At 67.1% G+C, this 57071-nt stretch carries 52 protein-coding genes, 1 tRNA gene and 1 other RNA gene (1 of these 54 running past the window's edge); 29 read left to right on the plus strand and 25 right to left on the minus strand.

The window, feature by feature from the left end; genetic code table 11:
- Positions 1-98: hypothetical protein (locus A5699_RS30025; protein ID WP_231965677.1), on the minus strand; the 98-nt coding region annotated here is incomplete at its 3' end.
- A 131-nt stretch (positions 99-229) separates the two neighbouring features.
- Between A5699_RS30025 and A5699_RS22575 the strand changes: the two genes are divergently transcribed.
- The 3 genes from A5699_RS22575 to A5699_RS22585 all read left to right on the plus strand — a co-directional run bounded on the left by A5699_RS22575 (position 230) and on the right by A5699_RS22585 (position 2554).
- Complete coding sequence (locus A5699_RS22575) at positions 230-1081, plus strand: chemotaxis protein CheY (RefSeq protein ID WP_231965805.1); 852 nt, start codon at positions 230-232, stop codon at positions 1079-1081.
- 11 nt (positions 1082-1092) lie between these two features.
- The gene (locus tag A5699_RS22580; protein WP_067774151.1) at positions 1093-1926 is read left to right on the plus strand and encodes a serine hydrolase; all 834 of its coding nucleotides are present in this window, start codon (positions 1093-1095) and stop codon (positions 1924-1926) included.
- Positions 1927-2041: 115 nt separating this feature from the next.
- Positions 2042-2554: a DUF3145 domain-containing protein gene (locus A5699_RS22585; protein ID WP_067774154.1), complete on the plus strand. Its 513-nt coding sequence runs from the start codon at positions 2042-2044 to the stop codon at positions 2552-2554.
- Between the two features lie 4 nt (positions 2555-2558).
- On the opposite strand, the gene A5699_RS22590 is transcribed toward A5699_RS22585, so the two are convergent.
- From A5699_RS22590 to A5699_RS22605, 4 genes are all read right to left on the minus strand, one after another.
- Complete coding sequence (locus A5699_RS22590; RefSeq protein ID WP_067774157.1) at positions 2559-3083, minus strand: hypothetical protein; 525 nt, start codon at positions 3081-3083, stop codon at positions 2559-2561.
- A 4-nt stretch (positions 3084-3087) separates the two neighbouring features.
- On the minus strand, positions 3088-5397 hold the full coding sequence (locus tag A5699_RS22595; protein ID WP_067774160.1) for a DUF4185 domain-containing protein: 2310 nt from the start codon (positions 5395-5397) through the stop codon (positions 3088-3090).
- Between the two features lie 133 nt (positions 5398-5530).
- Positions 5531-6448 carry a diacylglycerol kinase gene (locus A5699_RS22600; protein ID WP_067774164.1) on the minus strand — a complete coding sequence of 306 codons (918 nt, stop codon included), beginning with the start codon at positions 6446-6448 and terminating at the stop codon, positions 5531-5533.
- Positions 6445-8025, minus strand: a complete 1581-nt coding sequence (locus A5699_RS22605) for an FAD-binding oxidoreductase (RefSeq protein WP_067774389.1) — start codon at positions 8023-8025, stop codon at positions 6445-6447. The genes A5699_RS22600 and A5699_RS22605 overlap by 4 nt, the downstream gene beginning before the upstream one ends.
- Positions 8026-8075: 50 nt before the next feature.
- Between A5699_RS22605 and A5699_RS22610 the strand changes: the two genes are divergently transcribed.
- From A5699_RS22610 to A5699_RS22620, 3 genes are all read left to right on the plus strand, one after another.
- On the plus strand, positions 8076-8663 hold the full coding sequence (locus tag A5699_RS22610; RefSeq protein ID WP_067774167.1) for a TetR/AcrR family transcriptional regulator: 588 nt from the start codon (positions 8076-8078) through the stop codon (positions 8661-8663).
- Entirely contained in the window at positions 8660-10207 is a 1548-nt protein-coding gene (locus tag A5699_RS22615) for a glycerol-3-phosphate dehydrogenase/oxidase (protein ID WP_067774170.1), read from the plus strand. The genes A5699_RS22610 and A5699_RS22615 overlap by 4 nt, the downstream gene beginning before the upstream one ends.
- 82 nt (positions 10208-10289) lie before the next feature.
- On the plus strand, positions 10290-11063 hold the full coding sequence (locus A5699_RS22620; RefSeq protein WP_067774173.1) for an alpha/beta hydrolase: 774 nt from the start codon (positions 10290-10292) through the stop codon (positions 11061-11063).
- Positions 11064-11155: 92 nt separating this feature from the next.
- Here the strand turns inward: A5699_RS22620 and A5699_RS22625 are convergent, their stop codons facing one another.
- From A5699_RS22625 to aceE, 7 genes are all read right to left on the minus strand, one after another.
- The gene (locus A5699_RS22625; protein ID WP_067774177.1) at positions 11156-12577 is read right to left on the minus strand and encodes an acyl-CoA carboxylase subunit beta; all 1422 of its coding nucleotides are present in this window, start codon (positions 12575-12577) and stop codon (positions 11156-11158) included.
- Between the two features lie 30 nt (positions 12578-12607).
- Entirely contained in the window at positions 12608-13861 is a 1254-nt protein-coding gene (kasB, locus tag A5699_RS22630; RefSeq protein WP_067774180.1) for a 3-oxoacyl-ACP synthase KasB, read from the minus strand.
- An 80-nt stretch (positions 13862-13941) separates the two neighbouring features.
- Entirely contained in the window at positions 13942-15192 is a 1251-nt protein-coding gene (kasA, locus tag A5699_RS22635) for a 3-oxoacyl-ACP synthase KasA (protein WP_067774183.1), read from the minus strand.
- Entirely contained in the window at positions 15189-15485 is a 297-nt protein-coding gene (acpM, locus tag A5699_RS22640) for a meromycolate extension acyl carrier protein AcpM (protein ID WP_003884427.1), read from the minus strand. The genes kasA and acpM overlap by 4 nt, the downstream gene beginning before the upstream one ends.
- Before the next feature lie 93 nt (positions 15486-15578).
- Positions 15579-16499 (minus strand): ACP S-malonyltransferase, encoded by a 921-nt coding sequence (locus A5699_RS22645; RefSeq protein WP_142254194.1) that lies wholly within the window; start codon positions 16497-16499, stop codon positions 15579-15581.
- Positions 16500-16660: 161 nt separating this feature from the next.
- Entirely contained in the window at positions 16661-17959 is a 1299-nt protein-coding gene (locus A5699_RS22650; protein WP_067774193.1) for a CdaR family transcriptional regulator, read from the minus strand.
- A 55-nt stretch (positions 17960-18014) separates the two neighbouring features.
- Positions 18015-20804 (minus strand): pyruvate dehydrogenase (acetyl-transferring), homodimeric type, encoded by a 2790-nt coding sequence (gene aceE, locus A5699_RS22655; RefSeq protein WP_067774392.1) that lies wholly within the window; start codon positions 20802-20804, stop codon positions 18015-18017.
- A 220-nt stretch (positions 20805-21024) separates the two neighbouring features.
- Between aceE and A5699_RS22660 the strand changes: the two genes are divergently transcribed.
- The 4 genes from A5699_RS22660 (at position 21025) to A5699_RS22675 (ending at position 22686) form a co-directional block, all read left to right on the plus strand.
- Positions 21025-21525, plus strand: a complete 501-nt coding sequence (locus A5699_RS22660; protein ID WP_067774395.1) for a hypothetical protein — start codon at positions 21025-21027, stop codon at positions 21523-21525.
- 142 nt (positions 21526-21667) lie between these two features.
- Positions 21668-22105: a DUF3052 domain-containing protein gene (locus tag A5699_RS22665; RefSeq protein WP_067774196.1), complete on the plus strand. Its 438-nt coding sequence runs from the start codon at positions 21668-21670 to the stop codon at positions 22103-22105.
- Positions 22105-22569, plus strand: a complete 465-nt coding sequence (locus tag A5699_RS22670; RefSeq protein ID WP_067774198.1) for a peroxiredoxin — start codon at positions 22105-22107, stop codon at positions 22567-22569. Before A5699_RS22665 ends, A5699_RS22670 begins: the two co-directional genes overlap by 1 nt.
- 42 nt (positions 22570-22611) lie before the next feature.
- Positions 22612-22686: transfer RNA gene (locus A5699_RS22675), tRNA-Val, on the plus strand.
- Between the two features lie 389 nt (positions 22687-23075).
- Here the strand turns inward: A5699_RS22675 and A5699_RS22680 are convergent.
- Positions 23076-25832, minus strand: a complete 2757-nt coding sequence (locus A5699_RS22680; protein ID WP_157561409.1) for an NACHT domain-containing NTPase — start codon at positions 25830-25832, stop codon at positions 23076-23078.
- 696 nt (positions 25833-26528) lie between these two features.
- Here A5699_RS22680 and A5699_RS22685 point away from each other — a divergent pair.
- Positions 26529-27215, plus strand: coding sequence for a hypothetical protein (locus tag A5699_RS22685; RefSeq protein ID WP_067774398.1), 687 nt, complete (start codon positions 26529-26531; stop codon positions 27213-27215).
- Positions 27212-27973 carry a hypothetical protein gene (locus A5699_RS22690; RefSeq protein WP_067774204.1) on the plus strand — a complete coding sequence of 254 codons (762 nt, stop codon included), beginning with the start codon at positions 27212-27214 and terminating at the stop codon, positions 27971-27973. Before A5699_RS22685 ends, A5699_RS22690 begins: the two co-directional genes overlap by 4 nt.
- A gap of 21 nt (positions 27974-27994) precedes the next feature.
- Here the strand turns inward: A5699_RS22690 and A5699_RS29360 are convergent, their stop codons facing one another.
- The 3 genes from A5699_RS29360 to A5699_RS22700 are packed head-to-tail and all read right to left on the minus strand — an operon-like array spanning position 27995 to position 30613.
- Positions 27995-29230 (minus strand): hypothetical protein, encoded by a 1236-nt coding sequence (locus tag A5699_RS29360; RefSeq protein ID WP_157561410.1) that lies wholly within the window; start codon positions 29228-29230, stop codon positions 27995-27997.
- Positions 29231-29247: 17 nt separating this feature from the next.
- Positions 29248-29751 (minus strand): hypothetical protein, encoded by a 504-nt coding sequence (locus tag A5699_RS22695; RefSeq protein WP_067774401.1) that lies wholly within the window; start codon positions 29749-29751, stop codon positions 29248-29250.
- 34 nt (positions 29752-29785) lie between these two features.
- Complete coding sequence (locus A5699_RS22700) at positions 29786-30613, minus strand: oxygenase MpaB family protein (RefSeq protein WP_067774207.1); 828 nt, start codon at positions 30611-30613, stop codon at positions 29786-29788.
- Between the two features lie 35 nt (positions 30614-30648).
- Here A5699_RS22700 and A5699_RS22705 point away from each other — a divergent pair, with 35 nt between their 5' ends.
- On the plus strand, positions 30649-31599 hold the full coding sequence (locus A5699_RS22705) for a cobalamin biosynthesis protein (protein ID WP_067774210.1): 951 nt from the start codon (positions 30649-30651) through the stop codon (positions 31597-31599).
- On the opposite strand, the gene A5699_RS22710 is transcribed toward A5699_RS22705, so the two are convergent.
- From A5699_RS22710 to A5699_RS22720, 3 genes are read right to left on the minus strand one after another with little or no spacing between them, the layout of a single operon-like run.
- Positions 31553-32383 carry an SURF1 family protein gene (locus tag A5699_RS22710; protein WP_067774213.1) on the minus strand — a complete coding sequence of 277 codons (831 nt, stop codon included), beginning with the start codon at positions 32381-32383 and terminating at the stop codon, positions 31553-31555. The genes A5699_RS22705 and A5699_RS22710 overlap by 47 nt on opposite strands.
- Positions 32383-32919 (minus strand): low molecular weight protein-tyrosine-phosphatase, encoded by a 537-nt coding sequence (locus A5699_RS22715; protein ID WP_369806754.1) that lies wholly within the window; start codon positions 32917-32919, stop codon positions 32383-32385. The genes A5699_RS22710 and A5699_RS22715 overlap by 1 nt, the downstream gene beginning before the upstream one ends.
- Entirely contained in the window at positions 32870-33547 is a 678-nt protein-coding gene (locus A5699_RS22720; RefSeq protein ID WP_067774219.1) for an HAD-IA family hydrolase, read from the minus strand. The genes A5699_RS22715 and A5699_RS22720 overlap by 50 nt, the downstream gene beginning before the upstream one ends.
- Before the next feature lie 63 nt (positions 33548-33610).
- Between A5699_RS22720 and cobC the strand changes: the two genes are divergently transcribed.
- From cobC to A5699_RS22740, 4 genes are read left to right on the plus strand one after another with little or no spacing between them, the layout of a single operon-like run.
- Entirely contained in the window at positions 33611-34678 is a 1068-nt protein-coding gene (gene cobC, locus A5699_RS22725; RefSeq protein WP_255378856.1) for an Rv2231c family pyridoxal phosphate-dependent protein CobC, read from the plus strand.
- The gene (locus A5699_RS22730) at positions 34675-35796 is read left to right on the plus strand and encodes a Nif3-like dinuclear metal center hexameric protein (protein ID WP_067774222.1); all 1122 of its coding nucleotides are present in this window, start codon (positions 34675-34677) and stop codon (positions 35794-35796) included. Before cobC ends, A5699_RS22730 begins: the two co-directional genes overlap by 4 nt.
- A 52-nt stretch (positions 35797-35848) precedes the next feature.
- Positions 35849-36577, plus strand: a complete 729-nt coding sequence (locus tag A5699_RS22735) for a zinc ribbon domain-containing protein (RefSeq protein ID WP_067774225.1) — start codon at positions 35849-35851, stop codon at positions 36575-36577.
- The gene (locus tag A5699_RS22740; RefSeq protein ID WP_067774228.1) at positions 36574-37671 is read left to right on the plus strand and encodes a bifunctional RNase H/acid phosphatase; all 1098 of its coding nucleotides are present in this window, start codon (positions 36574-36576) and stop codon (positions 37669-37671) included. Before A5699_RS22735 ends, A5699_RS22740 begins: the two co-directional genes overlap by 4 nt.
- A 1-nt stretch (position 37672) precedes the next feature.
- Here A5699_RS22740 and A5699_RS22745 read toward each other — a convergent pair whose 3' ends face one another.
- Entirely contained in the window at positions 37673-38254 is a 582-nt protein-coding gene (locus A5699_RS22745; RefSeq protein ID WP_067774231.1) for a helix-turn-helix domain-containing protein, read from the minus strand.
- Positions 38255-38301: 47 nt separating this feature from the next.
- On the opposite strand from A5699_RS22745, the gene A5699_RS30345 reads away from it, so the two are divergent.
- Together A5699_RS30345 and rnpB are read left to right on the plus strand one after the other, a co-directional pair.
- Complete coding sequence (locus A5699_RS30345; RefSeq protein ID WP_369806755.1) at positions 38302-39870, plus strand: FAD-dependent oxidoreductase; 1569 nt, start codon at positions 38302-38304, stop codon at positions 39868-39870.
- Positions 39871-39975: 105 nt separating this feature from the next.
- Positions 39976-40361: RNase P RNA component class A (rnpB, locus tag A5699_RS22755), an RNA gene on the plus strand.
- 8 nt (positions 40362-40369) lie between these two features.
- On the opposite strand, the gene A5699_RS22760 is transcribed toward rnpB, so the two are convergent.
- Entirely contained in the window at positions 40370-41875 is a 1506-nt protein-coding gene (locus tag A5699_RS22760; protein ID WP_067774234.1) for a CYTH and CHAD domain-containing protein, read from the minus strand.
- A 97-nt stretch (positions 41876-41972) separates the two neighbouring features.
- On the opposite strand from A5699_RS22760, the gene A5699_RS22765 reads away from it, so the two are divergent.
- Positions 41973-42668: a TetR/AcrR family transcriptional regulator gene (locus tag A5699_RS22765; RefSeq protein WP_067774237.1), complete on the plus strand. Its 696-nt coding sequence runs from the start codon at positions 41973-41975 to the stop codon at positions 42666-42668.
- Positions 42669-42677: 9 nt separating this feature from the next.
- A complete protein-coding gene (locus A5699_RS22770; RefSeq protein WP_067774240.1) occupies positions 42678-43463 on the plus strand; it encodes an enoyl-CoA hydratase/isomerase family protein in 786 nt (261 codons plus the stop codon).
- On the opposite strand, the gene A5699_RS22775 is transcribed toward A5699_RS22770, so the two are convergent.
- Positions 43460-44323: an oxidoreductase gene (locus A5699_RS22775; protein WP_067774243.1), complete on the minus strand. Its 864-nt coding sequence runs from the start codon at positions 44321-44323 to the stop codon at positions 43460-43462. The two genes, A5699_RS22770 and A5699_RS22775, sit on opposite strands and share 4 nt — an antisense overlap.
- Before the next feature lie 89 nt (positions 44324-44412).
- Here A5699_RS22775 and A5699_RS22780 point away from each other — a divergent pair, with 89 nt between their 5' ends.
- Complete coding sequence (locus A5699_RS22780) at positions 44413-44844, plus strand: MarR family winged helix-turn-helix transcriptional regulator (RefSeq protein ID WP_067774246.1); 432 nt, start codon at positions 44413-44415, stop codon at positions 44842-44844.
- On the opposite strand, the gene panB is transcribed toward A5699_RS22780, so the two are convergent.
- Positions 44838-45677, minus strand: coding sequence for a 3-methyl-2-oxobutanoate hydroxymethyltransferase (gene panB, locus A5699_RS22785; protein WP_067774406.1), 840 nt, complete (start codon positions 45675-45677; stop codon positions 44838-44840). The genes A5699_RS22780 and panB overlap by 7 nt on opposite strands.
- A gap of 218 nt (positions 45678-45895) precedes the next feature.
- Between panB and A5699_RS22790 the strand changes: the two genes are divergently transcribed.
- From A5699_RS22790 to A5699_RS22820, 7 genes are all read left to right on the plus strand, one after another.
- Positions 45896-47236, plus strand: coding sequence for a wax ester/triacylglycerol synthase family O-acyltransferase (locus A5699_RS22790; protein ID WP_369806756.1), 1341 nt, complete (start codon positions 45896-45898; stop codon positions 47234-47236).
- Positions 47237-47301: 65 nt separating this feature from the next.
- On the plus strand, positions 47302-48816 hold the full coding sequence (locus A5699_RS22795; RefSeq protein WP_197508371.1) for an alpha/beta hydrolase: 1515 nt from the start codon (positions 47302-47304) through the stop codon (positions 48814-48816).
- Positions 48817-48968: 152 nt separating this feature from the next.
- Positions 48969-50432, plus strand: a complete 1464-nt coding sequence (locus A5699_RS22800; protein WP_157561415.1) for an alpha/beta hydrolase — start codon at positions 48969-48971, stop codon at positions 50430-50432.
- A gap of 51 nt (positions 50433-50483) precedes the next feature.
- Positions 50484-51824, plus strand: a complete 1341-nt coding sequence (locus A5699_RS22805; RefSeq protein ID WP_067774255.1) for a glutamine synthetase family protein — start codon at positions 50484-50486, stop codon at positions 51822-51824.
- 37 nt (positions 51825-51861) lie between these two features.
- Positions 51862-54876: a bifunctional [glutamine synthetase] adenylyltransferase/[glutamine synthetase]-adenylyl-L-tyrosine phosphorylase gene (locus A5699_RS22810; protein WP_157561411.1), complete on the plus strand. Its 3015-nt coding sequence runs from the start codon at positions 51862-51864 to the stop codon at positions 54874-54876.
- Between the two features lie 90 nt (positions 54877-54966).
- Complete coding sequence (locus A5699_RS22815; RefSeq protein WP_067774258.1) at positions 54967-55596, plus strand: PaaI family thioesterase; 630 nt, start codon at positions 54967-54969, stop codon at positions 55594-55596.
- Complete coding sequence (locus tag A5699_RS22820) at positions 55593-56450, plus strand: TIGR03619 family F420-dependent LLM class oxidoreductase (protein ID WP_067774261.1); 858 nt, start codon at positions 55593-55595, stop codon at positions 56448-56450. Before A5699_RS22815 ends, A5699_RS22820 begins: the two co-directional genes overlap by 4 nt.
- Here the strand turns inward: A5699_RS22820 and A5699_RS22825 are convergent.
- Both A5699_RS22825 and dtd read right to left on the minus strand, forming a co-directional pair.
- Positions 56447-56857 carry a DoxX family protein gene (locus A5699_RS22825; protein WP_067774414.1) on the minus strand — a complete coding sequence of 137 codons (411 nt, stop codon included), beginning with the start codon at positions 56855-56857 and terminating at the stop codon, positions 56447-56449. The genes A5699_RS22820 and A5699_RS22825 overlap by 4 nt on opposite strands.
- A 32-nt stretch (positions 56858-56889) precedes the next feature.
- Positions 56890-57071: the 3' portion of a D-aminoacyl-tRNA deacylase gene (gene dtd / locus A5699_RS22830; protein ID WP_067774263.1), read on the minus strand. 250 nt of this gene lie beyond the right edge of the window; 182 of the gene's 432 nt are visible here — the last part of the coding sequence; the start codon falls outside the window, past its right edge; its stop codon occupies positions 56890-56892.

Below are 57071 nucleotides of genomic sequence, written 5' to 3' on the forward strand. Positions count from 1 at the left end.
ACCACCTCACCGGGCCCCGGATCGGGGATGACAATGTCGACCAGCTCCACCGGCTGGCCTTTGGACCGAGAAATCACACCACGCACCGTCTGGCTCATGCCTACAACCTAATGCAAACCGGACAGGTGTCCAATTTGAATCGGGTGTCGCCGCGGGCCGAATCTCGGCGTGCCCGCGCGTCGCCGCGTTACCGTGGGTTGTGGTCGATGATCGAACTCAATTACTGGTGGTGGCACGGTCGGCATACCGGCGAAATGACTGGCGCACCAGTTACGAATCCTTCAGCCGAGTCGTCGGTGTGCAAGGCCTCGACACCGATGATCTGGCCGTGTACGCCTCGGCCGCCTGGCGTCAGGGGCATGGACGCGAATCGGTGCGGATCAACGAGCAGGTGCACACCCGACTGCTGCGTACCGACCCGGTGATGGCAGCGATGAAGGCCGCCGAACTCGGTCTGGCCTGGCTGTCCCGCGGTCACCCGGCGCCGGCCGACAGCTGGGCCCAGCGCGCCCGGGCACTGCTCGACGGTGTCCCGGAGACCGCGGCCCACGGCTACGTGGCCTACCTCCTTGCGGTGACCGCGGCCGATGCCGGCGACACCGCGCGATTCTCGGAGATGACACGGCAGCTGGCGACGATTGCGGAGAATCTCGACGACCCCGCCCTGAAGACGCTCGCGCGGGCGCTGACCGGTGTGGCCGCGGTGACCGCCGGTGACCCGGACGGCTATCTCGCCTTGGACGACGTGCTGCTTCCGGTGCTCGGCGACGCCGTGCCGGTGGAATGGGCGGGCGACGTGTACCGGAGGGCATTGACCTTGGCGCAGGTCCGCGACACCGCGCGGTCAGAGGCCTGGAGGCAATCCATGCAGCGGTGGTGTGAGGCCACCGAACCCGAATCGGCCCAATCCGCCTATCGCGCGGTGTGTGACGTGCACCGGCTGGCGGCGGCGCCGAATGCCGATCCGCAGGACCTGGTTCGGCGAGTGGTCGGGCTGCGTCGCCTCGTTGCCGAAGTGGATGCGGTGGCCGCCGGGATGGTCGAAGAACTGCTGTCCCGGAATCTGGGGCAGGCCCGATAGATTTACGCGCGATGAGCGCTACGGATGTCCTCTCGGTCATTGACGATTGGCCGGTCGGCTCGGCTGCGGCTGCCGTGGTGGGCCCATCAGGCGTGCTGGCCAGCCACGGCGACACCGCCAAGACCTTCGCACTGGCCTCGGTGACCAAACCGCTCGTGGCCCGCGCCGTGCACGTCGCCGTCGAAGAGGGGGCGATCGAACTCGACAGTCCGGCCGGCCCGCCCGGGTCGACCGTTCGCCACCTGCTCGCGCACGCCTCGGGCGTGTCGATGCGTTCGGCCGACGTACTCGCCCGGCCCGGACAGCGTCGCATCTACTCCAACTACGGGTTCGAGTTGTTGGCTCGCGCGGTCGAGGAGGCGGCGGGCATCGAGTTCGCCGACTATCTCACCGAGGCGGTGTTCGAGCCGCTGCAGATGACGGCGACGAACCTGTCGGGCGGGGCGGAGGCGGCCGGGTTCGGCGTGTCGTCCACGGTGGCTGATCTGGCGGCGTTTGCCGTCGACCTGTTGCGGCCGGCTTTGGTCTCGGAGCAATTGCACGGCGAGGCGGTGACGGTCCAGTTTCCCGGTCTGAACGGCGTGTTGCCGGGCTTCGGCGCGCAACGTCCCAACGACTGGGGGCTGGGCTTCGAGCTCCGGGACGGCAAATCGCCGCACTGGACCGGCTCGGCAAACTCCCCGCGGACATTCGGGCATTTCGGCCAGTCAGGCACGTTCCTGTGGGTCGATCCGGCCGCTGACCTGGCCTTGGTGGTGCTCACCGACCGCGACTTCGGCGACTGGACCTACCCGCTGTGGCCGGCCATATCTGATGGTGTGCTGAGAGAAAACGGCACAGACTAGCGCAACACCAGCCTCACAGGGCACAATAGACACGCGCGGCACACACAACTGCATGCTCGATCGGAATCACTAGGTCGTTGGGGAAGACGTCCCTCGTGAGCCGAAGGAGTAGCAGATGCGTGCGTCGAACCAGTTCGCCGACGCGGCGACGGGTGTGGTGTATGTCCATGCCTCACCCGCGGCGGTATGCCCGCATGTTGAGTGGGCGTTGTCGTCGACCCTGTCGGCGCGGGCGAACCTGAAGTGGACCCCGCAACCGGCCATGCCTGGCCAGTTGCGTGCGGTGACCAACTGGGTGGGCCCGGTCGGCACCGGGGCGCAGTTGGCCAATGCCCTGCGCTCCTGGTCAGTGCTGCGCTTCGAGGTGACCGAAGATCCCAGTGCCGGAGTGGACGGCCACCGTTGGTGCCACACCCCGCAACTGGGGCTGTGGAGCGGTGCGATGAGCGCCAACGGCGACGTGATGGTCGGCGAGATGCGACTGCGCGCCCTGATGGCCGGCGGCGCCGACATGCTGGCGGCCGAACTCGACACCGTGCTCGGCACCGCCTGGGACGAATCCCTGGAGCCCTACCGCAACGGCGGTGACGGCGCCGAGGTGTCCTGGCTGAGCCGGGGCGTGGGGTAGCTCCTCAGCTACGCGCCCAGAGGCAGTAGCCGCTGAGTGTCGTCGTGAACATGTGGTCGCTGACCTGAAAGGTCAGCGTCTGCCCCGGTTCGGCGCTGATGGCTTCGGGTTCCGATGTCCGGCCGGCTCCCAGGACGTCGACAACCTCGACGCTGCACCCGGCTTCGGTCGTCTGCGGCGTCCCCACCCAGTTGCCTGCCTTGGCCTCCGGGTTCCGTCGGCCCTGCCCGTGCAGGATCAGTGGCGGCCCGGTGGTCAGCCACCGGTCCGAGGCGGGATACGGGCTGCCGAACGGTTGCCACGTGCCGCCGTCGCACAGCAGCAGGCGACGGTTGTTGCCGGTCTGTCCCGGCTCGGCCGGAGTCAACGCATCGCTGAGGTTTTCGGCGCACGCTGAGTCCGCTTGAGGCGCCGCGGTTTCGGCCGGTCCGGGTGGCAGCGGTTCGGGATCGGCGTGTGCGCAGGCGCTCGTGGTGAGTGCGGTGGCCACGACGACGGCCGCCACACTCACCGCAAGCGCTCGGGACATCCGGTTACACCGAGACCGTCTTCATCGACGACAGATCCGTTTGCATAAGCCGAACGTTGTAGTCACCCCAATAGGACAGGTTGTAGTACAGGTACTGCGAGTTGTCCTCGACCACATTGCCATTGGCGTCCACTTTGTTGAAGTAATCGGTGCCCGACATCGGGTGGACCATCGGCGCGTACATGCCGCTGTTCGACGTGAGGTTGTTGCTCACCAGCGTGGTGGTGTCCGACCACTCACCCTGCGGTGAATCCGACACCCGCATCACCACGTTGTTGCCGCCGTCGGTGTAGAGCACCACGTACTTGCCCAGGTACTCGTTGTACTGCACCGACATCTCGCTGACGTTGCCATTGGTCGGCAGGCCGCCGACCCAGATGCCGTTGGCGATCTTGGTGAACAAGCCGAACGTGAAGAAGTCCGCGACCTTGTACAGCTGCGGCAGGAAATCTGTACTGCTGGAACCGAAGACGGGAACCGCCGCCGACGGATCACCGCTGACCCATTGGCCGTCGCCGGCGGAGTTCTCACCCGACCAATACTCGTAGGCGTCGAGATCGGTGATCTGGTCCTTCCTGACCCGCGCCACATACGCCGAACCCTGCCGGCCCGAGGGGGTTCCGTACACGTAGACGTACGGGTCCTCCGGATCGTCCGACATCACGAGTGCGTTCTGCTGGAAGTGCTCGTCACCGGGAACGTAGCCCGTGCTGGTGCGGAACCACCCCGACGACCGCACGGTCTCCTTGTCGACGGTCCAGGTCTTGCCACCGTCGGTGGAGTAGGCGATCGCCGAATAGTTCGTCGTCCAGCTGCCCGGGTTGTCCCACGTGCGGACCGACATGACCGTGGCGTACTGCGTGTAACCGCCCACGGCGTCCGGGTTTTCGATCGCGATCGCCGAGGTGGGGATCATCGTGTACGTGGTGCCGAACAGGCCGTTGAGGCCGCCCGGATCGTAGATGATCTGCGCGGCGCCGGCCGGAGGCCCGTCGGGGCCGTACCACGTCGGCGTGCCGGGGTTCCCGGGCTGCGCGCCGGCGTGGATCAACGCATCGCTGAACTGCAGACCGTCGGACAGATCGAAATCGCTGGTGCGGAACAGGACGTTGTTGCGCCAGTCACCGGACATGCCCGGCTGGCTGTAGGTGTCGCCGAACAACGTGTAGATGATCGGCTTTCCGGTCTCCGGGTCGACGTAGCCGCTGTTCCACATGATCCCGAGGTCGGTGCCCGCGACGTACCAGTGGTCGGTGTAGCCGGTGCCGGTGACCCAACTGAGCTTCTTGGTGAATTGGGTCAACGACGTCGGAACCGACGGTTTGGGCGTGAGATCGTCGGTTTGCACTGCGACAGTGGGACTCACCGCGGCCATCGGCTGGATCTCGCCCTCGGCCACCACCGAGGCCGCCTCGTTGGGCGACACCACGCGAGCACCGGCCGGGTTGACCGTCCGCTCGAATTCCCTTCGGGCCCAAGCCGCCATGGCCCACAGGGCGGGGGACTGTGCCGGTGCCACCGGGCTGGTGCCCGCGCCGAACGGCGTCAGCCCCGCCACGCTCAGCAACGCCGAGACCACCGGCGGTGCGGTGATCTTGGGCGTAACCGGTTCGGGGGCCTTGGTCTTGATCGGCGCGATTATGTTCACCGGCGCAGTGTCGGAGGTGGCAACGGACGTGTCCGGGGTGCGCACAGTCGCGACGATGTCGTCGCTGAGTCGGCCGACGTTGTCGGCCGAGTCCTGGATTTTCCCGACGATGGTGTGCACCCGTGGCGTCGGTGGCGTCGGTGCGGTGGTCGCGGGCTCGGGGTCGGACGCGGTGGACTGTGGCGCGGATTCCGTCTTGCCGGTGATCACCGACGTGCGGTTGCGGGTCGGCTTGGTGCTCAGTTGGGTGCGGGCCTGCTCGAGTCGACTTTCGGTGCGCTGCAAGGCATTCCCGACGTCGTCCAGGCTGGACTCGACATCTTTGCGGACGCGGTCGGCGAGTTTCGACAGCGGGCCTTGCCGACTCGGCGACGTCGACTTGGAGGCGGAACTGGACTCGGAATCGGGCTGGGAATTGGACGCCGAAGCCGACGGGCCGGGCTTTTTCACCTTCGGCGCGCCGGCTGAGCCTCTGGAGCTCTTGGAGCGGTCGCTGGTGCGGCCTGGGGATGACGCGCTTGCCTTGTCGCTACTGGAGCTGGTCTTGCTCGAGCTGCCGCCGGTGTCATCGGCCCAGGCGATGCCGGTTCCGGATGTCAGCGCGGTGCCGATGCCGAGTGCGACAGCAAGCGCGCCGACGCGACCGATGTACTTGGTTGAATCCATGACGCTCCGTGTCTCAATCCACAACCCCGGCCCACAGGCAACCTACCGTGCGCCGTTCATGGCGTCGGGCAAACACGCCGATTGCCTGAACGCGGTGGTGAACAGCGCGGGGCCGGCGCCATCACCTGGCCTGCTAATCGGTGTCGGTCGAATGGGCCGGGCCGGGGACCAGGATCTGGAGGGCACCCGACACCGCCGACACCGTCACCGGTAGGGCGGCGGCGAAATCACCGTCGGCGTAGGCGTTGATCCCCGGACACTCGACGTGCACCGTCCGGGCGCGTCGGGTGCTCACCTCGTCGAGATGGACGTGGGTGCCCTTGAACACGGTGGGGAACAGGCGAATCAGCCGGGTGCGCGACGCCGAGGTGATCATCGTGACGTCCAGCAGGCCGTCGGAGTGGTCGGCGCCCGGGCAGATCAACATGCCGCCGCCGTAGCTGCGGGTGTTGCCGAAGGCCGCCAGGGTGAGGTCGGTGCGCAGCTGGGGGCCATCGTCGAACGTCAACCGGAACGGCAGCAGGCGCAACTTCGACATCTCCGCGAGCATCGCGACGTTGTAGCGCATCCGGCCATGAGGCCAACGCATCCGGTTGGTGCGGTCACTGACCAGGGAATCGAACCCGGCGGCCATCACCGTGCCGAACCATTTGACCGCGCCCGACGCGTCCACGATGCGGCCCAGGTCCACGGACTCGGTGTGCCCCTCGACCACGATGTCGGCGGCCGCCTCCGGATCGCCTGTGGGCACACGATATTCGCGAGCGTGGTCGTTGCCGGTGCCGGCGGGCACGATGCCCAGCGGGACATCGCCGGTGGCCAGTGCCTGCAGTGCCAGGGAGATCACGCCGTCGCCGCCGACGACCACGAGCGCATCGGTACCGCGGTCGAGGGCGTCGTCGACCAGCCGGCGGGCATGCGCGGCGTCGGTCCCGACGATCTCGCACACATCGATACCACGGCGCTGGAACTGCGCGACGGCTCGCTCGGCCGCGTGCGGCGCATTGCCGTGCCCCGACAGAGGATTGGTCAGGACCGTGACCCTGTTCACGGAATCAGCTTGCCGGGGTTGAGGATTCCGGCCGGGTCAAGCGTGGCCTTGACCGCACGCAGCACCTCGACGCCGAGGTCGCCGATCTCGTCGCGCATCCACGGGCGGTGATCCGCCCCCACCGCGTGGTGGTGGGTGATGGTTCCTCCGGTACGCACCATCGCGTCGGAGGCCGCGGACTTGGCGTTGCGCCACTGCTCGATCGGGTTGCCGCGCTGGGCCGCGACGACGGTGAAGTACAGCGAGGCGCCCGTGGGATACACATGCGAAATGTGGCACATCACGAGCGCCGGGGTCCCCGATTCGGCCAGCGAGGTGGTCAGGGCCTCGGTGACCGCGGCTTTGAGCGCGGCGAGGTTGGACCACGTGGTGGCCGTCTCCAGGGTTTCGCACAGTGCGCCCGCCGCCAGCAGTGAATCACGTAGGTACGGCGCGTTGAACCGGCCGTGTTCCCAATCCCGGGCCGCCGTCTCGTCCAGTGAGGTGCCGCCGTGTTGTTCCAGTACGGCGCGGGTCTGAACATGTCGACTGGCTGCGTGTGCCGCGGTGCCCTCGAACAGTGTGATGGCCAGGCAGCCACCCGTGATGCGCTGTTCCCCAATGCTTTCGGTGGTTGCCAGGTTCACCCCGGTCTCGGCTTCGTCGGACAACCGGATCACCGTCGGCCCGGTGCCGGTCTGGGTCACCGCACGCAATGCGTCGGCCCCGGTGGCGAAATCGGGGAACGACCAGGCCTCGTAGCGCGTCGCCTCAGGGATCGGGTGGACCCGGACGCGCACCCGGGTGATCACGCCGAACACGCCTTCGGAACCGATGAGCAGTTGGCGTAGATCCGGCCCGGCCGCCGAGGCCGGAGCGCGGCCGAGGTCGAGAACCCCCGCGGGGGTGACAGCGCGCAGGCCGCGGACCATGTCATCGAAGCGCCCGTAGCCGGCCGAATCCTGGCCTGAGGACCGGGTGGCGGCAAACCCGCCGATCGTGGCGAACTGGAAGCTCTGCGGAAAATGCCCGAGCGAGAAGCCGTGTGCGCCCAGCATCGCCTCGGCCTGCGGGCCGGTGACCCCGGCGCCCAGTTCGGCCTCACCGGCGACCTCGTCGAGGCTGTGCAGCGCGTCGAACCGGCGCAGGTCGAGGGCTACCACCGCGGCGAAATCGCCCCGCAGTGGATCGAGACCGCCCACCACGCTGGTCCCACCACCGAACGGCACCACCGCGATCCGGCGGTCACTGCAGATGCGGAGCACTTCGGCTATTTCGTTCTCGGAACCCGGGATCAGCACTGCATCCGGCGCGTCCTGGATGCCGGAGTCCTTGCGGCGCAACAGGTCCAATGTGGATTTTCCGCCGGCGTGCAACAGTCTGGATGCGGTGTCGGTACCGCAGTGCTGGGTCCCGACGATGGCCGACAGTGCCTGCAGATCGTCATCCGACAGTGCCGACGGCCGCAGCTGCACCTGATCCTGCGGCACTGCCGCGGCCGGTGCGGCGTCGATACCCAGGGCCTGTTGCAGCAGCGAGCGAATGCCCTCGGAGAGTGGCTTGGCGGACTGCGGGTCACCCCAGGCGTCCCATTTCATCGGAGGCAACAACGGAGCAGCCGGCTGAGTCATGCGTTACAGTATTACACATGATGTCAATCAGTAACGAGGGATCGCTGAGCGACCAGATCTTGGACGCCGCCGCCAGCTGCGTGCTGGCCTTCGGTGTGGACCGGGTGACCCTGGCCGAAATTGCCCGCCGGGCCGGGGTCAGCCGCCCGACCGTGTACCGGCGCTTTCCCGACACTCAGTCGATCCTGGCCGCGCTGCTCACCGCCCGGATTGTCGGTGTTCTCGATAAGACCGCCGGTCGGGGGCCGGGACGCGCGGCGCTCGTGGCGCGCATCGTTACGGTGGCCGGCCGGTTGCGCCACGACGAGGTGATCATGGCGGTGCTGCACTCTGCCCCCGAGCTGGCGATGGTCTACATCGCCGAGCGGCTTGGTACCAGCCAGCAGATCCTGATCGACGCGTTGGCCGGTGAACTCAAGCTTGCGCAGGAGGAGGGCATGGCCGAAAACCGGGTCCGCGCAGGGGATCCCCGTCAGCTGGCCACCATGTGCCTGCTGATCACCCAGTCGGCCATCCAGTCCGCGCAGATGGTCGAGCCGATCCTCGACACCGACGCCTTGGCCGCCGAACTCACCCACGCATTGAACGGATACCTGGCCCCGTGACCGCACCGACCGCGCTCGACAGCGCCAGGCGCACCACCGAATTGAGCGAACTGGCCGACGGTCTGCGGGTCGACGTGATCGTCGTCGGCGGCGGGATCACCGGCGCCGGGATCGCGCTGGATGCTGCCAGCCGCGGGCTCGGTGTCGCGTTGGTGGAGACACACGATCTGGCCTTCGGTACCAGCCGGTGGAGCTCGAAGCTGGTGCACGGCGGCCTGCGTTACCTGGCCACCGGCAACATCGGGATCGCCCGCCGCAGCGCCATCGAACGCGGAATCCTGATGACCCGCAATGCCCCTCATCTGGTCAGCGCCATGCCCCAACTGGTGCCGCTGCTGCCGTCGATGGGGCGGACCTCCCGCGCGCTGGTACGCACCGGATTCATCGCCGGGGACGGACTGCGCCGGCTGGCCGGCACGAGTGCATCGACCCTGCCGCGGTCGCGCCGGGTGGACGCGCGTCGTACGGTCGAACTGGCGCCCACAGTGCGCACCGACGGTCTCGATGGCGGCTTCCTGGCCTACGACGGCCAACTCATCGACGATGCCCGTTTGGTGACGGCCGTCGCGCGGACCGCCGCCCAGCACGGGGCACGCATCCTGACCCGGGTGTCGGCCCGAGCGGTGAACGCCACCTCGGTACGCCTGACCGACGAGCTCACCGGGGAATCTTTCGACGCATCCGCCCGGATCGTCATCAACGCCGCCGGGGTGTGGGCCGGAGATCTGGACCCGGCGCTCACGCTGCGTCCCAGCCGCGGTACGCATCTGGTGTTCGACGCCGCGGCATTCGGCAATCCGACTGCGGCGCTGACCATTCCGATACCGGGGGAGCTGAACCGATTCGTCTTCGCGATGCCCGAGCAGCTCGGCCGGGTATACCTGGGCCTGACCGACGAGGACGCGCCGGGGCCCATTCCCGATGTGCCGCAACCGACTCCGGCCGAGATCGACTTCCTGCTCGACACCGTCAACACCGCGCTGGCCACCGAGCTGACCACAGCCGATGTCCGGGGCAGCTATGCCGGTCTGCGGCCCCTGATCGACACCGGAGCGGGCAGTACCGCCGACGTGTCACGCGAGCATGCCGTGGTGGAGTCGGCGAGCGGCGTGATCAGCATCATCGGAGGCAAGCTCACCGAATACCGGTACATGGCCGAGGACGTCTTGGATCGGGCGCTGACGCTTCGCGGGTTGTCGGCCGGCGCCTGCCGCACGGCGAACCTGCCGTTGGTGGGCGCGCCGGCCAACCCGGTGTCGACCCTGCGCTCCGAACATCTGTTGCCGTCCTCGCTGGTGGCCCGGTACGGGGCCGAGGCACCCAACGTCATCGCCCAGGCCCGCTGTGCGCGGCCCACCGAACCGGTGGCCGACGGAATCGATGTGACCCGCGCCGAATTCGAGTACGCCATCACCCACGAGGGTGCGCTCACCGTCGACGACATTCTCGACCGGCGCACCCGCATCGGGCTGGTGGCCACCGACCGGGCTCGGGCCGCCCAGGCAGCCGAGGAGATGATCGTCGAGTTCGGACAAGTCGGGTAGTCGACTACGCATCGCCTGTGCGCGGCGCCGGCGCACACTGACTCCCAGGTGCTGACGAACAGGTGCCGGTAAGGGGGCTGCCATGAGCTTGGAAATCCTGGAGCGGGGTGCGACCACGGCCGCGCATCCGGTACCGCTACTGTTCGTCCACGGTGCCCAGCACGCAGCCTGGTGTTGGGACGACAACTTTCTCGGTTACTTCGCCGAACACGGCTACCGGTCCGTGGCGCTGAGCCTGAGCGGCCACGGGACGTCGAACTCGAAACCGGTGGGTGCCTGCTCGATCGCAGACTTTGTCGAGGACATCCGGAGCGTGAGCGACGAGCTACCCACCGCACCGGTGCTGATCGGGCATTCGATGGGCGGATACGTGGTCCAGCGGTACCTGCAGCGATACCCGGCAGCTGCGGCAGTGTTGTTGGCCTCGCTACCCCCAACCGGAATTGCCGGCGCGTTACGACGGTCCACGGCTATCCGCATGCGTATGCGGATGACGCATCCCGGGCGTCGCGTCGAGATGGCCGACTACCTCAGAGTGTTGTTCTTCGACCCCGCAACGCCGGACGCTCTCGTCACCAACTGCGTGCAGCGCTTGTCCATGGAAACGCCCGCCCGCGCGCTCGCGGAGATGATGCTTCCTGTGCCCACGGTGCGGAACGGGGTAACTGCGCCCGTCCTGGTCATGGGCGGAGCCAGCGATCCCAATGTCACCCGATCGGATCTGCGGTCGACTGCCGCGGCGTATCACACTGTGGCACAGGTCGTCCCGAACGTAGGGCACGACCTGATGTTGGAGCCAGGTTGGCGGGAGGTGGCCGATCGGATGCACACCTGGCTCGGTAGCTGCGGATTTTGATTGAGCGAGCAGACGCAAATGTCCCTGAAATCCATTGATTTCAGGGACATTTGCGTCTGCTCGCGGGAGAAACCCGCGGGAGAAAGGAACAGTTACAGCGGGATGTTCTTGTGCCGGCCGCGCCGGTGCGGGGCCTCGGCCAGCGCCTGGGTCAGCTTGGAGCGGGTGTGGGACGGATCGATCTTCTCGTCGACCACACCGATCTCGATTGCCGAATCCACACCGCCGGCGATCTTCTCGTGCTCGATGGCCAGCTGCTCGTGCAGGGCCTCGCGCTCGTGATCGGGAGCCGCGGCCAGCTTGCGCTTGTGCAGGATGCCCACCGCCGCCTTGGCGCCCATGACGGCGACCTCGGCGTCCGGCCAGGCGAACACCTTGGTGGCGTTCAGCGACCGCGAGTTCATCGCGATGTAGGCGCCGCCGTAGATCTTGCGGGTCACCAGGGTGACGCGGGGGACCGAGGACTCACCGAAGGCGTGCAGCAGCTTGGCGCCGCGACGCACCACGCCGCCCCACTCCTGGTCCACACCGGGCAGGTAGCCGGGCACGTCGACGACGACCACCAGCGGAATGCCGAATGCGTCGCACAGCCGCACGAAACGCGCGGACTTCTCGGCGCTTTCGGAGTTCAGGCAGCCGCCCAGGCGCAGCGGGTTGTTGGCGATCACGCCGACCGTGCGACCGGCCAGCCGGCCCAGGCCGACGACGATCGACGGGGCCCACTTGGCCTGGAACTCTTCGAAGGGAACCCCCTCGTCGAGCAGTGCCTCGACGATCGGGTGCACGTCGTAGGCACGGCGCGCCGACTCGGGCATCAGCGCGGCCAGGTCGGTGTCGCCGGCCTCGGCCTTGCTGCGGTCGAAATGGCCCTGCTGGCTGAACAATCCGACCAGGCGACGGCCACGCTCATAAGCGTCGAGCTCGTCGTCGGCCACGATGTGGCACACACCGGACTTCTTGTGGTGGGCGTCCGGGCCGCCGAGCGACACCATGTCGACGTCCTCACCGGTCACGCTGCGCACCACGTCCGGACCGGTGACGAAGACCTTGCTGTCCGGGGCCATGATGATCACGTCGGTCAGGGCCGGCCCGTAGGCCGCACCACCCGCGGCGAATCCGACGACCACCGAGATCTGCGGGATGTAACCCGACGCGCGGATCATCGCCTCGAAGACCAGACCGACGGCGTGCAACGCCTTGACGCCTTCGGCCAGCCGCGCACCGCCGGAGTGCCAGATACCCACGATCGGGCTCTGCTCCTCGATCGCGGTGTCGTAGGCGTCGACGATGTGGGCACAGCCCTCGATGCCCATGGCCCCGCCCATCACGGTGCCGTCGGTGCAGAACGCCACCGTACGAACGCCGTTGACGGTGCCGGCCGCGGCCAGCAAGCCGGAGCGGTCCCGCTCGTGGAGCAGCTCCACACTGCCGTCGTCGAAGAACGTCTGCAGACGCAGCAGCGGATCGCGCGGATCGAGTGATTCGGCGGCTGCCTCGGGGGCCATGATCGTCATGTAGGTCTCCTTAGTGGAAAGCCCTGGGTATCAGTACTTTCCGAAGGCGAGCGCGACGTTGTGCCCACCGAATCCGAACGAATTGTTGATTGCGTATTGGAAATCGCCCTGCCGCGGCTCGCCGGCCACCACGTCCAGATCGATCTCCGGATCGAGGTTGTGCAGGTTGCGCGTCGGCGGGATGACGCCGTCGCGCAAGGCCAGCACGGTCAGGATGGACTCGACCGCGCCGACTGCGCCGACCGAGTGGCCGAGCGCGCCCTTGGGGGCGTAGACAGCCGGCTTGTGACCGAGCATGGCGTTGTTGATCGCCTTGCTCTCGGCCACGTCACCGACGTTGGTGCCGGTGGCATGGGCGTTGACGTGGTCGATGTCGGTGGGCTTGAGACCCGCCAGCTGGATGGCGCGGGTCATGGCATAGCCGGCCTGCTCACCGTTGGGGTCCGGCGCCACGATGTGGTAGCCGTCCGAGGTCACGCTCGCGCCCATGAGACGGCCCAGGATGTTGGCGCCGCGGGCCTTGGCGTGTTCCTCGGTCTCGATCACCATGAGGGCGCCGGCCTCGCCGAACACGAAGCCGTTGCGATCCTTGTCGAAGGGCTTGCAGGCGCCTTCGGGATCGTCGTTGGAGTTGGACAGCACGATGCGCATCTGAGCGAAGCCGGCGATCGGCACGGCTTCGATCTTGGTCTCGACGCCACCGCAGATGGCGATGTCGGCCTCACCGAGGACGATCTGGCGCCATGCGTTGGCGATGGCTTCCGAACCCGAGGCGCAGGCCGAGATCGAGGTACACACCCCGGCCTTGGCCTTGCGCTCGAGCCCGATCGCGGCTGCCGCGCCGTTGGGCATGTACATCTGCACCACCAGCGGCGACACCGCACGCAGGCCCTTGGCCCGCATTCCGTCATAGGCAAACACGAGTTCTTCGGTAGAACCCAGACCGGTGCCGATCGACACCATGAGGCGGCGGGCATCGACCTCGGGGGAGCCGGCATTGGCCCACACCCGACGGCCGATGACCGTCGACATCTTCTGCAAATATGACAACCGGCGCAGTTCGACGCGTGTCAGCTCCGAATCGAACTCTTCGAGGAGGTGGCCGCCGATGCGAACCGGCAGGTCGTACTCCTCGACGAACGAATCGGTGAGCCTCCGGATGCCGCTCTGACCGTCGAGCAGCTTCTTCCAGGTGTTCTCAGCATCGGTTGCCAGCGCCGTCGACATGGCTACGCCGGTGACAACCACATTGGGAAGACCGTTCCCAGTGGACAATCCCGCCATATTTACGGAGTTCTTCCTTCCGTGCTTTCCCTCGGTGTTTACCTTCCGGGATTACTTAGGGAGGGGCCGGGTGTCAGGCCTCAGTACTTACCGAAGGCCAGGGCCACATTGTGGCCGCCGAACCCGAACGAGTTGTTGACGGCGTACTTGTAGTCGCCATAACGAGGCTCGCCCGCAACCACATCGAGATCGATCTCCGGATCCGGCGTCTCGTAGTTGAGCGTCGGGGGAATCACCCCGTCGCGCAACGCGAGCACCGTCAAGACCGACTCCAGCGCGCCGACCGCACCGATCGAGTGGCCCAGAGCCGACTTCGGCGCGTACACCGCGGCGTTCTGACAGCCGGCAACCCGGATGGCATTGGCCTCGGCGGTATCACCGATCGGAGTGGCTGTGCCGTGGGCATTGACGTGGTCGATGTCCTTGGCTTCCAGGCCCGCGGTTTCCAGTGCACGCTTCATGGCTGCACCGGCCCGGACACCGTTGTCCGCCGGGGCCACCATGTGGAACGCGTCCGAGGTGATACCGGCACCCATCAGCCGAGCCAGCGGCTTGGCGCCACGGGCCAGGGCATGCTCCTCGGTCTCGATGATCATCATCGCGCCGGCCTCACCGAACACGAAGCCGTCACGATCCTTGTCGAACGGCCGAGACGCACCCGCGGGATCGTCGTTGCGGGTCGACATGGCGCGCATCATCGAGAACGCCGCGATCGGCAGGGCCTCGATACCGCCTTCCACGCCGCCGACGACGGCGAAGTCCGCGTCACCCATGACGATCTGACGCCAGCCGTGAGCAATGGCCTCAGATCCCGACGAACACGCCGACACCGGTGTGATGACCCCGGCGCGGGCGCCGAGCTCAAGACCGGCGACCGCAGCCGCACCGTTGGGCATGATCATCTGAACGGCGAGCGGGCTGACCTTGCGGATCCCGCCCTCGTTCATCGCGTCGTAGGTCTCGACGATCTTCTCGCCACCACCGAGACCGGTGCCGATCACGACCGAGAAACGATCCGGATCGACCTCGGGCGCACCCGAGTTCTTCCACAGCCGGCGAGCCAGCACCAGTGACATGCGCTGCACGTAGGAGTTACGGCGCAGCTCGATGCGGGTCAGGTGACTGTCGATGTCGTCGACCAGGTGACCACCGATACGCACCGGAAGGTCCCACTTGGTGACGAAGTCGTCGGTCAACTCATGGATGCCGCTTTCTCCGGCCAGCAGGCCCTTCCACGTGCTCTCGATGTCAGCAGCGAGCGCCGTGGTTGCCTCCACGGCGGTCACCACGACGTTCGGGAAGCCTCCGTTAGCAGTGGAAGGTTTGCTCATTCCGAGCCAAACTTCTCGCGCAGGGCGGCAGCAGCCTCGGGGTTCTCTTCCTCGAGCTTCTGGATGTAGGAGACCACGTCACCGACGGTGCGCAGGCCGGCCAGATCCTCGTCGGGGATCTTCACGCCGTACTTGTCCTCGGTCTGCACGGCGATCTCCACCATCGACAGCGAGTCGATGTCCAGGTCGTCGACGAACGACTTCTCCGGGGTCACCTCGGACGGCTCGATGCCGGTGACCTCTTCGATGATCTCGGCGAGACCGGCGATGATTTCTTCTTGACTGGCGGCCACGATGGCTCCTTCTTGTTGTTGATACCGGCCTCCGAGTGCGAAGGTCGATTCAGGGACGTTCGGGTTGTTCGTGCTATTCGGTTGTTGCTGGACTTACAGCTCGTCCAAGCCGTCCAGATCGGTGGGGGCCTTCACCGCGCGCGTCGGTGTGCCCTTCAGCTCACGCTTGGCAATGCCGACCAGGGTGCCGGCCGGCGGGAACTCGACGATCCCGGCCCGCTCCGCATTCTGGAAGCGGTCCCGCATGGTGGCGGTGCACAGATCCCAGCGCACCGGCTTGGTCAGCTGGGACACCAGCTTCTCCATTGCATCGGCAGCCGAGGTGACCGGCTGTCCGTCCGCATTCGACAGAAGTGTCGCCGTCGGCTCCGATGTCGTTACAGACGCTGCGGCCGCGGCGTACCCGTCCAGCGCAGAAGCCATGTAGTGGGTGTGGAACGCACCGGCGGTGGCCAGTTGGCGGACGCGGGCCTTGGCCGGCGGATCCTCGGCGAGCTTCTCCAGCGCGGCGATCGCGCCGGCGGCCACGATCTGGCCGGCGGCGTTGCGGTTGGCCGGGACCAGGTCGAGGGATTCGAGCCGGGCCAGGACCTCGGCCTCGTCGCCACCGAGCACCGCCGACATACCGGTCGGCTCGACGGCGCAGGCCTTGGCCATCTCGGCGCCGCGGGTGGCGGCCAGCTTGACCGCATCGTCGGAGGAGATGACGCCGGCGATGGCGTAGGCAGCGATCTCGCCGACGGAATGACCCGCGACGATGGTCTCCGCGGTGGCGGGCAGGCCACGCTTGGTCAGTTCCTCATAGGCCAGCAGGGTGGCGGCCACCACCAGCGGCTGTGTCACCGCGGTATCGGTGATCTCCTCGGCGGTGGCAGTGGTCCCCAGACGCACCAGATCCAGGCCGCTGATCTCCGACCAGGTGGCGAGACGATCGGCCGCGCCGGGAAGCTCCAGCCAGGCGGCGAGCATTCCGGGCGTCTGCGACCCCTGTCCAGGGGCGAGCAATGCGAGCACGGGTTGAGGCACGTCATTAAGAGAACACTGTGAAGACGGTTTTGCGGGATGTAAGAGATTATGAACCTCGTCTTATGTTTTTGTAGGTTCCCCACAAAAGTGCATGTGATGCGACGTTGCCTACACCGCAGCGAAATCTGTCACAGTGACCGATCCGTCGATCACCGGGTGTTCAGTGACCGCTGAATACCGGTATGCGCCGGGCGGATGGCCGGCACCGCGCCGGGCCCGCCGTTTGGCGTGCTCGACTGGTGTGCCTGTTTGCTCAGTCGGCCCACTGTCGAGGCCACCCGCAGTACATAGGCGTCGCGGGGCAGCGCCGGATCGCGCCCGGTGAAGTCGCCGATCCGTTTCAACCGGTAGCGGACCGTGTTTGGATGAACGAACAATTTGCGAGCGCAAGCTTCTATGGCGCCGCCGGAATCCAGGAAGGCGTCGAGGGTTTCGGTGAGGGCCGGACCGGCATCGGCCAATGGCCGCATGACCTCGGTCTCCAGCGCCGCGATCGCCGTCGCGTCACCCAGCAGGGCCCGTTCGGGAAGCAGCTCACGCGCGGACACCGGTCGCGGTGCGCCCGGCCACCCGGCCACCGCGTTCATCCCGGAGATCGCCTCGGTGGCGCTGCGATGAGCCGCCGTCAGCGTGGGCGAGGTGGGGCCGACCACCACCGGGCCGTCGGCGAACACCGTCAACAGGTCGGCCAGGAAGCGGTCGGTTGCCGACAATGGTCCGGACACGATCGCCACCAGCCAGGTGCCGTGCACATCCGACAGTGCGGCCCGGTCATTGCGTTTGACGACCTCATGGATGTCGTCGCGGGCCAGGTCCAACCGGTCCGGTCGCGGTAGCCCGACGATCACCGTGGCCGGCGCCGTGGCATCCCATTTCAGCGCCGCGGCCTGCGACTGCAGCTCGGGTCCGGTGTCGCCGCGGACCACCGCGTCGACCACGTTGGCCTCCATACGCAGGTCCCAGGCTCCGCGGGCCTCGGCCTGGTCGGCGTAGGCACTGGCCGCGGCGAAGGCCAGATCCCGGCTGTAGCGCAGGATGCCGGCGGTCAGGGCGCTGAGGTGCTCCTCGGAGCGGGCCAGCAGCGGCACCACCTCTTCGAAGAACTCCATCGACGTGCGCACCATCTCGACCGACTGCCGCAGCGCGATGCGACGACGCAGGTCCTGGGGCACCACCTCGAACGCCTGCGCGGTGTAGCTGACGTCGCTGGTCGGATCCCGCATCCATTCGACGAAGTTGACCACGGCCGTCTGGACCACCAGCTGCACGCTGGCCCGCTGCGACGCGTCGAGATCGGAGAAGAAATCCAGCCGCTCGGCCATGGCGTGCACCGCCTCGGTGGCGAGCCGGCCCGAATACTGCTTGAGCCGGCGCAACACCGAGTCGGGCACGCTCTCGAGGACCTCGACGGTCGACCTGGGCGGAACGAACCGATTGTTGTCGGGCACTCCTAAAAGCTACGCCAACTTTCTGGTGGATTCCTCCAAGTGTCCGTCGTGCGGGTCAGGCGCTCCCGGTGTCGACGTAGGAGACCGCCGCGGCGAACACGTCGTCGATCTTGTACTCCTTGGCCGCCGCGATCGCCACGGACATATCGATCTCGCCGTCGCGGGCCAAGCCCTCCAGCACCGCCACCACGACCGACTCGGCGTCGGTGTTGAAGTACCGCCGCGCCGCGGGCCGGGTGTCGGAGAAGCCGAAACCGTCGGTGCCCAGCGTGATGTACGTGCCCGGAACCCAGGCCCGGATCTGCTCGGGCACCGCACGCATCCAGTCCGAGACCGCCACCACCGGGCCGGCCGCATCGGCCAGCGCCGTGGTCACGTGCGGGGTGCGGGCCGGCTGATCGGGATGACGCAGCCGGTGCTTCTCGATCTCGACGCCCTCGCGGTTGAGCTCACCCCAACTGGTCACCGACCACACGTCGGCGGCGACGTCCCACTTCTCGGCGAGAAGGTCCGCCGCCCGGAGTGCCTCGGGCATCGACACCCCCGACGCCAGGATCTGCGCGGTGTGCGCGCGCGGTTCGGCCGCCCGCCGGTACCGGTACATGCCCCGCAACAAACCCTCGGTGTCCAGATCGTCCGGCTCGGCCGGCTGGACGTAGGGCTCGTTGTAGATGGTGATGTAGAAGAAGACGTTCTCCTGATGCTCGCCGTACATGCGCTGCAGCCCGTGCTCGATGATGTGGGCGATCTCGTAGGCGAACGCCGGGTCGTAGGTCACCGCAGCCGGGTTGGTCGAGGCCAGCAGCAGGGAATGGCCGTCGGCGTGCTGCAGGCCCTCACCGGTCAGCGTGGTGCGCCCGGCGGTCGCGCCGAGCACGAAGCCCTTGGCCATCTGATCGGCCGCCGCCCACAGCCCGTCACCGGTGCGCTGGAACCCGAACATCGAATAGAAGATGTAGATCGGGATCATCGTCTCGTTGTGCGTCGAGTACGACGTGCCGACCGCGGTGAACGATGCGGTGGAGCCTGCCTCGTTGATGCCCTCGTGCAGGATCTGGCCGACTTCGGATTCCTTGTAGGCCAACATCAGCTCCGAGTCCACCGAGGTGTAGAGCTGCCCGTTGCGGTTGTAGATCTTCAGGCTCGGGAACCACGAGTCCATGCCGAACGTGCGGGCCTCGTCCGGGATGATCGGCACGATCCGCGGCCCGATGTTCTTGTCCCGCAACAGTTCCTTGAACGTGCGCACCGTCGCCATGGTGGTCGCCACGGCCTGCTGACCCGACCCCTTCTTCAGCGCCTTGTAGGTGTCGGAGCCCGGTAGCGGCAATGCGGCGCTCTTGGTGCGTCGCGACGGCACGAACCCGCCCAGCGCCCGGCGACGCTCCAGCAGGTAGCGGATCTCCGGGGTCTCCGGGCCGGGGTGGTAGTACGGGGGAAGGTAGGGATCTTCCTCCAGTTGGGCATCGGAGATCGGCACCCGGGTAACGTCGCGGAAGTCCTTGAGGTCTTGCAGCGCAAGCTTTTTCATCTGATGCGTGGCGTTGCGGCCCTCGAAGTGGCTGCCCAGGGTGTAGCCCTTGATGGTCTTGGCCAGGATGACCGTGGGCTGGCCCTTGTGCTCCATGGCGGCCCGGTAGGCGGCATACACCTTGCGGTAGTCGTGCCCGCCGCGCTTGAGGTTCCAGATCTCCTGATCGGTCATCGGCTCGACCAGGGCCTTGGTGCGGGGGTCTCGACCGAAGAAGTGGTCCCGCACGTAGGCGCCGTCATTGGCCTTGTAGGTCTGGTAATCGCCGTCGGGTGTGGTGTTCATCAGGTTGACCAGCGCGCCGTCGCGGTCGGCGTGCAGCAGCGCATCCCACTCGCGGCCCCACACCACCTTGATGACGTTCCAGCCCGCGCCGCGGAAGAACGACTCCAGCTCCTGGATGATCTTGCCGTTGCCGCGCACCGGGCCGTCCAGACGCTGCAGGTTGCAGTTCACGACGAACGTCAGGTTGTCGAGCGCCTCGTTGGCGGCCACCTGGATCAGGCCGCGGCTCTCCGGCTCGTCCATCTCGCCGTCGCCGAGGAACGCCCACACGTGCTGATCGGAGGTGTCCTTGATGCCGCGGTCGTGCAGGTAGTGGTTGAACCGGGCCTGGTAGATGGCGTTCATCGGGCCCAGACCCATAGACACCGTCGGGAACTCCCAGAAGTCCGGCATCAACCGGGGGTGCGGGTAGGACGGCAGGCCGCCGCCGGGATGGCTGTGCTCCTGGCGGAAACCATCCAGTTGGTCGGTGGTCAGACGGCCTTCGAGGAACGCGCGGGCGTAGATGCCGGGGGAGGCGTGGCCCTGGATGAAGACCTGATCACCGCCGCCCGGGTGGGACTTGCCGCGGAAAAAGTGGTTGAAGCCGACCTCGTACAGCGACGCCGACGAGGCGTACGTCGAAATATGGCCGCCCACACCGACTCCCGGCCGCTGGGCCCGGTGCACCATGATGGCCGCGTTCCACCGGATCCAGGCCCGGTAGCGACGCTCGGTGTCCTCGTCACCGGGGAACCAGGGCTCCAGTTCGGTGGGGATGGTGTTGACGTAGTCGGTCGAGGTCAGCGCGGGGATCGCGACGCGCTTCTCGCGCGAGCGTTCCAGCAACCGCAACATCAGATACCGGGCCCGCGCCGGGCCGGATCGCTCGAGCAACTCGTCGAACGATTCGAGCCATTCGCCGGTCTCGTCGGTGTCGATGTCGGGCAGGTACGAGGCGACCCCCTCCCGGATCACCCGGACCCGGTCGGGTTCTGCTGCGGTGGAGGAGTTTTGGGCCAGATCCTGGCGCGCGAACTCGGTGGTCAACATCCGCTCCTTGTTAGGCGGTAACAACTGACAGTGCTTGTGGCACCTTCTATCGTCCACCCATCCTGCCGCCCGCGCCCCGCTGGGGGTGGTGGTGCGTAAGTTACCCATCGGTTGCTTTGTGAAGCGGTAACGTCTGCAGATCGTGCCGGTTGATGGGCAGTTTGGGGCAAGGGGGCGGATCGCCGCGGGCGCGCTGGGGGGTGCGGCGGTGATCGCCATGGTCGTGGTGGGTTGTACCTCTGTTACCGGGGGTACCGCGCAGGTCGATTCCGCGGTGGCGCCGGCGTACCGGGCATCGGTCTCGGCCTCGATTGCCGAGTCGTCGGCGAGCTCGGTGACCCGCGAATCCGAACGCCAGGCCTCGTTGACCACCCGCGCCATCCACACCGTGTGCGAGGACCTCAGCACGTCGGCCGTGGACGCGGTCAACGCGGTCAACGGCTATGTCGAGGCGGTCAACAACGGTGGTGACACCCAGGCCAAGGCCGGTCCGGCGATCGACGGACTCAACCGCAGCGCCGACCTGGTCAGCTCCGGTTTGTCCGACGCGTTGTCACCGGATCTGCGCGCGGCGCTGACCGAGTGGATCGACTCGGCGCGGGCCCTGGTGGCGGCCATATCCGGCAACGTCGGCCCGGATCAGTTCAACGCGGCCTCGTCGCGTTCGAACGACGCCCGGGAGAACGCATTGACCCGATGCGACCAGGCTTACCGATGAGCAGGCCGACAAACACGCCCGCCGGACGCCCGCGCTGGTGCACTGTCGTGCGACGATAGGCACACACGCATCACGCGCGCATGAGGGCGGGCAACGGACAAGTCTTGAGAGAGGCTCGACGAAAGACGAAGGAGGATCGACGGTGGTCGCGGCGGCGGGGACGGACTCTAGCCCGAACTACGCTCACATACTGGGCATTCAAAAAGACCAGATAGTCCAGGAACTGGGTTGGGACGAGGACAGCGACGACGACATCCGGGCCGACATCGAAGAAGCGTGCGGCTCCGAGCTGCTCGATGAGGATGCGGACGAAGTCGTCGACGTCGTATTGCTCTGGTGGAGAAACGACGACGGGGATCTCGTCGATCGGTTGATGGACGCCATCACCCCACTGGCCGAGGACGGCGTGATCTGGGTGGTGACACCCAAGACCGGCAAGCCCGGGCACGTGCTGCCGGCCGAGATCGCCGAATCGGCGCCGACGGCCGGGTTGATGCAGACCTCGTCGGCCAAGCTGGGGGACTGGACGGCAAGCCGGTTGGTGCAGCCGAAATCGAAGGCCGCCGGAAAGCGGCAATAGTGTTGGCTGTCGGGGCACCGGCGCCCGATTTCACGCTCCGGGACCAGAACGGCAGGCCGACCACCCTCAGCGGGTATCGCGGCGTCAAAGATGTGCTGCTGGTGTTCTTTCCCCTGGCGTTCACCGGTGTGTGCGAAGGCGAACTCGGTGAGATCCGGGACAACCTGCCGCGCTACGAGAACGACGACATCGCGACGCTGGCCATCTCCGTCGGCCCACCCCCGACCCACCGGATCTGGTCCATCGAAAGCGGATTCACCTTCCCGATCCTGTCGGACTTCTGGCCCCACGGTGCCGTCACCCAGACCTACGGGGTGTTCAACGCCGATCTCGGATACCCCAACCGCGGCACGTTCGTCGTCGACCGGGCCGGCGTGATCCGGTTCGCCGAGATGATGGAACCGGGCCAGGTGCGCGACCAGACGGTGTGGCAGCACGCACTGGAGGCCGTGCGGGGGCCTTGAATTTCCGGTCTCGCGGTCACGGCGTGTACCGTGCCTGCGACGGGGCGCGTAGCTCAGTGGTAGAGCTCTGGTTTTACACACCAGCGGTCGGCGGTTCGATACCGTCCGCGCCCACCATCAAAACTCCAGCTCAGAGGCTTGTGAGCCGGATTCAGAATTGTTTTCAGACCCCCGTTGCGCCAAGAGTGTGCCGAACGGATGCAAAGGCAGGACAAGCCGACATTAGGGCCTTGTTGGGACGCTGTGCATCTGTTGCGCGTGTCGACGTTTCCCGAGTGCGCCACCAGTACCGATGGGACGGCCCGAGGTCAACGCGACTACAGCCGGTGGTCTCGAGCCACCGGAGGGGTGAGGTAGACACCCGTTCAGAGACAGGCCCGACCCAACGGTCGAGCAATTCATATCCTTGCCATCCTCGGAGGACAACCCCTGGCCAGACGACTGTCACAACCTGACTGCCGAATACACCTAGACTCCAAAGATCTAGCTATTGACCTACCTCGGCACTAGGACGTACCGGTGGTGTGAGCCCGGTCCCTAATATAAAGCATCTGGCCCACGCGATCGCGTTCGATTGCTTCTGCCAGACACTCGCGTATCTGTGACCGCGCGTCGTGGCTCTCTCGACACCCCTCCTCCATGATCTCCCGAGCAGCCAGCACGAGACGGTCGTCCTCGCTGCCGTCGGTGCCCCTGCGGGCAAGCGCGGTGACATAGGAGTAGTCGGAACCCTTGCCATCGGTAAGGCCCGCTTCGGTCAAGCGCATCCAGATTCTCTGGAAAACCTTGGTGGCACTGACGTACCAGTAGGCCGGCGACGTCCGCGGCTTTGAAAAATAGTCGTTGACCAGACGCTGTGCACGAATTGAGATTGCTGCGTAGTCCGTTTCCCCTAAGCCGGAGAGAAATTTTCGCGTTGTGGGAGCCGTCTGATCGACCAGGAGCGCTTCCGTCTCACGCCAAACCGCGGTGCTCACGTGCTCCGAGCTGGCCATGATGGGCGCAAGAACCCTCGCAAGCCAGGTGATGTGCTCTCCACTAGGCCCCGTCAGCAACCGAAGTGTGGCGAGTGCGAGGTCCCGTTCGAATCTTGGTGTGCTCGCGGCGAACCCGTCTTGTAGCGCATTGACAGCCAACACGGCGCCCGGCATCACGAGGCGGTTCACTGCGCTGCTGTGGTCCGCGGCGGAGAGCCGGCTCACAACGGCATCGCGGAGCGACAGCCTCTCCGAAAAGATGTACCCAGCTGCCAAGAGCCATGTATGCCGCCAATGAGCAGATGGCACCAGCAATTCCAGTTTGTCGGCCGCGTCCTCCCCCGCCATCAGGCAGCGAGCCGCGAAGAATTCCGCGAGGCTGCGGACTTCAAAGGCCACCCCGTCCATCCTTGGTACCAGGAGAACCAACCGCTGTTGAGCGAGATGAAGTATCTGCCCGATCAAATCGGCGATCTCAGCTTCGCCATGGCCCTCTGATTCGAGGATGGTACGTGCGATGGCCTTGAGTTCGTCCATTGGTAGGACGGACTGGGCGGCGCCTGCGCGCTCCGCTTGGGCATGTATAGCGAGGCCGCATCGCTGGTGTAATTGATCGAATTGAGCCCGGTATATCTCGAGTATGTCACCGATTCCCTCGGGCTTATTGCACTCCCGCGCGTAAATCGTGTCGTAATAGATTTTGAATAATGCATACCGACTCGCGGGCGCTTGCCGTCGCTGTTCGAGTATGAGGCTCAAAATCGTGACCTGAAGCGGTGTCGTCATCAGGCGTGCTGTGTCAGTATTCTGTGACGCTTTATCTAGGCGTTCAAGCGTCTGCTGCTTGCGATCAGGATCTTCGGCGAATCGGCGTGACAATAGTCTAGATGCATATGCCATTGCGTGTTTACGGTGCAGCGGCTCAAGATGTAATTCTTCGTAGTCAATATCCGCGTCCCTTTCAAAGCCGATTGGGCGCGACGTACACACGGTAAAGACGTCTGCTCCAAGCGCGGCCATCTCAGTGAGGAAATCCGAAATTCGAGCCGACACCTCGCTGCGATTTCGGGCTGAAGCGACCTCGTCCATCCCGTCGAGCACCACCAGTAATGGCCATGCTGCGGCGAGGCGCTTCGCCTCTGATACGTCTATCGGGTCCGATGCGCGATGGCTAATGATTTGCACGATGTACTGCAGCAGCGTGAGATCTGTGGATGCACTCACGGCATCTGCGTAGCTGCTCAACACCACGCGCACCGGCAGACGATGGAGTGTGGGTGTAGGTAGATTCGCTGCATCGAACGCCTCACGGATATCCCTCGCACGTGCCGCGACCTGCTCAGTTACCTTGCCGATGGCGACTTGCTGGATGAGTGCTACGCGATAGATCTGGCAGAGCAACCGTGAGAGCGTGGACTTGCCAGAACCGGGCCCCCCGAGGACCACAACGCGATCTCTCACGGCCGGCACGAGCGAAGGCGTCATAATCTGGTCTGACCGCTCAACCAGCCTTCGCAAGGCTGGCCGATCATCTTTTTCTCGTGGGTCGAAAACTGCAGGAAGGTCGACGGCGACTTCAGCCAGCGACAGCGGCATGTTGGACTTGTCGCCCGATTCTCCGAGTTCGACCGACGTGTCGGCCTTCAGCGCACGCGCTATGTGACCGATCCAGGCGTCCGCTATCCGTCCATCGTCCGCCGCGATCTGCTGATAAACACGCGCGATGACATCGCCAGGCAACACCAGGTCGGCGTAGCTGCGACGCACTTCACCGTTAGTTTCTAAGAGCCTGTCGAGATACTCCGCGTGCCAGATGGCATAGTCCTTGAATTGTGGAATTCCGATTTTCCGAATCGTGCCATCGTCAAGCTCTTCCGTGAGATCGCGATACCGGTTAAACAATTGTTCGAGCCGATCTAGGCCGCCGTTGCTCGACACTGCGGTGAGCGGGACATTGGTGACTATGACTAGGTACTCAGGCTGCTTTTTGTAGCGCTTTTTTCTGGGATTGATCCACGATTTAAGCTCTGTGGCAAGCGTCTCGAAAAACCAAGTCTGGTCGGCTGCGGTGGTGGTCAGCCGCTCTTTATATTTTGCTTGTATTACGCCATAACCGCCCCACTCTCCTTTGCCCTCCATATTGACTTTGCCTCGGAAGGTCGCCTCACGGCCGCCATCGGGGCCGGAACCGAAAACGTCGACTCCATGGCCGAGGTGTGCGAGCGCCAGGGCCTGAACAAGGTGTTCAAACCGGGTGTGGCCTAGTCGGGTGAGGTCGTACATCACATCGTGAATGCTAGTGGGACTGGCGGCGGTGTGGCCCTCGGAATGCGAGCGGCGCGTCGGCGTTCGGAATGACTATCAGCGACGGCAGCGTCTCGAATCATCTTTTCCCTACTGGCCTCTCATCTCCACACAGAGAGGCGTTGGTTATTCAACCCCTTCGCTTCCCGGCCTTCAGGTCGACGCCCGGCCATGCTTTGGCCTCGGCTATAGGGCCAAAATCGGTCCAAGTCTTCATCCGGGTGTACTAACCCTTCCAACGCGGCCGTGTGGGGCATACTGACCCGCACAGAAAGAAATTCTTTTGTTGCGAAAACTGCCTGAAAAACGGAAGGTTCGCTCTCCAAAGCCCGCGACAAGAGCGACCCCCCGTTGTGCCGAGAGTGTGCCAAGACGCGCAAAATAAACACGCGAAAGACTATTGATGCCGCGAAACGGCTGCGACGCTTTGATCAGCATAGATGCGACGACAGCGTACTGATCGAGACGTAATCATTACGACAGAAAGCTTTTACACACCAGCGGTAGGCCGTTCGATACCGTCCGCGCCCACTCTTGAATCCTCATTTCAGCAGCTCTCAGAATGCCCGCGTGATCGCGGTCAGATGGTCTCGGCTCGTAGATGATCGTCGATAAGCGCGGCATCGTGAGTGAACTGGCCTTATTGCCTCAATAGGTCCCCTGAGGGACCATATGTGCATGGCGGAGATGTCGGCAGCTGCCGCCGCGGAGCAGTTGGAGATTTCCGAGCGTCAGGTGCGGCGGTTGGCGAACAACGGTGTGCTGACCGTGAGTCGCGTGGTCGCACGCACATTGCTGCTGGACGCGGCGTCGGTACATCGACTGGCGGGGCGGGCGCGGCACAACGGCCGACCGTGGGCATCGGCGACGGCGTGGGGTGCGCTTGCGCTGTTGTCGGGCGAGGGTGCGGATTGGCTGGAGCCGTCGGTGTTGTCGCGTCTGCGTCACCGCCTGCGAAGTGCACGCGCGACCGAGGTGGCATGGTTGGCCCGTCGGCGCGCCACGGTGCGTCAGATGCAGGGTTGGGGCAACGACAGTGGGCTACTGGCCACCGGTGTGAGCGCGCTGCGCGACCCGCAGGTGGCCGCGCTGTTCGACCTGTCGTCCCCGGCCGATCGAGGCTTCGACGGCTACGTCGCGGCGCGTGACCTCGACGACGTAGTGACTCGGCTCGGGCTTTTCGACGACATCGCAGGCGACGTCACCGTGCGGGTCGTCCCTGATGACGCCGGCTACGCCGTCGACCGCCAGCTCGTCGCCGCGGTGGCCGTGGATCTGTCGGAGTCGCTGGACACTCGAGAAGCCGCTGCGGGAGAACGGGTGCTTGAAGAACTGCTTGCCGCATTTCGAGGAGACGTCCGATGAGCACGCCACCCACGGCTGAGCGCCAAGTGTGGAAGATCAATGCACCGCCGCAAGGTTGGCCACCGCCGTGGCCCCAGCTCGTCGAAATCGCGCAGACCATCCCGCACACCCAATGGAGCCTGATCGGAGGGTTGATGGTGCAACTGCACGCCGCGCACGCGGGGTTGGCCCTCACCCGCCCGACGCGGGACGTCGACATGATCCTGCACATCGAGAGCGGCGCGGCCACCTTCGCCGGCGTGCGGCACCAGCTGGAGGGTCTCGGGTATGCGCTTCATGAGCCGGTAGGCGAAGGTCCGGTGCACCGGTTCGTGCGTGGCCACGGTGATGCAGAAACTGTCGACGTGATGGTCGCCGACCACCTGCCCCCAAAATGGCGGCAGAAGGCGCTGCGGCGCAACGTGTTCGCCGTATCCGGCGGCACCTCTGCGCTGCGCAAGACAGTGAATTGCGAAGTGGACATCATCGAAGGCGTGGTGACTTTGAGCGTCCCCGATGTGCTCGGGGCCCTCGTGCTCAAAGGTGCCGCCTACATCGAGGACTCACGCGACCGGGACCGCCACCTCGACGACGCGGCTGTCCTGGCTTGCGCGGCAACCAATCCGGTCGCTGACCGCGCGCGCATGGTCGGCAGTGACCGTCGGCGAATCGCAGCACTGTGGAAAGTTCTCCAGGACGACAATCACCGGTCCTGGCTCGCTACGGGGGACAGGGCGCGGAGCGGGCGCGCTGCGTTGCGGCTACTTGCGGCTGACTAGACGACGGTTTGGCCGGCAGCTTCAGCTGCAAGCAGGTTGTGCCGGCGAAAGTTCAACGATGGATCCCCTGATGGACCATTGCCGGGCATTGCGCGGGGGATCGACAGCCAGGAGTTCGCCGGCGTCGCAAAAGTCGTCGGCGGGATTCCACTGCACGCCGGAACCGCGAAGGTGAACCAGACGCGGAACAGCGCCGAGCACGGCCCATCGGTCGTCGAGAAGAAGGACCGCGATCTCTGAGGGAGATGCGGGGATTGTAGTCGCGAGTCGTGCTGCGACTTCTCCGACTGTAGATGCGTCGATGTGGGACTGATATGCGCTCACCACGCCATCAATGACGCCTTTGACCAGATTCGCATCGATCCGAGGCAAGTCCCCGTGCGGTGGCCGGAGTTCGACGTTTACTGCAAACGATGTCCTGGTCGGCAGCGGTGGCTGCGGCCTACCACCGCGGCGACGGGCGAGTGCGAGCCAGACTTGCGCCGGCATCTTCTCGCGTCGGAAAACGCCAAGCTCTGTCCAGTCGAAAGATGCGACAGTTCGAACCGGATCCCAACAGGTGAAGCCGCCTGATCGTGGCGCGAGCATGTAGCGGTAACCCACGTTGTATGTCTCGCGATCGGTTGCCATGGGCACCTTTGGTGCATGTTCGAAGCGAATCCCGTTGGCGCCGGGCGTTTTAAACGAATAACCAAGGTTGTACAACACGAGGTTCTCGATGTCGGTGCGCTTCGGCTTTCTGCCGAAGAACGTCGCGTGTAGGACCTGGCCCGAAGACGGCCGGAGCGAGTCGCAGTGCCTTGCGATCTTGGCGGATAGAGATGTCTGCCACGGCGGGCGGGGCGGGAAGCGGATGTAGTCGTCGGCCCATACCCGCACTTCCGGGGCGCCCGGCTCAGGCGGAAGGTTGCGGCCGGCGGCGGACCCGCCCGGTGCGGGTTCACTCGCAGGACCGCCGTTGCAGCGTCCACATGGCGTGACACGGGTGCCGAGGGTCTTCGTCGCCCAGATGTGCAAGTCGGCAAGCTGGTCAGCGCACCGCTTGACGTAGGGGTCGGTGAGGTTGCCTTGCCAACTGCGCAGCGTGGAGCAGCGGGCGTGGTGCAAGCGCGCCCCGTCGGAGTGGTAGCTCTTGTGGATGTTGATGACGTAACCCGCAGGGTGGCTGTCCAGCCATTGCAGATAAGCGGCGTCATCGCCAGAGAACTCGTGCATACTCACTGCCTCATCATCGCCGCTCAGCTCGCCGCGGAACATGAGCCGCCGCCATGGCCCTAGGACCAGACCACCTTCGCGCGTGTGAGTGTGAGTTCCTGGCCGCGCATCACGGTATCGCCCGAGCAGGACGGGCTTTCCGGGGAGAACTTCATGTTGACGAATCCCGTGAGATCGGCCCTGATGACGTATTTGTACGGAACCGGACCGGTGGTGGTCTGGAGGCTGCCGGCCTCGCACTGCATGCCGGGGTTGATGCGTTCGCCGACCCAGGCGCCCTTGTGTCGGTCGGCGGCGGTATCCCACAACAGGTCCAGTTGCCAGGAGCCGTCGACGTCGGTGGACAACACCCGCAGACAGCGTGAACCGCAGCCGGACAGCGTCCAGTCATAGAGCTCGGGTGCGGTTTCGGACGAGGTCTCGGTAACTGTGTAGACGCCGGCGCGCGGCAGCGGCGGAGCGGGCAACTCGGGCGGCGCGACCGGTGGGCCGGATGACCTGAGACCACCTAGCGCGAATCCGATTGCCAGCGAAACGGCAACCAGAACAATGGCGTCTTTCAACAGGGGACCTCCGCGTCGGATCATATCCGCGCGTTCAGACCACCCGCTTACCGAACCGGTCGCGGATCCGCATGTCCCACAAGTAGACCTGATAGCCGAACCGCCACACCTCACGCGGGATCACCCGATCGGCGACCCGCAGGCCCGTCAACAACCGCTCGAAGCGCCGTTGGTCCTCGGGTGTCCAGGACATCCGCATATGGTCGCGGAACTCGGAGCACAGGAACCCGGTGGTGGCGAACAGGTTGAACCGGCCGGCCAGCAACCGCAGCGGCGCGGGGAGGAACACCATCGCGGCCACCCCGTGCAAATGCTCGCGCACCGGCGGGTCGATCCGCAGCTCCTGCAGGGATTGCTTCCAGTACGCGTCGAAGGCGTCGCGGTCGGCCGGCCACATCTCGTCGCGCACCTGCAGGGTGGTGCCCAGCGTGCGCGCATCGGCGTAGACCGCGTCGGCCGACTCGTCGTCGAGCGGGCCGTAGAGGAACTCATGCATGTCGACGTAATAGCGGTATAGGCAGGCCGCCACCCACAGCTGCAGCTTGGGGTCGAAAGCGTTGTAGGACACCGGGCTTGATGCCTGCGACCGGACCTGCGCGTGCACCTTGTCGATCTGGGCGCGCAGCAGCGCGCGGTCGGCATCGGTGCCCATGGTGGCCACGGCCAGATACGTGCCGGTGGTGCGGGCCCGTTTGAACGGGTGCTTGTAGACGTTGCCGCTGTCCACCGGACTCTCCAGGACGCCGTAACCGACGCCGGGGGAGGACAGCTGCATGATGACGTTGGCCGCGGGCAGCAGCGCCGCCGCCGGATTGAGCAGATCGGTGACCCGTCGTGGCCGTCGTGGTGGACCGAGCCTCATGAATTCGAGTAGACCACCTATGAGACGCTGCCGGGGTGTTTGCGCCGAGAAGCCACCGAACCGTTGGCATCGCCCTGGGGTTCGTGGCCGACGTGCTGCTCGGTGATCCGCGTCGCGGGCATCCGGTGGCCGGTTTCGGAACGGCCGCCGCACGGTTGGAAGCGCTGACCTACGCCGACAACCGGCGCGCCGGCGTGCTGCACACCGGGTTGCTGTTGGGTGTGCTGGCCGCGCTGGGCTGGGCGGCCGGCCGTGGTGACCGTGCGTGGGTGACCGCGGCGGCCACCTACGTCGCCCTCGGCGGCACCTCCCTGAACCGGGTGGGCAGCCAGATGGCCACGCTGCTGCAGGGCGACGACATCGATGGGGCACGCGCCCTGCTGCCCTCGTTGTGTGGACGCGATCCGGCTGCCCTGGACGCCTCGGGCCTGACCCGGGCCACCGTGGAGTCGTTGGCGGAGAACACTTCCGACGCGCAGGTGGCCCCGCTGTTCTGGGCGGCGATCGCCGGGGTTCCCGGCGTGCTGGTGTATCGGGGTGCCAACACGCTCGACGCAATGATCGGACACCGCTCGCCGCGGTATACCCGATTCGGTTGGGCCGCAGCCCGATTCGACGACGTGCTGAACTACCTGCCGGCCCGGTTGACCGGGGTGCTGGCCGCGGTGTGCGCGCCGATCGTGGACGGGTCGCCCCGCGCGGCGCTACGGGCCTGGCGTCGCGACGCCGCCCGTCACCCCAGCCCCAACGCCGGGGTGGCCGAGGCCTCCTTCGCCGGCGCGCTCGGGCTGCGCCTGGGCGGGCCGACGCAATACGCGCATCAGCTGGAGATCCGGCCCACCCTCGGCGACGGCCGCGTCCCCGAGGTGGCCGATGTGGCCCGGGCGGTGCGTCTTTCGCGCGCCGTACAACTGGGCGCGGCCCTGGTCGCCGTCGGGATCAGCGCCGCTTGCCGTAGCGGTCGGCGATCTTCTCCTCGGCGGTGAGTTCGCGGGGCGGGGCGGCCGCCTCGGCCTGCTTGGCCGCCCGTTCCCGACGGCGCTGCTGAAGCTCCGCGTAGACGAAATAGCCCAACCCGAGCGGGGCGACGATGCCGAACGCGATCCACTGGATGCCGTAGGAAAGGAACGGCCCGGCGTCGAGGTGGGGCAGGGAAAGCTCCCCGAGCCCACCGGGTTGACCGCCCACCAGTTGCAGGTACGAGCCGGTCAACGCCACGCCGGTGAGGGAGGCGATCTGGCCGGTGTTGATCGAATACACCTGCTGCGCACCGTCCTCGCTGCGGAACGGTTCCTTGCCGACGGCCAGCGCCTCGGAATCGCGCAGGCGCGCAGTGATGGTCACCGGAGTGCTCGGTGGCGGGGCGAACTCGGGCACCTTGCTTCCCTCGACCGGACGGATGTAGCCCCGGTTCACCAGCACCACCGGGCCACCGTCCACCGCGAACGGGGTGAGCACTTCAAAGGCCGGTTCGCCGTCGACCACTCGCAGCCGGGCCAGCACCTGCGCCTCGGGTAGGTAGTGGCCGGTGGCGGTGACGCGTTGCCACTGTGCGTCGGGTGCAGCCGAATCCTGGTGCGGCAGCAGGCTGGTCACCGGAACCGGATCGGCCTGCAGCGAGTGGCTGATCTGGTTGTTCTCCCGCGAGGTCTTGGTGTTCTTGCCCAACTGCCAGGGCGCCAGGACCGTGAAGCACAGATAGGCGAACGCGGCCACCACGATGAACAACGCCACCCACTGGGGCCGCAGCAGGAAGGTCAGGCGTCGCATCAGACCAGAATCCCCCGAGCGGCCAGCTCGGCGTCGACCCAGGCATGCAAGCCGGGCAGCGAGGCCTCGATCACGGTGAACGCCTCCTCGAAGTCGGACTTGGCGCCGTAGTACGGATCCTCCACATCGGGCACGTGGGCACCCGAGCGCGGGTCGAAGGAGCGCAGCATCCGCACCCGGTCTGCTGCCACGCCGAGATCGGTCAGGATGCGCAGGTGGTTGCGGCCCAGTGCCACGACCAGATCGGCGCCCAGATGGTCGTCGCACACCTGCGCGGCGACGTGCTCGCTGGGATAGCCGCGCTCGCGCAACACCAGGCAGGCACGCTCGTCGGCGCCGTCGCCGGCGTGCCAGCCGCCGGTGCCGGCGCTGCTCACCCGGACCACCTCGGAAAGCCCGCGCTCACGGATCTGGTGGGCGAACATCTTCTCGGCCATCGGGGACCGGCAGATGTTGCCCGAGCACACGAACGTCACATGCAATGGCTCAGACACCGAGCACCTCGCGCAACGCCGAAATGGAGTCGACGTGGGCATGGGCGACCACCGCCGAGGGCCCGGTGAAATCGCCGGCCCCATAGCCCCAGCCGACCACCACGGTGTCGATGCCGTGCTGGGCCGCGCCCTCGACGTCGTGCAGCCGGTCACCGACCATCAGCACCCGCTGCGGCAGCGGCTGCAGCTGCGCCAGGGCGTAGGCCACCACGTCGGCCTTGGCCGCGCGGACACCGTCGGGGCTGGCCCCGGCGATCACCTCGAAGTAGCCGTCGAGCCCGAAATGCTCCAGGATGCGCCGTGCGGTGGGCTCGGCCTTCGAGGTGGCCACCGCCAACCGCACCCCCGAGGCCTGCAGATCGGCCAGCAGTGTGTCGACCCCGTCGAACAGGCTGTTCATCGCCCAGCCGCGGCTGGTGTAGTCAGACCGGTAGGCCGCGATGGCGGCGTCGGCGTCAAAGCTCGTCTCACCCGCGCTCAGCAGCCGCAACGTCTCGTGCATGGGCGGGCCGACGATGCGACCGGCCAAATCCCCTTCCGGGACGTCGGCGCCCACGTGGGACAGGGCGTGGCGGAAACTCGACACGATTCCGGCCGCAGAATCGGTCAGGGTGCCGTCGAGATCGAACAGCACCAGCTGCGGTCGAGTGAGCTCCAGCGTGTCAGTCACGTGCCCATTCTCCCGCAGTCCTCCGGATGCCCAGCTGGGCGGCCCGACCATTAGGGTCGTGCTGTGCTGTGCCCACCCTCCGGCGGGACCCGTGCCGCGGCCCGCTATCACGGCGACCAGGCCGCCGTGCCGGGCATGCTGGACTTCGCCGTCAACGTCCGCCCGGGCGGTCCACCGGCCTGGCTGACCGACCGGCTGGCCGCGCGGCTGCCTGATCTGGGCAGCTACCCGAGCCAGGCCGATCAGAGCCGCGCAGTCGAGGCGGTCGCCGCGCGCCACGGTCGCGATAGAGACGAGGTGGCCCTGCTGGCCGGCGGGGCCGAAGGCTTTGCCCTGCTGGCCGGGTTGCGGCCGGTTCATGCGCGATCCGCCTCCGCTACTCGCTGGAAATTGGCCGCCCTGATCGCGCCGTCGTTCACCGAACCGGAAGCGGTGCTGGAGACGGCCGGGGTGCCGATCCACCACGTCGTGCTGCCCGCGCCGTTCACCCTGACCGGCGCAGTCGTGCCGGACGAGGCCGACCTGGTGGTGATCGGCAACCCGACCAATCCGACCGGGGTGTTGCACCGCCGCGAGGAGATCCTGGCCCTGCGCCGTCCGGGTCGGCTGGTGGTTGTCGACGAGGCCTTCGCCGACGCCGTCGCGGGCGAGGCCGAGACGCTGGCCGGTGAATCGCTACCCGATGTGCTGGTGCTGCGCAGTCTCACCAAGACCTGGGCGCTGGCCGGGCTGCGCGTCGGGTACGCCCTCGGCGCGCCCGACGTGCTCGCCCGGCTGACCGCGCCGCGTGCGCACTGGCCGCTGGGCACCCTGCAACTGGAGGCCATCGCCGCGGCGAGCAGCCCCGAGGCCGTGGCCGAGGCCGACGACCGGGCCCGCCGGCTCGCCGACCTGCGCGCCGCGATGACTGCCGGTCTCCGTGACCTCGGGCTGGACGTGGTACCCGGGGCCGCACCGTTTGTCCTGTTCACCGTGCCCGACGCCGAGTTGATGCGAAAACATCTGGAAAGCAAGGGTATTGCGGTGCGCCGCTGCGATACGTTCGTGGGCCTGCCGGCTGACCACCTGCGTGCCGCGGTGCGGCCGGAATGGCCGGTGCTAGTCGACGCCATGACGGAGGTGCTGCAATGAATGGGGTCCGCCTGTCCGAGGTGATCGCGGCGTTGGACGCGGCCTACCCGCCACATCTGGCCCACGACTGGGACTCGGTGGGTTTGGTGTGCGGCGATCCCGACGAACCGGTGGAATCGGTGACGATCGCTGTCGACGCCACCGAATCGGTGATCGACGAGGTGCCCGAACGGGGGCTGTTGCTGGCGCACCATCCGCTGCTGTTGCGCGGGGTCGACACCGTGGCTGCCGATACCGCCAAAGGTTCACTGATCCACCGGCTGATCCGCACCGGCCGCGCCCTGTTCACCGCGCACACCAACGCCGATTCGGCCTCGCCGGGGGTGTCCGACGCCTTGGCCCAGGCCCTCGGCCTGAGCGTCGAGGCGGTGCTCTCGCCTGCGACGCCGGGCCCGGATCTGGACAAGTGGGTGGTGTTCGTGCCGGGCTCCGATGCAGAGAAGGTGCGCGACGCCATGTTCGACGCCGGGGCCGGGCGCATCGGTGACTACTCGCACTGCAGTTGGAGTACGACGGGAACCGGGCAGTTCCTGCCGCACGACGGCGCCGACCCGACGATCGGTGTGGTGGGCACTGTCGAACAGGTGACCGAGGACCGGGTGGAGATGATCGCGCCGTCGGCGTTGCGTGCCGCGGTGCTGGCCGCGCTGCGACGCGCGCACCCCTATGAGGAGCCGGCCTTCGACATCGTCGCGCTGGCGCCGATCCCCGGCGACGTGGGTATCGGCCGGATCGGGGTACTGGATCGTCCGGAACCGTTGTCCGTCTTCGCCGCCCGGGTGCGTGCCGCGTTGCCGGCCACCTCGTGGGGAGTACGGACCTCCGGCGATCCCGACGCGATGGTGTCGCGGGTTGCGGTCTGCGGGGGAGCGGGTGATTCACTGTTGGGCGCGGTGGCCCGCGCCGGCGTACAGGCGTATGTCACCTCGGATTTGCGTCACCACCCCGCCGACGAGCATCGTCGGGCCTCGAAGGTGGCCCTCGTCGACGTGGCGCACTGGGCCAGTGAGTTCCCGTGGTGCGCCCAGGCGGCCGGGGTACTGCGCGGGCGGTTCGGTGACGCCGTGGACGTCCGGGTGAGCTCGGTGCGTACCGACCCGTGGAACGTCGAGTGTTGAACGCAAACACGCAGCAACGCAGGAAAACTAGTAGCTACATGAAAGTCAGGGCATGAAAGCCGAAGTAAAACAACAACGTTCGCTTCTCGCGCTGACCGAGGTCGATGCCGAACTCGGGCGTCTCGACCATCGGGCCAAACATCTGGCCGAGCAGAAACAGGTGGATGAGGCACAGGCCGAGCACGCCGCGGCGAACGACGGCCTGGCCGTCCTGGGCATCGCGTTGGAGGATCTGGATGCCCAGGTGACCAAGCTGGAAAACGAGATCGACTCCGTGCGTCAGCGCGAAGATCGCGACCGGAAGCTGATCGACGGTGGCACGGTGGGCGCCAAGCAGGTCGCCGAGATCCAACACGAGCTGGAAACGTTGGAGCGCAGGCAATCCAGCCTGGAGGACTCTCTGCTGGAGATCATGGAACGCCGCGAAGAGCTGGCGGGCCGGCAGGCCGAGGCGTTGCAGCGCATCGACGAACTGCAGACTGCGTTGTCGACGGCCCAGCAGGCCCGGGATGCCGCGCTGGTGGAGATCGACCAGTCCCGCCACCAGGCAGTGACGCGCCGCGACGGTCTGGTGAACCTCATCGACGGCGAACTCGTCGAGCTCTACGAACGTCAGCGGGCCCGCGGCGGCCCGGGGGCCGGGTTGCTGCAGGGCCGGCGCTGCGGTGCCTGCCGCATCGAGATCGACCGCGGTGAGAGCGCCCGCATTGCCGCCGCCGCCGAGGACGACGTGCTGCGCTGCCCCGAGTGCGGGGCAATCCTGTTGCGGATCAAGCCGTGAAGGTATTGGTCGAAGCCGACGGCGGTTCCCGAGGAAACCCGGGGCCGGCGGGCTACGGCGCGGTGGTGTTCGACGCCGAGCATGCCGCGATACTGGCCGAGCGCAAGGAGTCGATCGGCCGGGCCACCAACAACGTCGCCGAATACCGGGGCCTGATCGCCGGATTGGAGGCGGCCGCCGAATTGGGCGCCGTTGAGGTTGCCGTCTCGATGGACTCCAAGCTGGTGGTCGAACAGATGTCGGGACGTTGGAAGGTCAAGCATCCCGATCTGGTTCCGTTGCAGCGCCGGGCTGTCGAGGTGGCCGAGGGTTTCGAGCGGGTCAGCTACACGTGGATCCCGCGGGCCCGCAACAGCCATGCCGACCGGTTGGCCAATGAGGCCATGGACGCCGCGGCCGGCATCGTGACCGACCCGCCGGCGGCCGAACCTGTTGCCGCCGAGAAGCCGACGTTGTCCGCACCCGGATGGACCGGCGCCACCGGCACACCCACGCGGTTTCTGCTGCTGCGTCACGGCCAGACCGAACTGTCGATCGCGCGGCGCTATTCGGGCCGCGGGAACCCGGTACTGACCGAGGAGGGACGCCGGCAGGCCGACGCCGCAGCACGGTATCTGGGGGCCCGCGGCGGCGTCGCGGCGGTGCTGACCTCCCCACTGGAGCGCGCCTATGACACCGCGACGGCCGCGGCCAAGGCTCTCGGGGTCGACGTCCGAGTTGACGACGATCTGATCGAAACCGACTTCGGCGAGTGGGAGGGATTGACTTTCGCCGAAGCGGCGCAGCGGGATCCGGAACTGCACCGGCGTTGGCTGCGGGATACCAGCGTCGAGCCGCCGGGTGGGGAGAGCTTCGACGCGGTGGCGCACCGGGTGCGCCGGGCTCGCGACCGCATCATCGACGAGTACGGCGCGGCAACGGTTTTGGTGGTCTCGCACGTGACGCCGATCAAGACCATCCTGCGGCTGGCCCTGGATGCCGGCGAGGGCATCCTGTACCGGCTGCATCTGGACCTGGCGTCCCTGTCCATCGCCGAGTTCTACGCCGACGGCGGCTCGTCGGTGCGCCTGGTGAACCAGACCGCCTACCTGTAGATCAGGCGTGCAGGTGTAGCTGCTCGCCGTGCGGCCCCAGGATGGTGATGGCCTCGACCGGTCCGTCGACCACTCCGAACCAGTGCGGTGTCCACGTCGAGAACTCCACGGCCTCACCGGGTTTGACGATGAAATCCTGTTCGCCGAGGATCAGCCGCAGCTGCCCGGACAGCACGTACATCCAGTCGCGGCCCTCGTGTACGGGAAACTCCGCGGGCGGTTTGCGGCGTTTGGCGCTGATCCGGATCTTGTAGGCGTGCAGCCCGGCCGCCGGACCGTGGCGGGTCAACGGCCAGTAGGTGATGTCGTGGTGGGTGTGTGAGGCGCCGGACACCCGCGGATCTTCAGCTTGCGGCGGGCGCAGTAACTCGTCGGTGGTGACCGACAGGGCGGTGGCCAACCGGGGCAGATGATCCAGCGCCAGCCGGCGCTTGCCCGATTCCAGCCGGCTCAGCGTCGAGACGTCGATCTGGGCACGCCGCGCGACGTCCTCCAGGGTGAGGCCGCGTTCGGCCCGCAATTCGCGCAGTCGGCGCCGGACCAGGGCGTCGATGTCGCCGGACTCGGCTGCGTTTGCCTGCATGGCAAATTAGCTTGGCACTTTGGCGCATGTTCGGCAAGCTCGATGGCATGGATCTCGAAGTGATGGACAAGCCATGGGATTGCGTCATCGTCGGCGGCGGGGCGGCCGGTCTGAGCGCCGCGCTGGTACTGGGCCGGGCCCGGCGGCCGGTGTTGCTCGTCGACGCGGGAACGCAAAGCAACCTGACTGCCCACGGGATCGGCGGTCTGCTGGGCCACGACGGCCGTCCGCCCGCCGAACTCTATGCGGCCGGCCGCGCTGAGCTGGTGGCCTATCCGAGCGTCGAGGTGCGCACCGGTGAGGTGGTGCACGGGCATGCGGGTTTCGAACTCGAGCTCGGCGATGGCACCCGCGAGCGGGCCAGGACCGTACTGCTGGCCACCGGCATGGAGTACCGGCCGCCGCGGCTTGCCGGCCTCGAAAAGCTTTGGGGCAACTCGGTTTTCCATTGCCCGTTCTGCGATGGCTGGGAGAACCGCGACAAGCCTCTCGCGGTGATCGCACAGGGTGATCGCGCGGTGCACATGGCGCTGATGCTGCGCGGCTGGACAGATGATGTCGTGGTGCTCACCGACGGCGACCATGGCTTGGACGAAGGGCAGGCCAAGAAGCTGGACGCGGCCGGAATCGGCATCGACGAACGGGCGATCACCGAATTGATCGGTCAGGACGGTGAATTGGTGGCCGTTGAGTTCACCGACGGCACCCGGCTGGACCGGCGCGGCGCGCTGGTGGCCGCTACCCTGCACCAACGTTCGCCGCTGGCCGCGCAGCTCGGCGCGGTCTCGGCGCCCGGACCGATCGTCGCCGACGGCCTGATCGTCGACGCGTTCGCCCGCACCTCGGTGCCGGGTCTGTTCGCCGCCGGCGACCTGTGCGCCCAGATGCCGCAGGTGGCCGCCGCGGTGGCCTCCGGCAGCCAGGCCGCCGCCGCCATCGTCCAGCATCTGCTCGGTGAAGACGTCGGCCTTCCAGTGCCGCCGTGGCCGGCGCAGACCGCCGTCACCGCCCAGTACTGGGAGCGGCACTACGGTCAGCGCGGTCAGATCTGGAGCGGCCGGGTCAATGCCCAACTGGCGAAGATCGCCGCAGACCTGCCGGCCGGCCGTGTGTTGGATCTGGGCTGCGGGGAGGGTGGCGACGCCGTCTGGCTGGCCGAACAGGGCTGGCAGGTGACCGCTGTAGACGTCTCGGAGACCGCCCTCACGCGCGCCGCTGCCGAAGCCCGGAAACGGGGCGTGGCGGACCGCGTCACGTTCGAACGGCACGATCTGGCCGAGAGCTTGCCGGACGGGCCCTTCGACCTGGTCTCCGCGCAGTTCCTGCAATCGCCGCTTTTCATGGATCGCGTCGACATGTTGCGTCGCGCAGCCGGCGTGGTGGCTCCTGGTGGCCGTCTCATTGTCGTCGACCACGGAGCCGCACCGCCCTGGGCGCCCGAACATGTCCGGACGTTTCCGTTCCCGAGTGCTCAGCACGTGCTCGACTCGCTGGACCTCGACGATGCCGAATGGGAACGGGTCCGGGTCGGCAGCGAGGAGCGGGAGGCGACCGGGCCTGATGGGCAACCGGGCACCCTGATCGACAACGTGATGGTGCTGCGCCGTCGGGGATAGGCCCCGATCGCCCGCCGTTTTCGACCCCAGGGCGGTAACTTTCGACGAGGAACGACCATGATGTCGAAAACGGTGGGCTCATCGCGGTACGGTGATCAGCGCGAACGAGTTGGCTGGGCGGCCGCGGCACCGGAGAAATCCGGGATCGAGGAAAGTCCGGACTTCACAGAGCAGGGTGATTGCTAACGGCAATCCGAGGTGACTCGCGGGAAAGTGCCACAGAAAACAGACCGCCAGCAATGGTAAGGGTGAAACGGTGCGGTAAGAGCGCACCAGCATCCCGGGTGACCGGGGTGGCTAGGCAAACCCCACCCGAAGCAAGGCCAAGAAGGCCGCAACCTGGTTGCGGTCGCGCAGGCGCCCGAGGGCTGCTCGCCCGAGCCTGCGGGTAGGCCGCTTGAGGCACCCGGCGACGGTGTGTCCAGATGGATGGTCGCCGTCTTACCCTCAGGGGTGAGAGACAGAATCCGGCTTACAGGCCAACTCGTTCGCCCCGCCCCTAGTGGGCTTTACGGACCGCCTTGTCCAGCTTCTTGAGCGCATCGGCCAGCAGCGCCCGCGACTGCTGGGCCAACTCGTCCTCCTGCCGGTAGAGCAGCCCGTAGGTGAAAGTGTCCTCGCCGGCGGCGTGGGCCGCGTCGGCCTGGGTGCTCAGGTGGGCCTTGCTCACCACGCTGTCCTGGTGGTCGCCGAGCAGGGTCTGGATGCTCTTGGCGCGTTCGGACACCTTGTCTGCCCCGGTGGCGGCCGCGGTGTAGCGAAGCCGCTTGGCGCCCTTGCGAATTCGATGCAGAGCCTCGTCCTTCTCCGCGGCGTCGGCATCCTCGGCCGCCACCTTGGCTGCGGACTTGGCGGCCTTGCGCACCCGCTTGTACGCCGCGTCGATCTTCACCGAAGGCCGTGCCCGGTCGGCGGATTCGGGCTGCTCGGCGGTCACCAACTCATCCAGGGCGTCCAGCAGCCGGAAGTACCGTGGCGAGCGCATCGCCAGCAGGGAGCGCCGGAGGCCGGCGGTGTAGCGGCGGTTGGCGCCTTCGACCAGCCGTTCGCGCACCGGGCCGCGGACCAGTTCGGGAGGCAGCTCGTCGAGTGCGCGCTGATAGCGCTCGGCCAGCACCTCGGCGTCGCGTGCCACGCCGAGCACCGCGGCCAGGGCACGCAGTTCGTCGAGCACCCATCCGTGCTCGTCGAGTCCGAACGAGTCTTTGGAGGCCTGCAGCAGGCTGCGGATCTTGCGGGTGGTCACCCGCATCTGATGCACCGAGTCGTAGGCGTCCGCGCGCACGGCCCGGTCCCAGACCAGTAGCGCCTCGATCTGCTCGGCGATGGCTCGGTGCACCGGGTCGGCCGGCGGCTGCGGTGCCGGCAGTTGATCGGTGCCGAGCACCTTGGCCAGCTTCGAGCCGTGCCCGGCGGGAGTCGCTCCGGCGTCGGCCAACCGGTTCGCCAGCCGATCCATCAGGTCCTTGGGTGCCGTGCTGGTCGACGCGGGCAGCAGTTCCAACTCCCACTCGCGCCAGCTCTGTTGCTCGGCGTCCGCTCCGGCGGCCGAGGCGGTGACCCGGTCATCGCAGAACTCCGCCAGCGGCGTGCCGTCGGCCCCGTGCAGCACCTCGATCCGCCGCTCGGTGCTGATCCGGGCCACCGGGGCCAGGGGGCGGTCCCGCACGATCGCCAGCACGATGTCGCGGAGATCCTCGGGCACCGTGTCTGTCGACGTACCGAGAGGAGCGCGCACCTCGGTACGGGTGTCGGGGCCGGCGGGCAGCTTCAGATGCCAGCCGGCATCACTGCCGCCGGTGCGGCGCCGCAGCGTGATCCGGTGCGCCGCCAGGTCCCGACCGGGGGTGTCGAAGTACACCGCATCGAGTTGCTGTGCGCCCGAACGGATCACCTCGGCGATGGCCGACAACCCGTCGAACGACGGCGATACCGTGTCCTCGGCGACCGCGAACTTGCGTTCAATTTCGGTGTACCTGGCGGTCTTGGGCTTGCCGGGGGCCATAGTCACCTTCGCTTGCACCGGAGGCGGGAAATCGGATGGCACCAGCGTGCCACATCCCCTCAAGCGTCACGACCGATACATCTCTTAGGGTTGCTGCATGGGGGATGGCACGACTCCGAACGCCGGTGCCGGACGCGGACGTCCGCGTCTGGAGCAGCCGCGCCGCCCGGGCCGCACCGCCCGCGAGGAGATCCTCGACGCCGCGGCCGAGTTGTTCACCAACCACGGCTACGCCAGCACCTCGACCCGGCGGATCGCCGACGCGGTCGGGGTGCGGCAGGCGTCGCTGTACCACCATTTCGCCACCAAGGACGACATCCTCGACGCACTGCTGGGCGGAACGGTCGACGAGGCGTTGCGATTGGGCACCGAAATGATCGAAGCTCAGGGCCCGGCGGTCCAGCGCCTGCACACGCTCGTCATCGCCGATGCCCACCAACTCTGCGCCGGCCGGTGGAACCTCGGCGCGCTGTATCTGCTGCCCGAGCTGCGCACCGACCGGTTCGAGCCGTTCCGCCGCCGCCGGGCCGAATTGCGTGCGGTCTACCGCAGCCTGTCCGAGGCGGTGATCGCCGAATGCGCGGGCCCGCCCGACGCCGCCGACCTGCCGTTCCGTTTGGTGGAATCGGTGATCAACTGCCGTTCCGACGACATCGAGAGCACACCCGCTCAGCCGTGGGTGATCGGGGAGGGTGCGCTGCGCCTCCTCGGGTTCGACGGCGATTTCGCCCCGCTGGTGCGCGCCACGGCGGTTCGGCTGGGTGTGCAACCACCCCAACAGCCGGCCCGCTAAAGTGCGGACGTGACCGAGCCCACGTATGAAGCCATCTCGTTCGAGCAGTCCGGTGCCGTCGCGCACATCACGCTGAACCGGCCGGACGCCGCGAATGGCATGAACGACACCATGACTCGCGAACTCGCCGACGCTGCGCGCCGCTGCGACACCCCCGCGACGAAGGCCGTGGTGCTGACCGGTGCCGGTCGTTTCTTCTGCGCGGGCGGCGATCTCAAATCATTCGCCACCGCTCCGGACCGGGGCCAGTTCATCAAGGGCGTCGCAGACGATCTGCACCAGGCCATCTCGTCGTTCGCCCGGATGGATGCCGTGCTGATCACCGCGGTCAACGGCACCGCGGCCGGCGCCGGATTCAGCCTCGCGGTGGCCGGTGACCTGGTGGTGGCCGCCGAATCCGCGACTTTCACCATGGCCTACACCAAGGTGGGGCTGAGCCCCGACGGTAGCGCCTCCTACCACCTGCCGCGCCTGGTCGGCCTGCGTCGGGCACAGGAACTCATCCTGACCAACCGCACGCTCTCGGCCACCGAGGCCCTGGAGTGGGGACTGCTCACCGACGTCGTCGCCGACAACGAACTGGGCAGCCGGGCAGCGAAGCTGGCCGAGCAGGTGGCCGCCGGATCCGGCGGGTCCAACGGCGCGGTCAAGTCACTGCTGGTGTCCTCGTTCAAGAACAGCCTCGAAGAGCAGATGGCGGCCGAAGCCCGGTTCATCGCCGAGCGAGCCAACTCCGCAGACGGCCGCGAGGGCGTGGATGCGTTCCTGGCCAAGCGACGGGCGGAGTTCGCTTAGATCGCGAGATCCGCCGGCAGCTCGATCTCGGCGACGGCGAGGTTCTCCTCCAAGTGCTCGACCGAGGAGGTGCCGGGGATCAGCAGCACGTTCGGAGCTACGTTCAGCGTCCAGGCCGAGGCGATCTGCGCCGGCGTCCGGCCCAGTTCACCGGCGACCCGCCGGATCGCCGGATGGCCCAGCACCGGATTGTCGGGGGCGAACGCCGAACCCAACGGGAAGAACGGGACGAACGCGATGTTGCGTTCGGTGCACAGCTCGAGCACCGGCTGCGAGCTGCGGTCGGCGAGGTTGTAGGCATTCTGCACGCACGCGATTTCGGTACGTTCCAGCGCGATCTCCAGGTGTTCGCGACAGATGTTGCTCAGCCCGATCCCGGCGATCAGGCCCTCGTCGCGCGCGGCGATCATGGTGTCCAGCTGCCGCTCGAACAGCGGGCGATCCACTTCGGTCGGGACGGCGAGCTCTGCGGCAAAGACCCTCAGGTTGACCGCGGCAAGCTGGTCGACGTCCAGGGTGCGCAGGTTCTGTTCGAGGTCTCGGCGCAGCTCGTCGGGCTGCTGGGCCGGTAGCCAGTTGGCCTGATCGTCACGTTTACCGCCGACCTTGCTGACCAGGGCGAGGTTTTCGGGGTAGGGGTGCAGTGCCTCCCGGATGAGTTCGTTGGCCACCGCGGGGCCGTAGATCTGCGCGGTGTCGATGTGGTCGACGCCGAGTTCGATGGCGCGCCGCAGCACGGCGATGGCCCGCTCATGGTCACGCGGTGGCCCGAAAACGCCTGGTCCGGGCAATTGCATGGCGCCGAATCCGACCCGGTGAACAGTGTGGGAACCGATCTGGAACGTCTGAGGGAGGGACATGTCCGACCTTTCGTTAGATGTCTAACTATATGAGATCGAACTATATGAGCGCTGATATTCTCTGTCAACGAGACGAAGGGGGCCGATTCGTGGACGAGCAGCAGGCCGCGGCAGCGCTTGCCGACGCCTTCGGCCGCGCGGCCAAATCCGTGGTTCGGGCATTCGACGAACGGCTCGGCGACCGCGGGGTATCGACCCCGCGGTCCAAGCTGCTGGCCGAGATCGATCGGCTGCAGCCCGTGCGGTCGGCGGAGGTGGCCCGGGCCGTGGGCGTTACCCAGGCCACCGCGTCAACCCTGGTCGATGCGCTGGTCCGGGAAGGCTTGGTGGCCCGGGCTCCCGACGAAAACGACCGTCGCGCAGTGCAATTGACGACGACGGCGGCCGGGAGTGAACAAGCCCGTGCCTGGCGGGCCGATTACACCGCCGCCGCGCAGGAGATGTTCGCCGGCTTCACCGACGACGATAAGTTGCTGCTGACTCAGCTTCTCGACAAACTCGCCGACACGCTGAATCAGTAAGAGTGCTCCTCGGCCGGGAACACCCCGGCCGCCACATCACTCGCGTATTGGCTTGCCGCCCGGTGCAATTCACCGCCGACGTCGCCGAACCGCTTGACGAACTTGGCGGTCTTGCCGCTGGTGAGCCCGGCCATGTCCTGCCAGACCAGCACCTGCGCATCGCAATTGGGCCCCGCACCGATACCCACCGTCGGGATGGTCAGCTTGCCGGTGATCTGGGTGGCCAACTCGGCCGGCACCATCTCCAGCACCACCGCGATCGCGCCGGCCTCCTGCACTGCGATCGCGTCGTGGATGGTCTGCTCGGCGGCATCGCCGCGACCCTGCACGCGGAACCCGCCCAGGCCGTTGACGCTCTGCGGGGTGAAACCGATGTGGGCCACCACCGGGATGCCGGCAGCGCTCAGCGTGGCGATCTGATCGGCCATCCGCTCACCGCCCTCGAGTTTGATCGCCTGCGCACCCGTCTCCTTCATGAAGCGGGTGGCCGTCGCGAGGGCCTGCTGCGGGCTGGATTCGTAACTACCGAACGGCAGGTCGGCGACCACGAGGGCGTGCGGGGCGCCCTTGACGACTGCGCGAGCCAGCGGGATCAACTCGTCGATGCTGATCGGCACAGTGGTGTCGTAGCCGTACACCACGTTCGCCGCCGAGTCGCCGACGAGCAGCACCGGAATGCCGGCGTCGTCGAAGATTCGCGCACTGGAGTAGTCGTAACAGGTGAGCATCGCCCACTTGTGACCTTCGGACTTCCACTTCTGCAGCGTCAGCGTGCGCACCTTGGTGCGGGGCTTGGCTGACTCGGTGGCACCATAAACAGACTGTTCAGACATCATCGTCCCTTGTGATGGTCGGTTCGAAGCCTCGAGGCCGCCTCGCGGTCCCCGGGTTCGGCTGACATGCCAAGTCTGCCACTGCCGTCGATACCGGCAAAAGCAGGGTGTGAGTGGATTTCCTCACAGTCACGACACCGGGCCCTAACATCAGCGGCATGCAACGGCTCAGCGGACTCGACGCCAGCTTCCTGTATCTCGAAACCCCCGCACAGCCCATGCACGTGTGCTCGGTGCTGGAACTGGACACGTCGACCATGCCGGGCGGCTACACCTTCGACCGGCTGCGTGACGCACTCTCGCTGACCATCAAGGCGATGCCGCAATTCCGCGAGAAGCTCGCCGACAGCCGGTTCAACCTCGATCACCCGGTGCGGGTGGAGGACAACGACTTTGACGTCAACCGCCACCTGCACCGGATCGGCTTACCCGCCCCGGGCGGACGCGCCGAGCTGTCGGAGATCTGCGGCCACATCGCCTCACTGCCACTGGACCGGACCCGCCCGCTGTGGGAGATGTGGGTGATCGAGAACGTCGCGGGCACCGATGCCCGCGCCGGTGGCCGGCTGGCGCTGATGACCAAGGTGCACCACTCGGCTGTCGACGGGGTGACCGGCGCCAACCTGATGTCGCAGCTGTGCACCACCGAAGCCGACGCCCCGCCGCCCGAGCCGGTGGAGGGAGTCGGTGGCGCCACCGAGGCCGAGATCGCCATCAGCGGTGCGCTGAGGTTTGCGGCTCGTCCGCTCAGGCTGGCCGACGTGCTGCCGTCCACCGCCAACACCGTCATCGACACGGTGCGGCGGGCGTTCAGCGGGCAGGCCATGGCCGCGCCGTTCAACGCGCCGAAAACCGCCTTCAACACCAACATCACCGGCGCTCGCAACGTCGCCTTCGCCCAGATGGACCTCGAGGACATCAAGACCGTCAAGAACCACTTCGACGTCAAGGTCAACGACGTGGTGATGGCCCTGGTGTCCGGCGTGCTGCGCCGCTTCCTCGACGAGCGAGGCGAACTACCCGAAAACTCCCTGGTGGCAATGGTGCCGGTGTCGGTGCACGACCGCTCCGACCGGCCCGGCCGCAACCAGGTCTCGGGGATGTTCTCGAAACTGGAAACCCACATCGCCGACCCGGCCGAGCGGCTACGCGCCATCGCCGCATCGAATTCCGTTGCCAAGCAACACAGTTCCGCGATCGGTGCCACGCTGCTGCAGGACTGGACCCAGTTCGCCGCGCCTGCGGTGTTCGGCGCCGCGATGCGCGTGTACGCGGCCAGCCGGTTGTCCGGGGCCAAACCCGTCCACAACCTGGTGATCTCGAATGTGCCCGGCCCGCAGGTGCCGCTGTACCTGTTGGGCTGCGAGGTCAAGGCCATGTACCCGCTCGGGCCGATCTTCCACGGGTCCGGGCTGAACATCACCGTGATGTCGTTGACCGGCATGCTCGACGTGGGCATCATGTCGTGCCCCGATCTGCTGCCTGACCTGTGGGATATGGCCGACGACTTCCACGTCGCCCTCGACGAACTCCTGGCCGCCGCCCGAGAGCAACGGTAGCCTCGTCGTACCTGGGGAGTAGGCCGGGCCTGCGACGATGTCACGTCATGGCAGCATGGTCAGCCATGAAGGTCAGGACGAGGTTCGGCGCGCTGCTGGCGTTGACGGCGCTGGCAGCGGCAGGCTGCACCCAGGTGATCGACGGGCAGGCACAGATCGCGGTGCCCCGGCCCGGCACGCCGGTGCAGTGGCTGCCGTGCAACGCCGGTGCCGGTGACCACGTGCAGATCCCCGACGGCGCCGAATGTGGCATGTTGTCGGTGCCGGTCGACTACGCCGCGCCCGACGGCGAGGTCGCGCGGCTGGCGATGATCCGTTTCCCGGCCGCCGGTCAGAAGATCGGCTCCCTGGTGATCAACCCGGGTGGCCCCGGTGAATCGGGCGTGGAATCGGCGGTGTCGCTGTTGCCGAGCCTGCCGCAGTCGGTCAAGGACCGCTTCGACATCGTCGGGTTCGATCCGCGCGGCGTGGGCTCATCGACGCCGGCGGTGTGGTGCAACTCCGATGAGGACAACGACCGGTTGCGTGCCGACCCCACCGTGGAATACACCCCCGAAGGCGTCGAGCACCTGGAGAACGAAACCAAGGCCTTCGTCCAGCGCTGTGTCGACAAGATGGGCACCGAGTTCCTGGAGAACGTCGGCACCGACAACGTCGCCAAAGACCTGGACGCGATCCGGACCGCGCTCGGCGACGACAAGCTGACCTACCTGGGTTACTCCTACGGCACCCGCATCGGCGCCACCTACGCCGAGCAGTTCCCGCAGAAGGTCCGCGCCATGATCCTCGACGGCGCCGTCGACCCCAATGCCGATCCGGTCGAGGAGAACATCCGGCAGGCCGCGGCGTTCCAGAAGGCCTTCGACGATTACGCCGCGGACTGCGCAAAGAGCCCCGACTGCCCGCTGGGCACCGACCCGGCCAAGGCCGTCGAGGTGTACAAGAGCCTGGTCGACCCGCTCGTGGAACACCCGGCCCCCACGCGCGACGACCGCGGCCTGAGCTACAGCGACGCCACCGTGGGCACCATCCTGCCGCTGTACTCGCCGAACCTGTGGCGCCACCTGACCGAGGGCCTCAACGGGCTCAAGAAGGGCAACGGCGATGTGATGCTGGCGCTGGCCGACCTCTACATGGGCCGGGATGCCAAGGGCCACTACAACAATTCGACCGATGTGCGGGTCGCGGTCAACTGTGTGGACAAGCCCGCCATCACCGACCGGGCCACCGTCGTCGAGGAGGACCGCCGGGCCCGTGAGGTCGCCCCGTTCATGAGCTATGGCGAATTCACCGGCCACGCGCCGCTCGGCACCTGTGCCTTCTGGCCGGTGCCGCCGACCAGCACGCCGCACGAGATCTCGGTGAAGGGGCTGCCGCCGACACTGATCGTCTCGACGACCAACGACCCGGCGACCCCGTACCAGGCCGGTGTCGACCTGGCCCGCCAACTCGGCGGCACCCTGGTGACCTTCGAGGGCACCCAGCACACCGTGGTGTTCCAGGGCAACAAGTGCATCGACGACATCGCCGCGACCTACCTGATCGACGTGACGGTGCCGCCGGCCGGAACCCGCTGCTGAGCGCGCCCGGCCGAGAAGGTCACCGGTTGGTCTCCGGCCGATTTCCGGTCGGCCTCAGCAGCAGACCCCGCGGTGGGCGCCGTGCGACCATGGCTGCCGTGCGGTGGGCGGGCGGTCGAGCGGCAAGAGTGTTCTGGGCCGCCCTGCTCGGGATGACCCCCGTGGTGGGTCCGATCGGACAACCGGTCGCGCAGGCATCGCCGGGATCGGCGCCGGAGTGGGGAAGTTGCGCCCGATGGGTGCAAGATCCGGCGGCGATCCCCACCGCGCAATGCGGCACTGTGACCGTCCCACTGGACTGGAATTCACCGGATTCGCAAGGCGTACAACCACAGCTGGCGGTGATCCGGATACCGGCAAGCGGGCAGCGGATCGGTGCCCTGTTCATCAACCCTGGCGGTCCCGGTGCCTCGGCAGTGGACACCGTGGCCGGCATGGGGGCCGCGCTGGCCGGGTCGCCGCTCACCGATCGGTTCGATCTGATCGGGTTCGATCCGCGCGGTGTCGGCCACTCCACACCGCAGTTGCGCTGCCGCACCGACGCCGAGATCGACGCCTACCGCAGCGAACCGATGGCCGACTACAGCCCGGCCGGCGTCGCCCACATCGAGTCCCTCTACCGGCAATTCGCCCAGCAGTGCCTGGACCGCATGGGCGCACTGTTCCTGGCCAACATCGGCACCGCGTCGGCAGTGCGGGACATGGATGCGGTGCGGGCCGCGTTGGGCGAAGAGCAGATCAACTATCTGGGCTTCTCCTACGGCACCGAGTTGGGCGGCGCCTACGCCGAACAGTTCGGCGAGCGGGTGCGCACCATGGTGCTCGACGGTGCCATCGACCCCAGCCTGGATCCGGTCACCAAGAACATCCGCCAGTTGGCCGGGTTCCAGAAGGCGTTCGAGACCTACGCCGCGGACTGTGCGAAATCGACGGACTGCCCGCTCGGCACCGATCCCGCCCAGTTCACCAGCCGCTTCCAGCGCCTGGTGGATCCGCTGGCGGCGGCCCCGCGCCCGACGTCAGATCCCCGCGGGCTCGGCTATGCCGACGCCATCACCGGGACCGGCAATGCCTTGTACTCGGCCCGGTACTGGCCGTACCTGACCAGCGGCCTGCTCGGGTTGGCCCGGAGCACCGACCCGGGTGACCTGCTGCTGCTGGCCGACGATTACTGGCACCGCGACGAATCCGGGCATTACCGGAATCTGCAGGATGCATTCACCGCGATTCGATGTGTGGACGCGCCGTTCCCGACCGACCCGGCGGTGTGGGCCGACGCGGATCGACAAATCCGTGCCGTGGCGCCGTTTCTGGCGTACGGCGAGTTCACCGGGTATGCGCCGCGGGACATCTGCGCGCTGTGGCCGGTGCCCGCGACCTCGGTGCCCCACCCGGTCACCGGGCCGGGGCCGGGCAAGGCCGTGGTGGTGTCCACCACCGGCGACCCGGCCACGCCGTACCAGGCCGGTGTGGACCTGGCCCGGCAAATGGGTGCCGCGCTGATCTCGTTCACCGGCACTCAACACACCGTGGTGTTCAACGGGGACGCCTGCGTCGACACCGCAGTGCTGAACTTCTTCGTCAACCAAGCCTCGCCGGGCAACCTCTCCTGCTAACTCTTGCAGGGCCGTAACACAGATTTAACAGCCGGTGCCTACGCTGCGGGCATGGACCGCCAGAAGGAATTCGTGCTGCGCACCCTGGAGGAACGCGATATCCGGTTCGTTCGGTTGTGGTTCACCGACGTGCTCGGCTACCTCAAGTCGGTGGCGATCGCACCCGCCGAACTCGAGGGCGCGTTCGAGGAGGGCATCGGTTTCGACGGCTCGTCGATCGAGGGCTTCGCCCGGGTGTCGGAATCCGACACCGTGGCGCGTCCCGACCCGTCCACGTTCCAGGTGTTGCCCTGGACCACCAGCGGCGGCCAGCACCACTCGGCGCGCATGTTCTGCGACATCACCATGCCCGACGGCTCGCCGTCGTGGGCCGACTCGCGGCACGTGCTGCGCCGGCAGCTGGCCAAGGCCAGCGACCTCGGGTTCTCCTGCTACGTGCACCCCGAGATCGAGTTCTTCCTGCTCCGGCCCGGCGAAGACGACGGCACCCCGCCCGTCCCCGCGGACAACGGCGGCTACTTCGACCAGGCCGTGCACGACACCGCCCCCAACTTCCGCCGCCACGCCATCGACGCCCTGGAACAGATGGGCATCTCGGTGGAGTTCAGCCACCACGAGGGCGCGCCGGGCCAGCAGGAGATCGACCTGCGCTACGCCGACGCACTGTCGATGGCCGACAACGTGATGACCTTCCGCTACGTGGTCAAGGAAGTGGCCCTTGGTGAAGGGGTGCGCGCGTCGTTCATGCCCAAGCCGTTTGCCGAGCATCCCGGCTCGGCCATGCACACGCACATGAGCCTGTTCGAAGGCGACACCAACGCCTTCCACAGCCCTGACGATCCACTGCAGCTCTCCGATGTCGCCAAGTCCTTCATCGCGGGCATTCTGGAGCATGCGAGCGAGATCAGCGCCGTCACCAACCAGTGGGTGAACTCCTACAAGCGCCTGATCCACGGCGGCGAAGCGCCGACCGCGGCGTCCTGGGGAGCGGCCAACCGCTCGGCGCTGGTGCGGGTTCCGATGTACACCCCGCGCAAGGCCTCGTCGCGACGCGTCGAGGTGCGCAGCCCGGATTCGGCCTGCAACCCGTATCTGACCTTCGCGGTGTTGCTGGCCGCCGGTCTGCGCGGCGTCGAGAAGGGTTACGTGCTGGGCCCGCAGGCCGAGGACGACGTCTGGAGCCTGACGTCCGAGGAGCGGCGCGCCATGGGCTACCGGGAGTTGCCGTCCAGCCTCGGCAACGCGCTGGAGGCCATGGAGGGCTCCGAGCTTGTCGCGGAAGCGTTGGGGGAGCACGTGTTCGATTACTTCCTGCGCAACAAGCGCGCCGAGTGGGAGAACTACCGGAGCCACGTGACGCCCTACGAGTTGAAGAACTACCTGTCGCTCTGACCAGGGGGCGTTTGGGGGCCGTTCGTGCGCTACCGTCGTGAACGTGCCCAAACCTGCGACCGATCGTCCGAAACTGCCCAGCGTCGGTCGGCTCGGGCTGGTGCATCCGCAGGCCACCGCCGAACTTGATCGACTCGGCTGGAACACCGAGGCGCACGTCGAGCTGCTGTGGTCCCTGTCGCGCGCACCAGACGCCGACATCGCGCTGCTGGCCATGGTCCGCCTGGCCGACGAGCTGGACGAGGCGGACTGGAATGAGCTCAACCGGACGCTGCTGACGGACCGCGCCCTGCGTGGCCGGCTGTTCGGCGTCCTGGGATCCTCACTGGCCCTGGGCGATCATCTGGTGGCCCATCCCGAGTCGTGGCGGCTGCTGGCCGGTGAGGTGACACTGCCCGGTGCCGGCGAGCTGCGCGAGACCTTCACCACTGCGGCCCGCGACGTCGAAATCGACCGGGGCACAGGCACTGCCGTACCCCCACTGCGCGATCTGTACCGCGACCGGCTGCTGGTGCTGGCCGCCCTCGACGTTGCCTCGACCGTCGAGAACGAGCCGGTGCTGCCGTTCGTCGAGGTCGCCGCACACCTGTCGGACCTGGCCGACGCCGCACTGGGTGCGGCGCTGACGGTGGCCACCCGCGCCGTGTGCGGGGACGGGCCCGAACCTCGCCTGGCCGTCATCGCGATGGGCAAATGCGGTGCGCGCGAACTGAATTACGTCAGCGACGTCGACGTCATCTTTGTCGGGGAACCCGTGATCGATGACGCCGACGATTCGACAGGGGACAACCTGGCCACCGCCACCCGCGTCGCCGGTGAGATGATGCGCTTCGCTGCCGACGCCTTCTTCGAGGTCGACGCCGCGCTGCGTCCGGAAGGCAAACGCGGCCAACTGGTCCGGACCCTCGACTCCCACGTCGCCTACTACCAGCGGTGGGCCAAGACCTGGGAATTCCAGGCCCTGCTCAAAGCGCGACCGGCTACCGGCGATCCCGAGCTGGGCCAGGCCTACATCGACGCCTTGATGCCCATGGTGTGGACCGCCTGCGAGCGCGAGGATTTCGTGCCCGAGGTCCAGGCGATGCGTCGCCGCGTCGAAGAACTCGTCCCCGCCGGGGTGCGCGCCCGCGAACTCAAACTCGGCACCGGTGGCCTGCGGGACGTCGAATTCGCCGTACAGCTCCTGCAATTGGTGCACGGTCGCAACGACGACGCGCTGCATGTGGCCTCCACCGTCGATGCGTTGGCCGCTCTCGGCGACGGCGGATACGTCGGGCGGGACGACGCCGCCAACATGACCGCCTCCTACGAGTTCCTGCGTCTGCTCGAGCACCGCCTGCAGCTGCAACGGCTCAAGCGGACCCACATGCTCCCCGACGACAACGATGACGAGGCATACCGCTGGCTGGCCCGGGCCGCGCACGTCCGGCCCGACGGCCGCCACGATGCCCAAGGCGTGCTGCGCGAAGAGCTCAAGCGGCAGAGCATGCGGGTGTCACGCTTGCACGCCAAGCTCTTCTATCAGCCCCTGCTGGAATCGGTGGGCCAGCCCGCGGTGGGGATCGGCACCGGGATGAGCACCGAGGCCGCCGAACGCCAGCTCGCCGCACTGGGTTACGAAGGGCCGCAGAGCGCGCTGACCCACCTGGCCGCGCTCACCGGGCAGAGCGGACGCCGCGGCCGGGTACAACAGGTGCTGCTGCCGACGCTGCTGGACTGGCTGTCGGATGCGCCCGATCCGGATGCCGGCCTGCTGGCCTACCGCCGCATCAGTGAGGAGCTGGCCGAGCAGCGCTGGTATCTGTCGACCCTGCGCGACGAGGGCGCGGTGGCCAAGCGGCTGATGCGGGTGCTGGGCACCTCGGCCTACATCCCCGAGCTGTTGATGCGCGCCCCCGAGGTGATTCAGCTCTACGCGGACGGCCCCAATGGACCGAAACTGCTCGACGGCGAACCCGACAGTGTCGCGCGGGCACTCGTGGCCTCGGCCGGGCGGCACTCCGACCCGGTGCGCGGCATCGCGGCTGCGCGCACGCTGCGGCGTCGGGAACTGGCCCGCGTCGCCTCGGCCGACGTGCTCGGATTGCTCGACGTCACCGATGTGTGCAAGGCGCTGACCGCGGTGTGGGTGGCGGTGCTGCAGGCCGCGCTGAACGCCGTGATCCGGGCCAACACCCCGCAATCCGGTGTGCCGGCCCGCATTGCGGTGATCGGCATGGGCCGGCTCGGTGGCGGGGAGCTGGGCTACGGCTCGGACGCTGACGTGATGTTCGTCTGCGAGCCGCAGCCCGGTGTGGAGGACTCGGCTGCCGTGCGCTGGTCGGTGAGCATCGCCGAACAGGTCAGGGCCCTGCTGGGCACGCCGAGCGCCGACCCGCCGCTGGAGGTCGACACCGGGTTACGCCCCGAGGGGCGCAACGGGCCCCTGGTCCGCACGCTGGCCTCATATGCGGCCTACTACGAGCAGTGGGCGCAGCCGTGGGAGATCCAGGCGCTGCTGCGGGCTCACAGCGTCGCGGGCGACATGGAACTCGGGGAGCGCTTCCTGCTCATCGCCGACAAAACCCGTTACCCCTCGGGCGGGGTATCGGCGGAAGCGGTGCAGGAGATCCGCCGGATCAAGGCGCGGGTGGATGCCGAGCGTCTGCCGCGCGGCGCGGATCCCAACACCCACACCAAGTTGGGACGCGGCGGGCTGGCCGACATCGAATGGACCGTGCAGTTGTTGCAGCTGCGCCACGCGCACGAAGTACCGGCGCTGCACAACACCTCGACCTTGCAGACCCTCGATGCCATCGGCGCGGCCGAGCTGGTCGCCGAAAGTGACGTGGAATTGCTGCGCGACGCCTGGTTGACGGCCACCCGCGCCCGCAACGCGCTGGTGCTGGTGCGCGGCAAGCCGACCGATCAGCTACCCGGGCCGGGCCGTCAGCTCAACGCCGTGGCCTTGGCGGCCGGGTGGGGCAGCGACGATGGCGGCGAGTTCCTGGACAACTACCTGAGGGTGACTCGGCGGGCGAAGGGTGTGGTCCTCAAGATTTTCGGCGGCTGAGCCGCCAGAGGGGCCGGAGCGGCTGAGCCGCCCAGGGGGCCGGAGGGGGTGAGTGTTGGCGCGCTGGAACACCTGATAGTAAGTACGTCTATGAACCATACGTTCGACGTCCTCTCCGCCGCCGAGCACGACCGACTCGAAGCCGTCTACGAGCCGTTCGCCCGGGCGATGCGCGAGCTCGTCGACGCCGGCGTGCGCACCGAGGTGGACCCGCAGACCATCGCCGAGGCCACCGCCGCCGTCGAGGCCATCGCGGCGAGCCTGCGTGCCGAACAGCGGGACGGTCCCCACGCGGTGGTGCACGCCGACACCGGCAGGCCGGTGGTGTGGGCGAATCCGGTTGTCGGACTGCGCAACGCGCTGGCCCCGCCACTGGTGATCGAGCATGCCGAAGACGGCAGCTGCTGGAGCGAATTCGTGCTCGGTGCGGCCTATGAAGGGCCGTTGGGGTGGGTGCACGGCGGAATCTGCGCTCTGGTGCTCGACCACATCCTCGGCGAGGCGGCCAGCGGCGGGCTGAACGAACCGCGTTACACGGGCACCATCACCTGCCGGTATCGCCGCGGCACGCCCTTGGGGCCGTTGCGCGCCGAGGCCTACATCGACCGGACCGAAGGCGTCAAAACCTTTGCCCGCGGCCATATCAGCGACGCAGACGGAATCACCGTCGAGGCCGAAGGCGTATTCATCACCCCGGCCTGGGCCCGGAACGCCGGGTGAGGTTCTACGTCAGTACGGCCTTCATGGACACCCGTGAGGCCATCGAAGTGGCCAGGGCCGCAGACGATCTCGGCTACGACGGAATGGGCATCCCCGATCACGTGGTGAAGCTGGAGACGCTGAGAACCCCATATCCCTACACCAAGGACGGCAAGCGGCGTTGGGAGGCGTTCACCGACTGGCCGGACCCGTGGGTGATGATCGGGGCGTTGGCGCTCGTCACGTCGCGGCTGAAGTTCGTCACCACGGTCTACCTGCCGGCGATGCGCGATCCGTACTCGGCGGCCAAAGCCATTGGTACCGCCGCCTATCTGGCCGGCGGGCGGCTGGAACTGGGCGTCGGCGTCGGCTGGTGTGAGGATGAGTTCGACCTGTTGGGCCAGCAGTTCGCGCGACGCGGCAAGCGCACGGACGAGATGCTCGAGTTGATGAAAGAGCTGTGGGCGCCGGGGTGGACGGAGTTCGACGGCGAGTTCTACTCGACACCGCGGTTGGAAATGGAGCCCACGCCGCCGCCGATCCCGATCTACGTCGGGGGATTGTCCGACATCGCACTGCGTCGCGCGGCGCGCCACGATGGCTGGATCGGCGATCTGATCTCCACTGAGGACGCACTACAGCGGGTTGAGCAGCTCCGTCGGCTTCGCGCCGAAAGTGGTTTGACGATGGACGATTTCACCATCATCACGCCATTGACCGATGCCTTCACCGCCGAGCATTACGCACGCGCGGAAGCCGGCGGTATCCGCGGCGTCATCACCATGCCGTGGATGTTCTACTCCGGTCCGCACGCCACGCTGGCCGAGAAGATCGACGGGATGACGCGCTTCCGCAAGGATCTCGCGCTGGATTAGGCCTTGTTCCGTGCGGCATCCACGGCGAACGCCCCACTGCCGATCGCGACCAACAGCAGGAAGCCGAAGCAGTACAGCACTGCAAGCTCACCGCCGTTCTCCGAAGGCCACAGCCCCTGGGGCTGGTGCTGCCAGAAGTACGCCACGGCCATCTGCCCGGCGGCGATGAAGGCCGCGATCCGAGTGAACAGGCCGATCAGGATCAGCAGGCCCAAGACGAGTTCGAGGACGCCTGCATACCAGACCGGCCAGGAGCCGACCGCGGCTGCGCCGCTCCCCATGTCGACGGGCCAGGCGAAGAGCTTCGACGTGCCATGGATCGTGAAGAGCAGGCCGAACACGATGCGGAAGATCCCGATGGCGGCGGGCGCATACGAGGCGAGCCGGGAGTCGAGGTTGGACGTCATGATGTGACGATACTTGTTGACGGCCAGGAATCTCACAGCTCGAGGAGCACTGTTACCGGCCCGTCATTGACCAGTTCCACCTGCATGTGCGCACCGAAAACTCCCGTTTGCACAGTGGCGCCCAGCGTGCTCAGGGCGGCGGCGAATTCGGCCACCAGTGGTTCGGCGATCGAGCCCGGAGCCGCCGCGTTCCAGGACGGCCGCCTGCCCTTCT

This window comes from Mycobacterium sp. E802, assembly GCF_001666875.1.
In the GTDB taxonomy this organism is placed as follows: Bacteria; Actinomycetota; Actinomycetes; order Mycobacteriales; family Mycobacteriaceae; genus Mycobacterium.

What these genes read in the sequence shown, in the direction of transcription:
- A5699_RS22735 (WP_067774225.1), top strand. Translation starts at nt 35,849, where the DNA reads ATGAAAGCCGAAGTAAAACAACAACGTTCGCTTCTCGCGCTGACCGAG.
- A5699_RS22800 (WP_157561415.1), top strand. Translation starts at nt 48,969, where the DNA reads ATGACCCCCGTGGTGGGTCCGATCGGACAACCGGTCGCGCAGGCATCG.
- A5699_RS22685 (WP_067774398.1), top strand. Translation starts at nt 26,529, where the DNA reads ATGGCGGAGATGTCGGCAGCTGCCGCCGCGGAGCAGTTGGAGATTTCC.
- A5699_RS22715 (WP_369806754.1), bottom strand. Translation starts at nt 32,919, where the DNA reads ATGCCCACGTCGACTCCATTTCGGCGTTGCGCGAGGTGCTCGGTGTCT.
- A5699_RS22775 (WP_067774243.1), bottom strand. Translation starts at nt 44,323, where the DNA reads ATGTCCCTCCCTCAGACGTTCCAGATCGGTTCCCACACTGTTCACCGG.
- A5699_RS22595 (WP_067774160.1), bottom strand. Translation starts at nt 5,397, where the DNA reads ATGGATTCAACCAAGTACATCGGTCGCGTCGGCGCGCTTGCTGTCGCA.
- A5699_RS22825 (WP_067774414.1), bottom strand. Translation starts at nt 56,857, where the DNA reads ATGACGTCCAACCTCGACTCCCGGCTCGCCTCGTATGCGCCCGCCGCC.
- A5699_RS22795 (WP_197508371.1), top strand. Translation starts at nt 47,302, where the DNA reads ATGAAGGTCAGGACGAGGTTCGGCGCGCTGCTGGCGTTGACGGCGCTG.
- A5699_RS22580 (WP_067774151.1), top strand. Translation starts at nt 1,093, where the DNA reads ATGAGCGCTACGGATGTCCTCTCGGTCATTGACGATTGGCCGGTCGGC.
- A5699_RS29360 (WP_157561410.1), bottom strand. Translation starts at nt 29,230, where the DNA reads ATGTTCCGCGGCGAGCTGAGCGGCGATGATGAGGCAGTGAGTATGCAC.
- A5699_RS22790 (WP_369806756.1), top strand. Translation starts at nt 45,896, where the DNA reads ATGCACGTGTGCTCGGTGCTGGAACTGGACACGTCGACCATGCCGGGC.
- A5699_RS22610 (WP_067774167.1), top strand. Translation starts at nt 8,076, where the DNA reads ATGATGTCAATCAGTAACGAGGGATCGCTGAGCGACCAGATCTTGGAC.
- A5699_RS22660 (WP_067774395.1), top strand. Translation starts at nt 21,025, where the DNA reads ATGGTCGTGGTGGGTTGTACCTCTGTTACCGGGGGTACCGCGCAGGTC.
- kasA (WP_067774183.1), bottom strand. Translation starts at nt 15,192, where the DNA reads ATGAGCAAACCTTCCACTGCTAACGGAGGCTTCCCGAACGTCGTGGTG.
- A5699_RS22605 (WP_067774389.1), bottom strand. Translation starts at nt 8,025, where the DNA reads ATGAAATGGGACGCCTGGGGTGACCCGCAGTCCGCCAAGCCACTCTCC.
- A5699_RS22620 (WP_067774173.1), top strand. Translation starts at nt 10,290, where the DNA reads ATGAGCTTGGAAATCCTGGAGCGGGGTGCGACCACGGCCGCGCATCCG.
- A5699_RS22805 (WP_067774255.1), top strand. Translation starts at nt 50,484, where the DNA reads ATGGACCGCCAGAAGGAATTCGTGCTGCGCACCCTGGAGGAACGCGAT.
- panB (WP_067774406.1), bottom strand. Translation starts at nt 45,677, where the DNA reads ATGTCTGAACAGTCTGTTTATGGTGCCACCGAGTCAGCCAAGCCCCGC.
- kasB (WP_067774180.1), bottom strand. Translation starts at nt 13,861, where the DNA reads ATGGCGGGATTGTCCACTGGGAACGGTCTTCCCAATGTGGTTGTCACC.
- A5699_RS22690 (WP_067774204.1), top strand. Translation starts at nt 27,212, where the DNA reads ATGAGCACGCCACCCACGGCTGAGCGCCAAGTGTGGAAGATCAATGCA.
- A5699_RS22590 (WP_067774157.1), bottom strand. Translation starts at nt 3,083, where the DNA reads ATGTCCCGAGCGCTTGCGGTGAGTGTGGCGGCCGTCGTCGTGGCCACC.
- A5699_RS22760 (WP_067774234.1), bottom strand. Translation starts at nt 41,875, where the DNA reads ATGGCCCCCGGCAAGCCCAAGACCGCCAGGTACACCGAAATTGAACGC.
- A5699_RS22585 (WP_067774154.1), top strand. Translation starts at nt 2,042, where the DNA reads ATGCGTGCGTCGAACCAGTTCGCCGACGCGGCGACGGGTGTGGTGTAT.
- A5699_RS22700 (WP_067774207.1), bottom strand. Translation starts at nt 30,613, where the DNA reads ATGAGGCTCGGTCCACCACGACGGCCACGACGGGTCACCGATCTGCTC.
- A5699_RS22815 (WP_067774258.1), top strand. Translation starts at nt 54,967, where the DNA reads ATGAACCATACGTTCGACGTCCTCTCCGCCGCCGAGCACGACCGACTC.
- A5699_RS22625 (WP_067774177.1), bottom strand. Translation starts at nt 12,577, where the DNA reads ATGACGATCATGGCCCCCGAGGCAGCCGCCGAATCACTCGATCCGCGC.
- A5699_RS22730 (WP_067774222.1), top strand. Translation starts at nt 34,675, where the DNA reads ATGAATGGGGTCCGCCTGTCCGAGGTGATCGCGGCGTTGGACGCGGCC.
- A5699_RS22710 (WP_067774213.1), bottom strand. Translation starts at nt 32,383, where the DNA reads ATGCGACGCCTGACCTTCCTGCTGCGGCCCCAGTGGGTGGCGTTGTTC.
- A5699_RS22745 (WP_067774231.1), bottom strand. Translation starts at nt 38,254, where the DNA reads ATGCAGGCAAACGCAGCCGAGTCCGGCGACATCGACGCCCTGGTCCGG.
- A5699_RS30345 (WP_369806755.1), top strand. Translation starts at nt 38,302, where the DNA reads ATGGATCTCGAAGTGATGGACAAGCCATGGGATTGCGTCATCGTCGGC.
- A5699_RS22765 (WP_067774237.1), top strand. Translation starts at nt 41,973, where the DNA reads ATGGGGGATGGCACGACTCCGAACGCCGGTGCCGGACGCGGACGTCCG.